Raw genomic sequence first — 57,671 nt, 5'->3', positions numbered from 1 at the left:
TATATCGTTTTGACCAAATTTGTGATCATTCCAGAACGCATGACTCTTGTTATTGCAATAACAAAAATCACACCCTAATAGGGTAATTTCTTTTGCCTTTAATTTGATCGCTAAATCAATTGCCGGATGAATGACGCTTCCACTCGTGAACAGTCTTAGTTTGGGATATCGAGAAGCGAGCTGGGCGTATATTTTACTGCCTCCATAGGCAATAAATCTTTGGCCTAACCAAGCATTAAGTACCATTGGATCAACCCGGGGAAAATAAACAAGATTGATGTTATGAGTCGAGGCTAGCGGTAAATGGTATTCACCTATCAATCCGTCAATGCAGATCACAATATCTGGTTTTATATTATTGTGAAGTAAACCACGTAATGCAGTATCGGCCGCTATGATTAGTGGCCTATGGGAACTTGAACTAATTTGTTGCAGATAATCATAATGCTCTTCTAAAGAAGGACCCGAGCCAATCACGATAGCTTTATAGCTACTATGACTATTTATTAAGCTCGCAGCATCAGGATCGTGAGTAATATAAAGTTGGTTATCCTCGAAGCGTTTTAATATTGCAGGATCATCAGACTGATGTCGTTGATTAGAGAACTCACGATTGAGCTCCATGACTAATAAGTCTCTAAGAGTCGCATTTTCATCACTGACAAGAGTGAGATCTGGCGTAATTGCAATATTAGGAAAATTTAACTTTGCGCTTGGAAGCGCCGTTAAATTAATGTTTGGATGCTTTAACCATTCGCTTTGATCTGTGTAACTAATGAGGAGGGCAAAAACGCTGAGGTTTAAAATGCAAACATCAATTGAAAGATACTGTGGATTATCGATAAGTAAACTTGGTACATCTCCCATCCCGACACCGTAGACGGTTACGTGAGTTGCATCTGCAGGTAATGTACTGATAAAGAGCCGTGCTTCGGCGATGCGGTCATGACGGCTGCTGAGTTGAATACCATTAACACTGATAGTTTGATTGCGACCGTTGACAAGGTGAGCATCTAATTCATTGATGGTTTGGCTTTTGACCGCAGCGGCCACTATAGGCCAACGCTTAACGATAATATTGAGATTAGACGCAAATAGCTCGGTCATTCCGTTTCTCCGGAAGATTTCTGGGAGTTTGATATCACCAAGGTCACTATCTGGTCTCTCCACAGGAGACAGTTTGCGACATTAATGAAAATTATCTGAAATTAATAAATCATTATAAAACATGTTGTTAAGTGTGTTTTGTGCGATTTTGACATTAACCAAAATTACTGTATTTTAGTCTAAATTAATCCCTATGGTGGCACATAGGCGGCACAGGATTTAAGGCTAAGTCATTATGAGCATTGAAACAAGCTTCACAAAACGTGCTTTCGAACAGCTCGAAATCGGTCAAAAACGCTTCAGAATTGCGGATTTCGGCCATCGAGACTCAATTAATGGGTTAATCTTAGATGTTTTCCCATCGGGAAAAAAGGTTTTTCGCTTTCGCCGCAAGCATTTAGGTAAAGACGTCACTGTCACTATAGGGGAGTTCCCGCATTTAACCATAGAGAACGCCCGTAAACAGGCCAAGCACATTGCCGTGGACTTGGCCGAAGGGGTGAATCCGAACGAAGCGAAACGCCTTGCCAAGCTTGAAGCTGAGCGCAAAGAAGCCTTGTCTATTAGCGTTCAACAATTGTTTGATTCCTTCGAAGCTGAGTTTATGGTCAAAATTAAGACGGGTGAGCGGCGACTCAATTCCCTTAAGGATATTCAATCCACATGGAAGAACCATATTCAGCCGCGCATTGCCCATTTACTTGTTGAGAGTATCACCACAGTCGAAGCCGAAAACCTGCTCAAACTGATTATCACCAAAAGCTCTGCTGCAGTGCGTAACAAATGCCTGACCTTGCTTAAGTCGATGTTCAACGAGCAAGCTATTAATCCCTTTGGTCGCATCAAAAAATTGGCGGCGGTGAAGCGTGAGCGGATTTTGAATCAGCATGAGGTGAGGGCATTACTGGAGTCGCTAGAATTTGAGCCACCACTTTACCGTGATGTGGTTATGCTGTTGCTGTTAACAGGGCAGCGTAAAAGCTGTGTGTTTAGCATGGAGTGGCGCGAGATAGACCATCAGCGCGGCGTATGGATTATCCCGACCAACAAGATTAAATCGAAAAAGCCCCATGCGGTGCCATTAACCAAAGAGGTGATGGCAATCCTTGAACGCCGAAGCCATGAAGCCGTTCACGGCGATAAATATGTATTCCCCGCCGAACGTAGTCATTCAGGTCATATTACCGAGAACGCGGGCAAAGGTAGCTTCTGGTATCGCATTACCGAGCGGGCAGGGCTGCGGAGTCCTGAAAAGTCAGTAACAGCGAAAGAGGATAATGTCACTATCCACGATTTACGCCGCACCATCGCCAGTTGGAGTGTGATGCGTGGCGGCAATATTCAAACGACAAGTAAGCTACTCGGCCATAGCGATATCAGCATTACAGCAAGCACTTATGCCCATTTAGATGTTGAGAATGTGCGGGCAGAGCTTGGTATCACTACGGCGCATTTACTGGGGACGTTTGCGCAAGAGTCTAAGGTGGATAAGCTGGTGAGAGAGATTGAACAGCTCTCTAGTGATGAAAGAAGAGAGCTGTTTGGTAAAGTGTCAATTAGCTAGCCAGCAACAGTTAAACCTTGGCGTTTGTAATCTAGGGCTTTTTCTAAAGTAAAACCTTTAGCAATCCACTTTGAAGCATCGCGTGCAGAGAAGCCTGCTCTACTCCACTGAATTACGGTTTCAGGGGAAACAACTCCTGACTGTATCCATTCTTTAGCATCTGTTGGTGTATACCCATTACTTCTAAATTTTTTTGCATCAAAAGCCGTTACGCCTATACCACGCCACGCATTTCCCTCTTCGTATGACATACCATCCCATGGACTAGAAGAAGCGCAACCTGTAAGTGACAGTGTGAAAGCTAGCGCAATTGTAGAAAGTGTCCTTTTCATTTTAATCAAGTTCCCTATTAGTTGTTATATGTTGTGATTAGCTCGATGGCATCAGTGCTTCTAATGTAATTGTTCTTACAGAATGAAGTACCTATTGAATAATACGATGTTAAATATTGGTTATCAACAGGTTGCCTCTTTTAGTGTGGGATAATGGGGGAATAGCCAGTAAGCTGTTCGGTCAGAGTAATCTGTCGTTAGGCATAGGTATAAGCAAATGCCAGCATCACCGCCAGCATTTATGCTCATTTGGACATTGAAAATGTGCGGGCAGAGCTTGGGATCACCACGGCGCATTTACTGGGGACATTTGTGCAATAGTCGAAGGTAGATAGGTTGGTGAAGGAGATAGAACAGCTCTCAACGGAGGAAAGGCGAGAGCTGTTGGATAAGTTTCCGGTATCGGGACAGACAGCGATAAACTAACGTCGCCTATGCGGAGAACAAGGGGTGCTGCAATCGCAACGAGTGATTGTTCTTCGTATACTTGACTTACTATTACTGTTTTTTTTCTCGTATTCTTCAACCTCGTGCAAATATCGAAGCCCTTCTTTTCTGAAAAAATGTCCAATTAAGAAACCTATTAATATAATCCCTAAAAACATGTAATAGGTTGAGTTAGACATGGCTGCCAATGCTTCATATAGAGATATTCTAGATGTCCCGCCTTCGAATATGTCCTTGATTATAATTGAGGCGGGAGCTACGGTGAAAAGCAACATCAGGCCTTTAAATATTGCTACGCCGATATCGATTAATGTTCTGCCAAAGGCCTCTTTAGCTTTTGGATTGTAGTTGCTTGGCTTCATAAGTATTCCTTTGTTAGCTAGATGCGAAGATTTAATATGCAATAGAACTTAGGCTACCATTTTGGCTTGGTGCGCAAAAAAATGAGATTAGGCTGAATCAAAAATTCCGAAGGTTATTACTAAGATCTGAGCTTCAAGGCCTTGAAAGCTGATGGGTTGAGGTAGTAAACAGCTCTTTGATGATGAAAGGCAAGAGCTGTTTGAACGCTTGGTATAACTATAAACTGAGCGATTTTGCTAATAGATTAGCTTGGTACTCTTTTATAGATAAACTGCAATCAAGTAAATCGGAATTCTTGATAATTAGATTAGAGGCTGGAAATAGTTCATCTAGGCATTGCGTGCCGCTATTTCCTTTTGATTTATATAAATCTAAAACGGCCTGACATTTTATTTTATCCTTTTCTAAAATAGCGGAACCGTTTGGTACCATTAAGCAATTAGTCAGTATATCACCTCTGTCAAAGCCTTCTTTGTAACTGGTCATTCCTAAAACAAGACCAAAGCTAGCCGCTAAATAATAAACCGCGCCTAAAATAATGATTACAAAAATAATTGGTTTCATTGTATGAAACTCCTAATGTAGCGGTGTGATTGACTTAAAAAATCAAGTTTTAGTTACTGAAATTTTTTATTAATACTCAAATCGTAGTAGGGTTACGGCCTTTCCGCAGCTTTTAACCATTCATCTACCGTATTAATTCCTAGAGACAACATAATGTCTTGTAACACAACTACGCGCTGAAGCATATCACCATTATCAGATTCTTCCCGTTCTTCAGCCTCTGAGAATAATCGAGTAAAAAGTTGGGTTAGATCTTTACCATGATCATAGAAACGCACTTTAGTTCGTTTGATATAGTTTAGATAGATTTCAAAGGCCTTTAAAGCACTGTCGGGATTACGCCCTGAAATTATATTTAGCCATTCATCAAAGCCATATGGAGTGTCTCCATAATTTTCTTCATTTTTTTGTTCTAACACTTTAAAATACTGAATCAATATTTCATTTGGTATTGATATAGTTGGTGTATCTTTTCTAAAAATGTTACTGAAACGCTGAGCAACAGCAACAGAGTTAACGCCTCCTATGCATAACCCAGCTTCAATTCCTTTCAAGCATTGCTCGCGATGTATTTTAATGTTTTCTATGTGAGTCCAAACACCAGAAGCTCCATCCCAAGCATGGGTTGAATCATTTGATTTTAAATTGTTAAGGAATGTATTAAAATCCAATTGACCATCTAAAGCGCACAATGCTGAAATACGTCCCCATGTTTCCATATCATTTTCACTACCATAACTATTAATATGCGCAAGAAAACTGGCGACTCTTTCGAAGTTTTCTCTATATGCATAATACAAACATCGTTCAGCTGGTTTTCCAAGATCTTTAGCATCATATGTTGCAATCTCGAATAGCTCCCAACCTAAATCTGGATTTTTACCTTGAATATAGGGCAAATGCATTAAGATCAACGCTCTGATAGCTGGATGTTTATGACTGGCGAAAAACCGCAATGTTGGAATCAAAGTTATCGGGAGGGTGATATTGTGCTCGGTAAACTTATTCAGCAATATCATTAAAGCTTCTGCGACATTTCCTGACTTCAAATTGATACCTGCATTAAGTAAGTCAGAAGAATCCTCCGGTAAAGTGCTTTCCTCATTTAAATATCCAAAACTGATAGCAAGAAAGACTAGTCGCTCACCATCTAGAGCGTTTTGTATTATATTGGCGCATGCATTTAAGGCACGAGCTAAAGCATGAGAGTTTTCCCAGTAAGCTCTATGTCTTTCTAATTCATCAAGGGTTTTGTGTAATAAAACTAGGGATTCTGGTTCTTCAATTGGTACCCAGTTATCATCACTACGCAAACGACCATAGCGATGAGCTATGTAAGTCGCTATGCCCTCTAGTATGTTATTTCTATAACTTGCAGTTATATCTTCCCAATTTGTAGTTAGCAGTTCTAAAAATCTTGTGGGGTGACGTGATGAGGCTTCGCGTAGTTGCCATCCCACTTCTCGTCCGCCACCAACAAAATCATTATCAAAATGCCTGTCATAATCGGTATAGTGTCTGAGTAAATGAATAACGCCATCATTAGCTGCTGAAAGAAATATCTCATAGGAAAACGGTGCGTGAACCATACCTCCCCTCGAATGTATTTGAGGTTCTCTTATAAGCTTGCCTTCTTTAGCTTCATAAGAATCTAGGTTTTTTTGAATTTCCGGCGATCGTAAATGGCACGGTATAGCAGATACGTATTCTGCACGTTTTTTCAATATCCAGAAACAAGAAGCTTCATCCGAAGTTGCATCGTTCCAGAGGGATTGAATATTCGCCATTACCAAATCTTGCACGTCAGTTGATAAAGAGATGAAAGCGATTTGAATTAACTCACTAAGCTCAAACGAAAGTTCGAATTCAAGCAGACTTCTGTCACACAATATTTGACCAATTATATCAAGATTAAACAGGTGATATTCTTTGATTGATTGAATTGCTATGTAAGTTAGTGACCCCTCATGATTGAAACAGAGTCGATTACGATTCTCTAGCCACCAAGTTGAGTCTATTTTAGCGTGTTCAAATATTGCAGTTTCAATAGCATCGAATAAATGCCTCAGATCATCAACGTGACGATGATCACTAATGGAGTGATTGTCTTCGTACGAGGTATTATGAAGAAATCCATAGCTATAACCTATTCTGGTTTTGCCATAGCGCATTGACATTTCATTGTGCCATTGATCAATAGTGTTCAACGCTAGATCAATCAAAGCAACAGAATGAAGCATCCTCTCCTTTAAGAAATTATTGTTGTTTCTCGCAAAATCATGTGGTTGGCAGTGTATTTTGCGATCGATATTAAGTCGGCTCACAACTTCATCAGTCACATCAGCCACTATATAACGCCAAAGAAATTCATCATTCAAAATGCCTGCTGTAACGCACCGCGCTAAAGTATGTCCTAAAGAACTATGCTCACGCTTCGGCATGCTAAGTAAATGAGTAATTAAAGGGGCTGCCAATGTCAATTTATCATCATCGAATTTAGCTAACGCGCTATCCAGTTCCCAAGTAATTTTTTCGCTATCAATCCAACCTAAAGATAGAGCTTCCGACCAAAATGCTAATACACCTTCGGTATCAATATCAGCCCAGAGTCCAATTCGATAAACATGCCTAACGAGTGAATCAGTATCACGCTCATCTTTTAATGTTGGTACTAAATGAGTCTTCCAGAACTGATACCATTCTATTGATAATGCTTGAAAATAGATAACTTGAAATATATCGCTATGGTTTTTTCGTAAATCTCGTATAAGCGGCCAGTCATCATCATGTGGTATGTGTTGGACAAAAGATTCAGCGACTAAGCGGCGAATATGGAACGCCGCATTACCTGAAAGTACCGCGCGCAATTGTTTTCGATATTCACGTCTATCACCAGTGGCCAGCTGCATAACAAAATTACGTATGCTTGGTCTTACGAAAGGAACTGGGGGTAATCCTTGAATAAATTCATTAAGAGTTGCTCCAAGCCTTATTGCTCGACTTATAACCAAAACATCTAATAAAGTCTGATGACCAAATGTAACTTTATCATCATGGGTATCTTGTAAAATATTAAGGCTAAGGAGTCTTCGCTGGATATCAGGAGTAGTATTTAAGCGTTGCTTAGGCAATGACAGAGTGCGAGACTTGAGCATTTCATCAGCAATTGATTCTATAACATTTATCGCATCATTACTTAAAATTGGATCATTCACCACTACGACATTAATGTATCTCTGCGCAAGTGCTTGGGAAGTGACTATATTAAAGCTCCCCTCTCGTTGTGCTAGTTCAGTAAATAATGCCAATTCTCTAGGGTTGGTTATAAGTTCGCGAGTTGTCGCGTCAATAGTTGTTGAGTCAATATTCAATTTTTCCAGCAGAGGGACTATTTCGGTATCCCATACTAATGGTTGGCAATGAAATTCACTGTCCCACTGACGGATAGCAATACGTCTATCGTATTGACGGTCAAAATCTCTGCAACTTGTAATTACTGTGACATTTGGAATTAACAGTAGCTTGTCAATTTGAGCAAGAAAGTACGTTAATACCAAATGTTCACGAGCAATGGACAAAACATCGAGCGAATCAATTATTACAACAACATGTGCTTCTTCAGCTAAACGTGCAACTTGTTCGACCCATTGTTCTGTTAGCCCTAGTGCTTTGCGCTCTTGTGCTGTAGTTATGTCAGCAAATTCGCGAGACTGAATAAATAGAGGAATTATATCGTTTTGGGTTTCTAATCGTTTTTCTAGGGATTCTTGTAGACCAAGCATGATGCATGTCTTACCAGAACCTGGTTTCCCAGTGAGTAAAATGGCACGTTGTTTCTCTTTTATAGCAACTAGAAGATCATCTATTAACGAACAAGGAATACGTTGGTTATTGATATCCCGCGTCCAATTTCTACCAATTGCAGAGGTAGTAGAAAATGACCCCAGAATTTCTGCTTTAGCCATTGGCGGTACAAGCATTGCACCAGCTTGATAAAGAATATTTTTTAAGTCATCTTTAGTAAGCTGGTGTTGCATTACGCCAACATCAATACTTTCTAAAGTACGTCCACCAAATGAATCTAAGCTCTGCCACAAAGCGTTAAATCCAGTAGTTGAGTTACTTGCGATGAGCCGTAGACGTTCTTTAAGTTGGCGCGCTAATGAATCGTAGTTAGGGGTGACTTCAAATGAAATACGATTAAGAATTTCAAAGGTTGAAAGATTGGATGAGTTTGATGCAATACGAACTTTTAAATTATCATCTGTCGTCCGATGTTGTTTGGTTAGATTTTGCTGATATTCAGCTTCAGTAGAATAGGCGGCTGAAAACTCACAAAGTTTAGCCAAGTCACCGAAGTCGCTACGCGAGTAAAATTTGACGATAGAATTAGTTATTTTTGTTAGGTCTTGAATTGCTTTGTCTAGCTCATCGGCAAGATCTGCAATCGACCATGATTTAAAATCACTTTGGTTTTTCTTGCATTGACAACAAATGAGACCGCCGGCGGCTCTTCCTATTACCACATCATCTACAAGATAGGCAGTTGAATCAGTTTCAAGCCATAAATAGTCAGGGTCAGTCAAGACTGTCAAAGCCCAATCAAAGGCAATCAAAGTTTGGTAGATATCACCACGATTGGAGCGTATCCCTGCAATGCTCATACTTGTCCTTAATTAGCATTAATTCTAACTAACTATATTTTAATTTATCATATAGTTAAGAGCTGTTAGATGTCTATCTTTGTTAAGTTTAAATTTTTACGCCAGTACACCCAGTACAGTTATTGACAGAACTCCAAGTGAGAGCAAAAAGCGTTTCTCTGAACCTGAGACTTCGTGGCCAGCGTCCAAGTGTGGACGCGGGTGATGATCTCAACGCCGAATGAGACAATCCCTTTAAGCTGAGTTAGTGCTGAATCGCCATAGCGATTGGTTTTGAGTGGCTGATAGTTTTCTGGCGTAGATTCAGAATTGATTCCTGCTATTCCCGAAGCTAATTCCGAAGTCAATCCCGCATCTAACCCCGAAAATACTGCAACAGTTCCTGAAATCGTTTCCTGCATTGCGGGACTGGATTTCCGCATTCGATTGGCTGATTCCCGCAATAGATTATCGGAGTTTTCGGGATAATTTCCGCATTCTTTCTGGCTATTCCCGTATTCCTGCAATGCGTTTCTGGATTGTTGTTGGATTAATGCGACAATTGGCTTGCTTTGTGTGTTAGTCGCTCTATTGCTGGTAGTTCTGGCTTGGAGCGCATTGGTTTTGGTTTGGTATAACGGACGAATGGTTTGCTCGACACGTTTACAAAATACGCCACCCATCAGTTGAGTGTATAAAGCCCAGTTGCTGTTGTCGGCTGCTTGGCGAATGGCCTCTATCCAATCAAATGACGGATCTTTAATTGCGTCTAGGCGTCTTAATTCGCGCCAAGGGGTTACACCAACACCACCGACTTGTTGAAACTGCCGTATGCCCCAACAGGACGCCCATACTTTTATCCTGATTGCTGAGCTTGAGGCATCTTTGCCGTAGCTGTCGTATTCGATGCCTTCTCCGTCAATATTCTTGTAGATGTATTTCATTATGTAGCCAGTGGCAGAACCTTTGGCTGGATCAATATATTCCACTTTGAAGCGACGCTCTTTTGCGCCTTGCTCGTCACCATCTTCTTCTAAGCAATAGTGAGTGAAGGTATCGACTAAGGTTTGCTGTTGCTCGGTTGGGATGAATAACAACAAATGCCAGTGCGGGGTGCCATCGTGGTGCGGCTCTGCTACCCGAAAGCCGAAAGGGGTGACTTGTTCACGGGCAAGGGTGGCACGAATGCGGGCAAAGGTGCGATTTAAGTATTCTTGGGCAACGAGCGGAGTTGCGCCGTTCCAATTGGGATTTTCATCGCCCGTTCTGGCAAAACAGCGATGGTATTTAGACGGTGTAGTCATGGTTAAGAATAGGGCGCTATAGTCCATCTCTTTGGCATAATCTTCAAAGCCACGGATGCGAACCATCAACTCGGCCTTGCGAATGGCGGGATTAGAGACATTGAGTTTGGATAATTCGGCAAGACTTGCACTATAGCCGTGTTCGTTGGTGGCTATGGTGTTTTCTAATAGCTGTTGATTGTTCTGCCATTGGGTCTGAAAATTGCTGACGGTAATGTTACTGGCATAAATGCCTTTTTGTTTACTGACCAAATTGAGTTCGCGTGAAATGGTTTCAATTTGCAGATTGCGCTGTTTTCTTAATTTCCGCTTCCACCAAATTTCATCGCCAGCGCGGGCGAGTGCGCCATAGACTTGGGCAAGCTCAATCTCATCAAGTGTGTCCAACTTAAGATGGTTGATAATTGTCTCGCTCAGTTTTGGCGGCTTAATGCTATAGCACGCCATGTAATGTAATAGCGTGTTGTAGATAGTGAGTAATCTCTTACCTTCTGCTTGCGCTGTGATCTGTATACAGCGGCGGGCGTGTTGCTTTGCCCGTTGCATGAGATCTTGCTGCTCGATATTCACATGGTAGAAATGTTTGTCCTTACCCATAACGGCGGCAATGCGTTTAGTCAGGTGTAACAGGCTTAAGTTAGCTTCACGGCGATTAGGCTTTTTACGGTATTGACGCATAATCGCGATACGATGAGGCGAGGGTAGGCCATAGAGTTTATTCTCAAGCCATTGTTTATCGTGTTCATGAACATTAAGCATGTGCTTTTACCTCGCTGTTAGTCAGTAATTTCTTACCACGCTCGTTAAGCGTGAGCTGTTGCCAACGAATGCCCATCTCAAAAACAGTGGTTTCAGTAAGTAGCCCTTCACGTTTTAACCTAAACAAGGTGCGTTTTTGAAAGTGGCCGTTAAAGGTTTCAATACCGTCAACTTTGCCAAAGTCGCTGCAAATTTCTGAGCACAGGAAAAGGCTATTGCCCTGTAAGAGCCATTGGCCAAACTCCTGTTGTTCATCGGTGAGCTTGGGCATGGGTAAGGTAGGGGAGAACATCATTGTTTAACCTCCCCGTTATGTAATGGAACAGTTTGCTTTTGGTCAGTGGCTTTTAAGGTGTACCCGTTAACAGAGTCAGAGCTTGTTAACGGGTACACCTTTTCGATTTCGGTCTCTGTACCCGTTAACGGGTACTTGGACTCGTTATATAACCTAATGGTCTCTAGGGATTGTTGAAGTGTGTGGTCGATCATCGCTAATTGAATGATGACGCAAAACAAGAAACCGAATTTAAAGAGTGTGATCATAAACCCTCCCGTTAATGAAGGATTCAACATCACTTTGGCGGTACTTAACGCTGCGGCCAACTTTAACGAAGCGTAAAGGATAGCGGCCAGTGCAACGCCAAACGGATAGGGTACCGATGGTGACGCCGAGAAATTCGGCGACCTCGGTCGGGCTGAGTAATAGATCGTTCATGGTAACTCCTGATTAAAGTAGATTTGTCAGGAGTTAGGTTAATCGTGCGGGGTTAGGGTGTATTCACGTCACAGGGTGTGAAAGTACCGTGACAGGGTATGACAGTACCGTCACACCCTGTCACGGTAATGCTTAAGTCTTATTAAGCCAGTCATATTTGTGACCAGTTGCAATAAGGTTTTGCTTAAGGCGGCTTTTTATTTCATCACTGGCTCTGAAATAAACGGATTTGATATCGTTGTCATAAGCATTTTGAGTGAACCCTCTATCTTTTGCTTTACCGTACCATTCATGACCTAGGTCAAACTCACCAGTTGATAGATAAATCGCTCCAAGCAAGGTGCATGGCCTGAAATTTAAAGGTGTCACTTTATGCGCTTCATGCCCAAGTTCTATTCCTCTGGTGAAGTCTTCTTGATCTCTACAGACTCCGCCAAAGGTCGTCAATAGAGCTGACTTCAGCTTTTTATCTTTCCCTGAATGGGCAAATGGATATTGTTCATTTAGTGTCTTTCGGATTTTCTTTAGTTCGCCACCTTTTCTATAGGCTGCACTTGCATTGACCAGCTCCCAAGGCATGTTTTTCTGTTTCCAGTTTTGATAATGCTGGTGAGCTAATTGAATATGATTTTTTTGCTCAATAAGTTCATTGGAGAAGCCTACGTCAGAAAGCCATGCCATTTCTTCTTGAGTGATTGGCTTTTTGCGAAGTTGGCTAAGAAGTTTGTCGACTCGTGAGCTTTTCTTAACGCAGTGAATTCCGAAATCATTAAAATCAATGTGACTTGCTTGATAGGCTTGTTCCGCTGCTAGCTGCTTTTTCAGGAGTTCATCTACTTGAGCCTTTTTCTCGGCTAACTCTTTAGCTTGTTTTTCTTGGACTGCTTGTTGTCTTCTAATTTCAATATTGTCGAGAACATTTTGATACTGCCTCAATAGTAGTTTTGTAACCGCTTGATTTGACCTTGTTGGTAGCTCAGTTCCTCTAGTAAAGATTGAGGTCAAAATTTCAATTTTCAGCTTAATGAAATTATTGAAAATAGAATCAATTTTATCTGATGGCCTAGTTTTTGAACGCGCTTCTATATACAACTTATGAGCGCCATCACCCAATGCAATTGAGAGCATCTCCATATCGGATTCACAAATGTTGCTTTCATCCTCAGTAAACAATTCAATCAACAGATCAGCGAATGCGCTAAAAATTGGATACTGTCCTGTAGAGAATAGTTCAGTAACTAGAGCGGTTTTATGATTAAGCATTGAGACAGTCCGTTTAAATTATCTATTGGTTTGTTGCGAACTCAGCCAACTATTAATTGTTCTAGTTGCTTGATATGGTGAAGAAAATGAGTAACCAACGCTTTTCGCGAAATCAAGGACTTGTTCTGTAATCATCTGTGCTGCTTGGTGAGGATTATCATAATTTCGTTGATTATAAAGTTGGATGGCGTAGGCCACGACTTTATCTCTAGTGCCATGACGCTTATTTCTTCCTGAACTTCCAGATTTAGAAGCTTTGTCGAATAATTCTTTATGCTTAGTTATGTCAGTTTGAAGTGTCAGATAGCTTTCGTTTTCAATGACCAATACGTGCTGTGCAAAAAGGCGACTTAGTAGATTGGCTGCTTTGGTCATTCCAGCCATGTGGCACGCCATCATCGCTTGCATAAACTCAGCTATGGCCTCTGGTTGGCTGTTGAGTAAGTTTAGTAATACAGCTTCATCTTCATCATTAGTGTCTGATGAAAGCGGAAAATTGGCATTTGCGAACCTTCGTACATTGTTCATATCGATCTGAGAGTCATTGCCCGATGATGAAGATAGCATTTCAATAAATATCTCCACCATTTTCTGTTGTTCTTCACTAAGGATTTTCTGACTGTCTGGAATTTTTGCCAGCTCTTTTGCTGCCGAATCTTCAGTTGTGCCTTTGGGGAGTTTGCTGGATAGTTCAGAGGGTGAAGTTATGGCACGAAATACCTCATCCATATCTTCGAACATTTTGTCTTTATCTGGAGAGTCTGGGAGGGCGGTAAGGACTTTTAAAAATTCGGGTTGTTCGGAAATCGAATATTGCTCGATGATCTCTTCGAGTGTTTGAGTGAATTTTTTTTGTGATGAAATTTCCGTCATAAACCTGTTTTCCCTGTTCGTTAACTCATAGGGAAAAGTATTAGAAATAGTGTTAATTGTCCATAACTGAGATGAACAGGGCAAAACGAGGATTTTTGAAAATGTTACGAAAAAAAAATTCTAAAAAACGTCATTCCTATGGTGGCACATAGGCGGCACAGGATTTTTAATTTTTCGTAAATTATTGAATTTTATAAATAAAAAGTGACTTATGGTCTCTCCACAGGGACTCGAACCCCGATCGGCCGCTTAGGAGGCGGCTGCTCTATCCTGTTGAGCTATGAAGAGACGACAGTGATTATACTGGTTTTATCTTTGATTAAAAGGCTTATGATTTAGTTGCTTAAATCTTAAGCGCTATGTCGTTTATCTGTACATTGTAGGCGGCATTTTGGTCTACAAGTACTGCGGTAGCGCTTTCTTCGCTTACTTGCTCAATTTTTACCGTTGCACGACTTTTGGTCGCGACGGCGCGCATTTCATTGAGTCTATCGGGTAAGTTTTGTTGTAATACTACTTGGAATTTATCACCGACACGAATGCCATGTTTACGGCCTAGATTTAATATAATCCTGTCTGCTTGTCGGCTAACGACTTGGCCAAGTAATGGCCTGCAATTAAGTGTGCTGTCTAAATCTCGGGTAGCTTGCAATATTAATTGAGTAATACTTTTTCCATAGGAGGAACGCCAGAATCTATTACTGTTGGGAGCAATGATAGCCTGTTCTTCAAATTCCCATGGGGCCGATGTGCTGTAGCTTTTGCTCCAGACCTCTTCGCCACTGATCCCATGATAGAGGCTGAGTTTGAATTGAAATTGCCTTAGCGGAGCTTCATCCCAAAATCCTAAGAAGGTGGGTTGTACAGGCTCTATCGATATATCAATGATCTGCGGTTGAAGAATATATTGGCTGTCGGTAATTTCACTGAGCCAGCTTGGGAGTCGATAACCGCGAATATCCACTAGGTCTTGTTCAATATCGAGTCGCTCGTTAGCATGGATGTGACTAAAGCCAGTTGAAGAGTAATCTTCTATAGTGTTCCCTAACGCCTCTGAAATGACCTCTTCAAAGCCTGAAAGTTGTCCATATCTAAGCTGAGAACGATCTTTTATTTGTGTTTGAGGTATTAAAATAGCGGCCTTTAATTGGCCATTAGGACACTGTTGTGTTGGATCATCATTTAGATCGAGGCGTAGGGATACATATATTTTATTTCCCTGAATTTGTTCACTTACGAGTTGGATGTTTATGGCTTGGGCGTTGCGATTTATCGCAAAGTTATTTTGTGTGAGGTTACCATTAGAGGTTTGTTGCTCGCTGGATATTTGAATACCTGTGCTTAATGTCGCATAGCTAACAGCTTGATTAATTGCTTCTTCCCTTGCTTGAGCTGTATTACCATTGATAATAGTTGCTTCTCCGCTGGCTTCTATCCATTCGGCTCTGGTGGGCAAAGAAAGTAGTAAAAGGCTCAAAATGATGAGCGAAGCTGAACCTGGTATGTGCATCAATTCAATCCTTATCGCTAAGCTAATGGCGATATTACCAATCGAGCCAGTTTTCTGACTCTTAACCTAATATGGCAATAAAGCAAATTTCGTGCCTGAGTATGAGAACTTTTGATAAAGTTTCCATTGTTACAGTCGATATACTGGGTAATAGAAGAATATTGTCGGACTGAGGTTAATATTGGTCCGAAGATTGCTGGTTTTTGTTACTCATTAAAAATTTGAAGCTTAGAAAGTGAGTCACTTGACTGCCAATGCACCCATAGATGAGGTAAATCCAATGCTAAAGCGTGTGATTATTCCCTTAACATTGATAATGTTAGGTGGATGTGTAGCTAAACCGGTTACGCCGCCCAAACCGAGTTTAGTGGATGGCAATGGGTTGCCGCCAACGGCAGTGATCAACCATTTAGCACAGCGAATAGTGACTGAGCTCGTTAAGCAAAATGATGCTTTGCGTGCTGATCAACCTATCGTAGTTGCAACACCAGTATTAGTGGGCGATTTGAATGGCACTAATGCGTTAGCGCAACAGTTACAGCAAGGATTAATGACGTCGCTCCATAGCTTTCAGTTTAATGTGGTGGATTTAAACTTAGCTGATGGCTTGAGAGTCACATCTGACGGGGATTTTATTTTGACGCGAGATTGGCAAAAATTGTCGAAAGATCTTCCTGTTGAGCATCTTGTCGTTTCGACTATGAGCGTAGTAACCAATGGTATGGCGATCAATACTCGGATTGTGAACATTAGTAACAATCGCGTGGTATCGGCATCTCAAACTTTTGTGACTCAAAAAGAGTTGGCAAACTACATGCAGCCTTCGGAGCAAATTGTGTCACAAAATGGCATCTTATATCGTCAGGCGAGTCCGGGCATGAATGAAGTACGTGTCTTAGGAGATGGAAAATGAAACACTACCTTTTATTACTTATCACGGGGCTAATGCTAACTGGCTGCGCTGCTAAAGATAGATATGTGCAATGGGAAGATGTGCCGCCGCCGAGTTTTCCTAAGTTAACGGCTATAGGATATGCGCCCTTAGCGACTCAACCGGCTAAAGAGCAATCACAAAGAGTGTTGATGGCTATGCAGGCATCAAAAATTGTGGCTTATCGTGAATTAGCGGAACAAGTTTATGGGCAGAAAATAACGGCAAACAGCAGTGTTAGTGATTGGATGTTGACGGACGATAATGTCAAAGCGTCAGTTTCTGGCGTGATCCGCGGCGCACGAGTCGTTAAGAGTTATCCAGCAGGCGAGCATTATGTGACTGAGTTAGAACTTGATTTTTCACAGGTTTGGGCGCTTTATCAACAACAGAACCGTCCACAACGAGTGAAGGAAGTGACGTATTTCTAGCGTTATTGAATGTATGTTCAACAGCATGTATTGAGCCGCGTATTAACGCGGCTTTTCTTTTTGTACAAGACATTAAGATCTAATCAGAGCTTAGAAAAGGGAATGCTAAGTGGGAGTGATGCGCTTGTTAGGCCTTTAAATCATTGCCTAAACTTGAGATAGTCGAGGTCTTGCCTTTATCGTTATAGGTGAGGCTGGAGGCGTTTCTACTGGCTTGTAAAGCTTGAGCAAAGCGATTTAAACTCGCTAAATTCATCTCAATTAAACTGGCATTTTGTTCGTTTAATTCTTTGCATTCAGTCAATGCGTCTTTGATCTCGGCCATTTTATGCACGAGTTCGACTTGCTGAGTGAGTAGCGATTTATCACTGTGTTTTGCCAGAATATCATCATTAGTCTTTAGTTCTTTCAGACATTGCGATTTTTCGTTAGCAAGGGAAAGCAGTAAATCGGCGTTTTGGTCAACCAAAGCGCCTTTTTCCTTGAGTATGATTTGCTTAAGAACAGCCAAATGGGCGTGTTGTAGATCTACCAGTTTAGCTATTTCAGTCATAGTTACTCTTTATTTAAGTCATTAAGTTCGGCTTCAAAACTTGCAATATTGGCAGCCAACTTTTCTGGGTCAATTTTATAGCGACCTTCGGCAATAGCTTGTTTGATTTCTGCTACTTTCTTTTGATCAACTTCAGGAAGGCTAGCCATTTTAGTCTGAGCTCCTTGAAGTTGTTGTGCCTGGGCCGTAATGACCACAGAGTCGCTTCTTTGTGGTGTTGTCGATTTTGTAGCAACTTGAGCAGATTGATCGCTGCTCGTTTTCGTTGCACCTGAACGAACTTGCGCAGTCGTTGCAGTGTTGAGTTTGCTAATATCAATTGCCATTTTAGGCTCCAGCGTCGTGTGTACGGGATTTCTTAACTGGGGTATCGGCAGCTTACAAAAAAGCTTTAGATTATTTTACATTCTTACTTCAACTTCGCCAATGCCTGTGACTATAGCATCTAGTTCTTTGTTTGAACTGCTATTTTTGACTCTGATCCGATCACCTTTATTGCCATCTTGTAGGGCTTCGCCCACTGTTTTGAGCTCGAATGAGCCAGAACGAACGTAGATAGATACCGAATCATTTTTACAAACGAAGCATAAGTTGTTGCTTAATATGGGATTATCTTTTGCTACTCGTCGTTTTACTCGCACGCCAGCCAATTTACTCGGGTCATCGAATTCGGCACCTCTCAAGCTATTTTGTTCAATGTAACGGACTTCTACTTGACTAGGAGAGATGAGTTCGCCTGGTGCTAAGATTTCGGTTGAGACAACAACGGGGAATAAGATATCCACCCGAACCGAGATATAGATTTGCCAAGGGTAAGCTAAGTCTTGTGTATCGCAGCTGACTTTTAAGGTGTTATTACGGCTAATTTCCCTATCGCTAGCCAGTTCAACTTTCATTGGAGACGAACATTGTGACGGCAGCATTCTTGCGTCAACCATCTGTGGCGAAATATTTACTTTGGCATTTTCTGGAACGGATATTTTTTCTGAAATAAGCGCTTTAGCTAATTCTGAGATTGCCGATACGGTGGGGACAATAGGCTCTGCACTCGCTAAAGCGGGCATGAAGAGGGGGAAAAGACTAAAAAAACAGACTAAATTTACTTTCATAATGAAGAGACTAGCTTGTAACGCCAGAATGCACCTATACTTTTATTAAGTTCGAAGCTGACTACTGTAATAATAATTTGCATCACTGTCAGAAGATTGACTCAGTTTCGACTATGTTTATCGATAGATAAGACGTAAGCAATTAATATGCCTATACTCAACTGAGTTATAGGGCCGAACATAAACAGAACAACAAGGCAGAGTTATGTCGAGTATTCTTGATTCAGTCAACAAACGAACCCAGCTCGTTGGACAAAACCGTTTAGAATTGCTGCTTTTTAAATTAAACGGTCGTCAACGGTTTGGGATTAACGTGTTTAAGGTGAAAGAAGTACTGCAGTGTCCACCACTGACCACTTTGCCTAAACTTAATCCTTATGTGAAGGGTGTTGCTCATATTCGTGGAACAACCATTTCAGTGATTGATTTGAGTGCGGCAACAGGGGGAAAACCTTTAGCAAGCACTGAAAACTGTTTCATCATTATTTCTGAATATAACCGCAGTGTTCAAGGCTTCTTGGTCAGTTCTGTTGAGCGGATCATCAACATGAATTGGGAAGCGATTATGCCTCCGCCGCAAGGTGCTGGCCGTTATTCTTATCTTACAGCTGTGACTGAAATTGAAGGTGAATTAGTTGAAATTCTCGATGTGGAAAAAATCTTAGATGAGATTTCACCAGTTAAAACGGCTATCAGTGAAGAAGCCAATGAAAAACTGACCCTCGACAGAACTCAGCATTACCATATTATGGTTATTGATGATTCTGCCGTGGCGCGTAAGCAAATTATTCGTTCACTTGAGTCATTGAATTTACAAATTGATACCGCAAAAGATGGTCGCGAAGCATTAGACAAGCTTAAAGAAATCGCCAAAGAGATGGATAATGTGGCCGATGAGATCCCCCTCATCATCTCTGATATTGAGATGCCTGAAATGGATGGCTACACCCTGACTGCTGAAATCCGAGATGATCCTAAGCTTAAGCATATTAAAGTGGTACTGCATACTTCGTTAAGTGGTGTATTCAATCAGGCAATGGTTCAAAAAGTGGGGGCTAATGACTTTATCGCTAAGTTTAATCCTGACGAACTGGCCGCTGCTGTGAATAAGCATTTAAGTTTGTAATTGCTGTAGGTTAGTACCTAGATACGCTTTACGCTATAATCTCGACTTTATAACATGATGGTTTCGCACTGATTTTGGTGCTTGCTATAGGATTTAGGATGTGAATGTGCCAAATAAATCACTCGCTGAGGCTGAATATAATCAATTTAGGTTGTTCTTAGAGCAACACAGCGGCATCGTACTGGGTGAAAATAAGCAATATCTTGTGCGCAGTCGTCTTGCTCCTTTGATGGGCAAATATAACCTGCCATCCTTATCTGATGTGGTTAAGCATTCGATGAAGCCTACTGAGCGTGCGCTCAGAGCTGAAGTGATCGATGCTATGACGACCAATGAAACCCTTTGGTTCCGTGATCGTTATCCATTTGAGTTGTTGAATAATGTCCTACTACCTGAATACAGTCGTCTGGGGCGTCCGCTTAAAATTTGGTCTGCGGCTTGCTCGTCAGGCCAAGAGCCATACTCATTGGCTATGACTATTCTTGAGTATCAACAGAAGAAGCCTGGTGCCTTGGCTGGTAGTGCTTCTATTCAAGCAACGGATTTATCTCCTTCCATGTTGGAACGTTGCAAAAATGCCGAGTACGATAGTTTGGCATTAGCGCGTGGTTTATCTGAAGAACGTAAGCGTCAGTTTTTTGATGCATTACCTTCAGGCAATATGAAGTTAAAGGACAATGTGAAGCGGTTGGTGAACTTTAGAGCGCATAATTTACTCGAGAGTTATAGTCTGCTTGGCAAGTTCGACATTATCTTTTGCCGCAATGTGCTGATTTATTTTGCACCAGAGGCAAAGGCAAAAATTTTGCGGCAATTCGCTGCCGCTCTCAATCCCAAAGGGATTTTATTTCTCGGCGCATCAGAATCTATCGCTGGTTTAACGGACGAGTTTGATATGGTTCGTTGTAACCCTGGCATTTATTACCAGAAAAAGACTTAACTCAGCCGCTCTAAAGAAAATTACCGACAATTGTCGGTAATTTTTTACTCATCACTTGTTCATCCTTGTTGTTATTCTCAAAATTTTCCTGATGTTGGCACATGAATTGCTTTGTTTTCGTGAGAACACGAGGAGGCAATTTTATGGCGATCAATTTTGATAATGCACTGGGTGTGCATCAATACACTCTCGGTATTAGAGCGCAGCGGGCTGAAGTCATTTCAAGCAATATCGCTAACGCAGATACGCCACATTACAAAGCCCGCGATGTTGATTTTTCTGCGGCAATGCAGGCCGCTCGAGGCCAACAGCTGCAGCGAAATAGTCTTGAAATGCAAGAGCCAGATAAGCATTTTGGGCTTGCGGAGTTGACTGGACAATTTGTTAAGTTCCGTGTGCCAAATCAACCCGATACCGGTGATGGTAATACTGTTGATATACAACAGGAACAATCGGCATTCATGCAAAATGCACTTGAATATCAAATGTCGCTAGGTTTTTTAGACAGTAAGTTTAGTGGCATGAAGAAAGCGTTGAGAGGGGATTAATCATGAGTTTATTTAGCATATTTGATGTTGCTGGCTCGGGAATGTCTGCTCAATCGGTCAGGCTAAACACCACCGCGAGCAACATAGCTAACGCGGATTCCGTCTCGAGTAGTGTAGATAAGACCTATCGTTCCCGTCATCCCATTTTTGAAGCCGAAATGGCTAAAGCCCAAAGTCAGCAACAAGCTTCTCAAGGCGTTGCGGTAAAAGGCATTGTAGAAAGTGATAAACCACTACTGAAAGAATATTCGCCCGATCATCCAATGGCGGATGCGGACGGCTTTATTTATAAACCGAATGTTAATGTCATGGAAGAAATGGCAGATATGATTTCTGCTTCGCGCTCATATCAAATGAATGTTCAAGTCGCTGAAGCAGCTAAGTCTATGCTGCAACAAACACTTGGGATGGGTAAATAACATGTGTTACTTAGGAGGTAAGCTGTGAGCCTCATTAATCAAATTAACCAAGCGTCGGCGCAGACGGCTCAAAATAAGAGTCAGCCAAATGCCGTTACGACGAATTCATCAACCAGCTCAACGGGTAATCCGTTTCTTGATGGCATACGTTTGCCAAAAGATTCAATAGTACCGGAAGCAAAAAGCCAGCAGTTAACTCAAGATGACTTTTTCTCGTTATTAAGCCAACAGTTATCGATGCAAGATCCCTTTAAGCCCGTCGACAACGACCAAATGATTGCGCAGATGGCATCATTCTCGACGGTTGATGGTATTACTAAGTTGAATAAGGAAATCGTTAATTTAAACGGTGTTATGACATCAAGCCAAGCATTACAGGCATCAGGACTTGTTGGTCGCAAGGTATTGATCCCAACTGATACAGGTAACATTTCAGCTGAAAGCCCAACAATAAAAGGTGTGATTAGCACGCCAGCTAAAATTCCTGAAGTTACTGTACGTGTTGAGGATGAGAAAGGCCAAGTTGTGACCACCTTTAAAGTTGATGGCAGTAAGGGGGGCAATGTCGATGTTAACTGGGATGGCCTCGATAAAGATGGAAAACCTGTAACCGCAGGTAACTATACGATCAAGGCGAGTGGTTTAGTGGATGGGAAATCCCAAGAATTGCCAGTCTCGACCTATGCTCATGTGACCAGCGTTTCTCTCGGTACTGCCAGTACTGGCGCGATTCTTAACTTGAGAGGCGGTATGGGCATCAAGTTAACCGATGTGTTAGCTGTGTCTGAAACCTAAGCTTGTATAAAAGAATTTTTGCAGCATCCGAATTGGGCGTAAATCGCTCATAAATGAATTGAGTCAAGTGTAGAGGTGAATTATGTCGTTTAACATTGCATTGAGTGGCATTTCTGCTGCGCAGAAAGATTTAAACACTACGGCGAATAACATTGCTAATGCGAACACCATTGGCTTTAAAGAGTCCCGTGCTGAATTTGCGGATGTTTACGCTAATTCTATTTTTTCAAATGCTAAAACTGCTGTCGGTGGTGGTGTTGCGACGAGCCAAGTGGCACAGCAATTCCATCAAGGTAGCTTACAGTTGACGAATAACTCCCTTGATATGGCGATTAAAGGGGGTGGCTTTTTCGTTACTGCTTCTGAACTGGGTACATTAGACCACTCGTTTACCCGTGCTGGAGCATTTAAGGTAGATAAAAATAATTACATGGTTGATTCTGCTGGTAATTATTTGCAAACTTTCCCAGTGGATAAAGATGGGAACTCAACATCAGTGAGTTTAACGACGGCTAAGCCGGTACAAATACCAGACACTGCGGGTAGCCCTGTAAAGACTGAGAATGTTACTTTACAAATGAACTTAAATGCTAAGGAAAGTGCACTCGACCCCGCGGCATTCGATCCTCTAGATGCAAAAACCTACAATAACGTTACATCAATGACAATTTATGACTCACTCGGTGAGCCACATATTATGACCACTTATTTTGTTAAGCCCAAAGATGGTTCGTACAATGGTGAGAACAATTGGGTGGCTTACTATGCTGTTGATGGAAAGCAAGTAGATCTAGCCGGTCCTGCTGGTACTTATCAAACAGATACCACCGGCGATGGCACACCTGATGCAACGGGCACGGCTCAAACTGCTGGTGGTTGGAAAGGCTCTGTACTCAAGTTCAATTCTGTTGGTGTCTACACTGGTAGTGATCCTGCTATAGTCAAGACTGAGGCTTTGGGCGTCAGTGGTGCGGGTGTTTTAGGGCCAGGTGCCGATGGTACTCAAGAGTTGACTGTGAAGTTTAATGCCCCAACGCAATATGCGGCTCCTTTTGGTGCAACTGAGTTGACGCAAGATGGTACGACTGTAGGTCGCTTAACTAACGTTGAAATCGGCGAAGATGGTTTAGTGACCGCGAGTTATTCTAATGGCTCAACCGTGCCTTTAGCACGGGTTGCTTTAGTTCGTTTTGCTAACGAACAAGGTTTAACGCAAGTGGGTAATACGTCGTGGAAAGCCAGTTTAGCTTCAGGTCCAGCGTTAGCGGGTGAGGCAAATAGTGGAACTTTTGGTAGCATCAGTTCATCGGCGTTAGAGCAATCGAACATTGATTTGACGACTGAACTGGTCGATTTAATTTCGGCGCAGCGTAACTTCCAAGCGAACTCTCGTACCCTTGAAGTGAATAACACGCTGCAACAAACCGTATTACAAATCCGCTAATCATTACTTTGTTTAACTAAGTGTTGCCGCCAGTGGCAACACTTAGCCTTTATCCTGCCGTCAAATCACTTCATTTTCATATTTTTCAATTCTATCAGTAAATTAAACGTTATTTTTTGTTGGCATGATGCTTGCTTGGGTATTGTCATGTAGAAAATTTGACGGAGCAGTCTGTGGACAAATTCCTTTATGTCGCCATGAGTGGCGCTAAGCAAAATATGAATGAGCTGGCACTCCGTGCGAACAACTTAGCCAATGCTAATACCGATGGTTTTAAATCAGATATGGCGCAGGCCAGATCGATGCAAGCCTTCGGTGAAGGGTTGCCTTCAAGGGTGTTTGCGATGACAGAATCTCCGTCAGCTAATTTTCGCTCTGGTCCGATAAAAACCACTGGACGGGATCTCGATGTTGCCATTAAAGGCGATGGCTGGTTTGCCGTTCAGGCGAAAGATGGCAGTGAAGCTTATACCCGTTCCGGTAGTCTCAGTTTCGATGCGACGGGCATGTTGTATAACGACAGAGGCAATCCCGTGATGGGGGATGCTGGCCCGATAGTGCTGCCATTACCTATTGATAAAGTGTCAATTTCACAGGATGGCATAGTGTCTGTTCGCCCTCAAGGGGCGACTGCTGAAGTGATAGAAGAAGTGGCGAGATTGAAGTTAGTTAATCCCGGCAATGCGCAGATGATGCGTGGTGAAGATGGATTATTTCGACAAATGTCAGGTGAAGCAGCACCAGCTGACCCTTTCGTCGCAGTTGAAAGTGGTGCCGTAGAGGGCAGTAACGTTAACCCTGTTGATGAAATGGTGTCTTTGATTGATCTTCAGCGGCAGTTTGAATTGCAAGTCAAGATGATGAAAACCGCGGAAGAGAATGATCGCGCTTCATCTTCATTAATGCGTATTAGTTAGGAGATAGATTATGCATCCGGCGTTATGGATTAGTAAAACTGGCTTAGACGCACAGCAAACTGATATTTCAGTGATTTCAAACAACGTAGCGAACGCTAGCACTGTGGGCTACAAAAAAAGCCGCGCAGTATTTGAAGATTTACTCTATCAAACAGTTAACCAAGCAGGTGGTGTTAGTGCATCTAACACTAAGCTACCCAACGGATTAAACATAGGTGCGGGTACGAAAGTCGTCGCCACTCAAAAAATGTTTACTCAGGGTAACATGCTGACGACGGATAACTCGCTGGATCTTATGATTGAAGGTCCTGGATTTTTTGAAATCCAGCTCCCTGATGGAACCACTGCTTATACTCGAAATGGTCAGTTTACCTTAGACGATACGGGTCAGATTGTGACTCCAGGTTCTGGCTATTTGCTACAACCCGCGATCACTATTCCTGATAATGCGACCAGTATTACCGTTTCAGCAGAGGGTGAAGTTTCAGTAAAAACGCCGGGTACCGCTGAGAACCAAGTCGTGGGTCAGTTGACTATGACGGATTTTATTAATCCATCGGGTCTAGATCCTATGGGACAAAACTTATATACGGAAACTGGTGCGAGCGGCACGCCCATTCAAGGTACCGCTTCGTTAGATGGTATGGGTGCTATTCGTCAAGGCGCCTTAGAAACCTCTAACGTGAACGTGACCGAGGAACTGGTGAACCTTATCGAAAGTCAGCGCATTTACGAGATGAACTCAAAAGTGATTTCAGCGGTAGATCAGATGCTGTCTTATGTGACTCAGAATTTATAGAGGCAAACATCATGGCTAGATATCTTGTGTTGGCCGTCGCGTTATTGCTTGCAGCTTGTAGCTCGACGCAAAAGAAACCCCTTGCGGATGATCCCTTTTACGCGCCGGTATACCCAGAGGCACCGCCGACAAAAATTGCCGCAACTGGCTCTATTTATCAAGACAGCCAAGCATCTAGCTTGTATTCGGATATACGCGCCCACAAAGTCGGTGACATTATCACTATCGTATTGAAGGAATCGACTCAAGCTAAGAAGAGTGCAGGCAATCAGATCAAAAAAGGTTCAGACATGAGCTTAGATCCCATCTTTGCAGGTGGTAGTAATGTGTCCATTGGCGGAGTGCCAATTGATTTGCGTTACAAAGATAGCATGAACACTAAGCGTGAATCGGATGCGGATCAGAGTAATAGTCTAGATGGCAGCATCTCGGCAAACGTGATGCAAGTGCTAAACAACGGCAGCTTAGTGATCCGTGGTGAAAAATGGATTTCAATCAATAATGGTGATGAGTTTATTCGTGTCACTGGTCTCGTTCGCTCGCAGGACATTAAACCCGATAACACTGTCGATTCAACGCGAATGGCTAATGCCCGTATCCAATACAGTGGCACAGGCACTTTCGCAGATGCTCAAAAAGTGGGCTGGTTAAGCCAGTTCTTTATGAGCGACTGGTGGCCCTTCTAAGGAGTCGTATCATGAAATATAAACTGGTGTTAGCCGTTGCCATGCTAGTGTTTTCTCTACCTAGTCAGGCTGAACGAATTAAAGATATTGCCAATGTGCAAGGTGTGCGTAGTAACCAGTTGATTGGTTATGGCTTAGTGGTCGGTTTACCGGGAACGGGGGAAAAAACCAGTTATACCGAGCAGACCTTTATGACTATGCTCAAAAACTTTGGGATTAATCTTCCTGACAACGTCAAACCGAAAATTAAAAACGTTGCAGTGGTAGCCGTACACGCGGATATGCCCGCCTTTATCAAACCTGGTCAAGATCTTGACGTAACGGTATCTAGCTTAGGCGAAGCCAAAAGCTTACGCGGTGGCACCTTATTACAGACCTTTTTGAAAGGGGTAGACGGTAATGTGTATGCCATAGCCCAAGGTAGTTTAGTGGTGAGTGGTTTTAGTGCCGATGGTTTAGATGGTTCAAAGGTGATTCAAAATACGCCAACTGTAGGTCGTATACCCAATGGCGCAATTGTTGAGCGTAGTGTAGCAACCCCATTTTCAACTGGCGATTATTTGACGTTTAACCTACGTCGTTCGGATTTCTCTACTGCGCAGCGCATGGCCGATGCGATCAATGATCTATTAGGTCCTGATATGGCGCGTCCTTTAGATGCGACGTCTGTTCAGGTAACGGCTCCACGTGATGTATCACAACGGGTCTCCTTTTTAGCAACGCTTGAAAACCTTGATGTTGTTCCCGCAGAGGAATCTGCCAAAGTGATCGTTAACTCGCGTACTGGAACCATAGTGGTTGGGCAAAACGTACGCTTACTCCCTGCGGCGATTACCCATGGCGGCATGACTGTCACGATTGCGGAGGCGACACAGGTTTCGCAGCCTAACGCGTTGGCAAATGGTCAAACAACCGTCACGAGTAATAGTACGATCACAGCGACAGAAAGTGACCGCCGTATGTTTATGTTTAATCCAGGCACTACGCTGGATGAGCTGGTTAGAGCGGTTAACTTAGTCGGTGCAGCCCCTTCAGATGTGTTAGCAATACTTGAAGCATTAAAAGTGGCAGGAGCTTTGCATGGTGAACTTATCATCATCTAATTTCTGTCGGGAAAATCATGGAAAAGCTTTCAAGTTCATCACATTTTCTTGACCTGGGCGGGCTAGATTCACTCCGCGCTCAGGCTCAGAAAGATGAGAAGGGCGCCTTGAAAAAGGTTGCCCAACAATTTGAAGGTATTTTTGTGCAAATGCTGATGAAAAGTATGCGCGATGCCAATGCGGTTTTTCAGTCTGATAGTCCACTCAATAGCCAATACACTCAGTTTTACGAGCAGATGCGCGATCAGCAGTTATCGGTCGATTTATCTGACAAAGGTGTATTGGGCCTTGCCGATATGATGGTGCAGCAACTCTCTCCCGAAACAAGTCATTTCACGCCTGCATCGGTATTGCGTGACGATGGTGGCATGAAAATGCTCCACGACGATAAAGCGCTTAATGTGCCTATGCAGAGTTCAGCCACTCCTGTGGTTGAACCCACAGTTGTAAATCATGGTGTGCCGGCTGCTATCGCTCGGCCTGTATTTGAACCGGATAGAGCTGAAGATGCCAATTCATCAATGGACATTGATGCGCCTAATCGTTCACTGGCTATCGATACGCCTAAGCCGAGCTGGAGTGAACAATCACTTTCAGTGGTAGAACCTGTGATTAGCGGCCAAGTTTTGCCGACGGCAGCATTTAGGGAAACCCAAAAGATTGTCAGGTTCGGTAGTCGAGAAGAATTTTTAGCGACCTTATATCCACATGCTGAAAAAGCCGCAAAAACATTAGGTACCCAACCAGAAGTATTATTGGCGCAATCGGCACTGGAAACTGGCTGGGGACAAAAAATCGTCCGCGGCAATAACGGTGCGCCGAGTCATAACCTATTCAACATTAAAGCTGATCGTCGTTGGTTAGGCGATAAGGCTAACGTCAGTACCTTAGAATTTGAGCACGGTGTTGCTGTCCAGCAAAAAGCTGACTTCCGAGTTTATAGTGATTTCGAGCATAGCTTTAACGATTTTGTGTCCTTCATTGCCGAAGGTGAACGTTATCAAGATGCGAAAAAAGTGGCCGCTTCCCCTACTCAATTCATCCGAGCTTTGCAGGATGCGGGTTATGCCACTGATCCTCGATACGCTGAAAAAGTGATTAAAGTGATGCAGTCGATCAGTGAAGAACTGAAATCAATTCTGCCAGGAGAAGACAAATGATGAATCTTACAACCCTGTTTGTTCATAGGAGTGTCAACTAATGGCCGTTGATCTACTGAATATAGCGCGAACTGGGGTGCTTGCCTCCCAGTCGCAACTGGGTGTTACCAGTAATAACATAGCTAACGCCAATACCGCTGGTTACCACAGACAAGTGGCAACCCAGTCGACTCTTGAATCGCAGCGTTTTGGTAGTAGTTTTTATGGCACAGGAACTTACGTTAATGACGTTAAGCGTATCTACAATGACTATGCCGCAAGAGAGTTACGCATTGGCCAAACAACGTTAAGTGCCGCCGAAGCCAGCTATGGTAAATTGAGTGAGCTAGATCAGCTGTTTTCACAGGTAGGTAAAGTTGTGCCACAAAGCTTGAATGACCTGTTTTCGGGGCTGAATAGTGTGGCTGATTTGCCTGCAGATTTGGGTATTCGGAGTTCGACCCTAACAAACGCACAGCAAGTTGCCAGCAGTCTTAATCAGATGCAGTCGTATTTGAATGGCCAGCTTAATCAGACCAATGACCAGATCACTGGTATGACTAAGCGTATCAATGAGATCAGTACAGAACTGGCAAATTTAAACCTAGAGTTAATGAAGTCGCCGAATCAGGATGCGCAGTTGCTTGATAAGCAAGATGCACTTGTTCAAGAGTTAAGCCAGTACGCTCAAGTGAATGTTATTCCATTAGAAAATGGTGCTAAGAGCGTAATGCTCGGTGGCTCAGTGATGTTGGTTTCTGGCGAAATTGCTATGACGATGGGAGTCCAAGCGGGTGATCCATTTCCGAATGAGCTCCAATTGACTTCAAGTATTGGTTCGCAAAGTGTCACTGTTGATCCGAGTAAACTTGGCGGTCAGTTAGGGGCCATTTTTGATTATCGTGATCAAACGTTAATTCCCGCGGGTCATGAGCTCGATCAATTAGCCTTGGGCGTGGCTGATAACTTCAATAAAATGCAAGCACAAGGTATTGACCTCAATGGGCAAGTTGGTGCCAATATCTTCAAAGATATCAACGATCCTATGATGTCTTTGGGCCGTGCAGCAGGTTTTTCTGGTAATACGGGTAATGCAACATTAGGCGTCACCATAGATGACACCAGTTTATTAACTGGTGGTGCCTACGAACTGTCATTTACCGCGCCTGCAACTTATGAGCTGAGAGATTCGAAAACGGGGGCAATTACGCCACTGACGTTAAATGGCTCGACTTTATCGGGTGGATCTGGATTTTCAATTGACATAAAAGCGGGCGCTATGGCGTCTGGCGATCGTTTTGCCATTCGCCCAACAGCGGGTGCTTCAAATGGCATTGAAGTGGTCATGAAAGACCCTAAAGGCATTGCCGCCGCATCCCCAAAGATTTCAGCAGATGCCGCTAACTCGGGCAATACCCAAGTGAAGTTGACTCAAATTAGCAATCGTAATGCCGCAAATTTCCCTGTAACGGGCAGTGAGTTGACGATAAAGCTCGATACCACAGTTGTGCCTCCAACCTATGAAGCATTCGACGCCGCTGGAACATCCCTTGGGGCTGCAGCCCCTTATACTCCTCCGAGTATCAGCGCTTTTGGTTTTACCTTTGAAGTTGACAGCAAAGCGGCTGCAGGCAATGACAGATTTACCTTCGATTTATCCTTCGCAGCGGGGGATAACTCTAATGCTGTCGCTATGGCTAAGTTGAGCGAAAGTAAGGTGATGAATGGGGGAAAGTCGACCCTAGCTGATGTGTTCGAGAACACTAAGCTCGAGGTAGGCAGTAAAACGAAAGCGGCTGAAGTGCGTGTTGGTTCGGCAGAGGCAGTGTATCAACAAGCTTATGCGCGAGTAGAGAGTGAGTCGGGCGTGAACTTAGATGAAGAAGCAGCAAATTTAATGCGTTTTCAGCAAGCCTATCAAGCCTCTGCGCGGATCATGACGACTGCACAGCAGATTTTTGACACCTTATTATCCTCAGTGCGTTAGGAGATTTAACTATGCGATTATCATCCGCGCAGATTTTTAATCAAAGCATTACCAGTGTGCTGCAAAAGCAAACGGCGACCAGCAAAATTCTTGACCAATTGAGCAGTGGTAAGAAAGTCAATACTGCTGGTGATGATCCTGTGGCGTCACAGGGTATCGATAATCTGAATCAGAAAAATGCGCTAGTCGATCAGTTTATGAAAAATATTGACTATGCGAGAAATCGTCTTGTTGTGGCAGAAAGCAAACTCGGTAGTGCTGAAGATTTAACTGGCTCTATGCGTGAGCAAGTTATGCGAGCGATAAACGGCACACTCTCAGGAACTGAGCGGCAAATGATTGCCGAAGAGATGAAAGGCAGCTTAGAAGAATTGCTCTCTATTGCCAATAGTAAGGATGAATCTGGCAATTATATGTTCTCTGGTTTCAGTACCGATAAAGAACCTTTTGCTTTTGATAACTCGACGCCGCCTAAAATAGTGTATAGCGGCGATTCTGGCGTCAAAAATAGTTTAGTACAAACGGGTGTTGCCATGGGGACAAACATCCCTGGCGATAGCGCGTTTATGAAAGCACCCAATGGACTTGGTGATTATAGCGTCAATTATTTGGCCAGCCAGCAGGGGGAGTTTAGCGTTAAAACAGCAAAAATTGCTGACGCTGCAACTTATGTGGCTGATACATATACATTTAACTTCACTGATAATGGTGCCGGTGGTACTAACTTGCAAGTGCTCGATTCTGCAAGTAATCCCGTCGCAAACGTAGTTAACTTCGATGCCACTAATCCCGTTAGTTTTAATGGTATAGAAGTTAAAATTGATGGAAAACCCAGCGCTGGCGATAGTTTCACCATGGAGCCGCAGGCCGAAGTCAGTATTTTCGATACGATCAGCAGTGCGATTGCATTAATTGAAGACCCTAATTCTGCCAACACTCCCCAAGGCCGAGCTCAGTTGGCACAGATATTGAATAACATCGATAGTGGCGTCAATCAAATTAGTTCTGCCAGAAGTGTGGCGGGAAATAATCTGAAAGTTGTCGAAAGTTACAAAGAGACTCATACCGAGGAGAAAGTGGTGAACTCATCAGCGCTATCACTCTTGGAAGATCTCGATTATGCATCAGCGATTACGGAATTTGAAAAGCAACAGCTTGCATTGAACGCAGTCTCTAGCGTGTTTAGTAAGGTGGGTTCTGTTTCCCTGTTCGACTTTATTTAACAGAAAGCAAGTACCTATCCATCTGTAAGATAAATTGTTAAAAATTTAGCCAAGCTCCAAGCCTTGGCGGTATAACTAGGAAGAGGAACTCAACATGGCTATTACAGTAAATACCAACGTGACTTCAATGAAGGCACAAAAGAATTTAAATACTTCCAGTAGCGGTTTAGCGACCTCAATGGAACGTTTATCCAGTGGTCTACGCATTAACAGTGCAAAAGACGATGCCGCTGGTCTAGCCATTTCTAACCGCTTGAACAGCCAAGTGCGCGGTTTAGATGTGGGTATGCGTAACGCAAATGATGCGATTTCAATTGCTCAAATTGCCGAAGGTGCGATGCAAGAGCAAACCAATATGTTGCAGCGTATGCGTGATTTGACTGTTCAAGCAGAAAACGGTGCGAATAGCACTGATGACTTGACTGCATTGCAAAAAGAGATGGATCAATTAGCAGAAGAAATTACTGCTATAGGTGATAGTACGGCGTTTGGTAATACCAAATTAATGACTGGTGGCTTTTCTGCGGGTAAAACCTTCCAAGTAGGGCACCAAGAAGCTGAGGATGTCACTATTTCGGTAGGGACAACTAATGCTGCAAGTTTATCTGTTAATTCGCTATCCGTAGCGACTTCAGCTGGTCGTTCAACAGCACTTGCGAATATTGATGCTGCCATTAAAACAATTGACAATCAACGAGCCAATTTAGGTGCGAAGCAAAACCGTTTGGCCTATAACATTAGTAACAGTGCTAATACTCAAGCCAACGTTGCTGATGCTAAGAGTCGTATCGTGGATGTCGATTTTGCGAAGGAAACTTCAGTTATGACTAAGAATCAAGTGTTACAACAAACGGGTTCTGCAATGCTTGCACAGGCTAACCAGTTACCTCAAGTTGCATTATCTCTTCTGGGTTAATGTTACTTGCGTGATGTTATATGAAGTGCTTTTGCCTACTTGTTCTAGAATTATCTAGAAAAGTAGGCAAAGTTTTATAGGAGTTGATATTTATGTTTATGATAATTAGAGTTATTTTTTAAAATCAAGATATTTTAAAAAATAACTCTAAAGTTAAAAAAGATGCTGCCGTTAAATATACTGTAACCACTAAGACCCGCCTGGCTTAAGTAGACAGGCAAGTTCACAAGCCAGGTATAAAGAGGAAACGATCATGGCCATTACAGTAAACACAAACGTCACTTCATTAAAAGCTCAAAAGAATTTAAATACTTCCGCAGGCGGTTTGGCCACATCTATGGAACGTTTATCCAGTGGTCTGCGTATTAACAGTGCCAAAGATGACGCTGCTGGTTTAGCGATATCTAACCGACTAAACAGCCAAGTGCGTGGCCTTGATGTTGGTATGCGCAATGCTAACGATGCCATTTCAATCGCCCAGATTTCTGAAGGTGCGATGCAAGAACAGACTAACATGCTTCAACGTATGCGTGATTTGACAGTACAAGCAGAGAACGGTTCTAACAGCACTGATGATTTGACAGCATTGCAAAGTGAGATTGATGAACTGGCATTAGAAATTACAGCAATCGGTGATACAACTGCATTTGGTAGCACAAAATTACTGAATGGTGATTTCTCCGCAGGTAAGACCTTCCAAGTCGGACACCAAGAAGGTGAAGACGTTACTATTTCAGTAAAAGCAACGAATGCTGGCGCTTTATCTGTTAATAGTTTGTCTGTTGGAAGTTCTGCTGGTCGTTCAACTGCACTTGCGAATATTGATGCAGCCATTAAAACGATTGATAGTCAGCGTGCTAACTTAGGTGCTAAACAAAACCGCCTAGCATACAACATCAGTAACAGTGCTAATACTCAAGCAAACGTTGCTGATGCTAAGAGCCGAATTGTGGATGTGGATTTTGCGAAAGAAACATCACAAATGACCAAGAATCAAGTGTTACAACAAACGGGTTCTGCAATGTTGGCCCAAGCCAATCAGTTACCTCAAGTGGCCTTGTCACTGCTGTAGTTTAACGCAGAATAGTGAGAAAGTGATAAGGGAGGTTCGGTGACGGATCTCCCTTTGCCACTTTAAAGGTTAATGTAGTTTTATAGGGTAATTTTAATGTAACTATTTAAAGTTATTACTAAATTTGCTGAGGTATGGTTATGGATATCAATATAGCAAGTTCACCTTCTATGCTTCACAGTAAGGTTGATTTAGCTCAAACGCCACTAAAAGCATCTGCTCCAGATGCTGAGTTAAAGCGAAATACGGCTATTGAACAAGCTGCGGAACAAGATGTAACGAAAAATGAACAGAACCCGAGTAAGCTGGCTCAAGTTGCCACAGAGTTGTCTGATATGATGTCTATGATGCGTAAAGGTTTAGCATTTAAGGTTGATGAGAACTCTGGACAAGCTGTTGTGACTGTACTTGACCGAGATACTGGTGATGTGATTAGACAAATGCCGAGTGAAGAAGCATTAGCCTTGGCAGAAAAACTATCAGAAGTCACAGGGCTTTTGATGAAAACAGAAGCATAAATATTTGTAAGTACGTTTGATTGAGAGGTCTATATGGCATTAACAGCGACAGGCATGGGATCTGGCCTTAAAATTAGTGAAATTGTGCAAGTTTTAGTTGATGCCGAAAAAACACCGAAAGAAGCGATGTTTAATAAAACGGAAGACAGCATCAAAGCAAAAGTTTCTGCCATGGGAACCTTAAAAAGTGCGTTGTCTACGTTTCAAGATGCCTTAAAAAAACTTCAAACTGGCGATGCCCTCAATCTGCGTAAGGTTTCTGTTAGTAATCAAACTTATTTATCAGCAACAACAGACAAAACTGCACAAGCGGGTAGCTATGGTATTAAAGTTGAGCAACTTGCGGTAAATCATAAAATTGCTGGAAAAAACGTTGCAGATCCTGCATTACCTGTAGGTGAAGGGAGCCTTGATTTTGGTATCAATGGTAAGAATTTCTCCATTGATGTTTCGGCTACCGATTCACTTGCTGCGATTGCTAAAAAAGTTAATGAATCCCCAGATAATGCGGGCGTAACTGCAACTGTTATTACCAGTGATGCAGGCAGTCGATTGGTTTTTAGTTCAGATAAGTCAGGTGAAGACAATCAAATTAGTATTACAGCTAATGACACGACTGGAACTGGACTAAATGATATGTTCGGTGCTGGTAACATCTCCACGCTTCAAGATGCTAAAAATGCAGTTGTTTATATCGATAATCAGAAAGTTACCTCGCAAACTAATGAAGTTAAAAATGCTATTGCAGGGGTGACGTTAAACTTAACTGATGCTGATGTTTCTAAGACGACTACGTTAAAAATTGAACAAGATGATGATGCAGTAAAGACAAATGTGAAAGCTTTTGTCGATGCCTACAATAGTTTAGCGACTGCAGTTGATAAAATGTCGTCTTATGATAAAGAGAAAAAAACAGCAGCTGCATTACAGGGCGACTCTATGATCCGTTCTATAGAATCGCAACTCCGAAGTATATCGAGTGAACGAGTGCCAACTGATAGCGGCAGTTCGATAGCATTATATGATATTGGTATAAAAACAGATAGATATGGTAAGTTGTCTGTCGATGATACTAAACTTAATAAAGTCATCTCTGAAGATATGGCCAGTGTTGAGGCATTATTCTCGACACCAGATAAAGGGCTTGCTAATCGCTTTAATGATCTTGCTGATAGTTATGTCAAGTCTCGAGGATTAATTGCGTCACGTCAAACCGGATATACTAATCAACAAAGCCAGCTTACTGATAGAAGAGAAGCTTTCACGCTTAAAATGGATCAACTAACAGCCCGTTTAACGAAGCAATTTAATGCGATGGATCTTGTCGTTGGAAAACTAAATCAGCAGAGCAGTGGTCTTGTTGATCGTTTGAATTCGCTTCCTGGAGCTGTTAAAAAACGATAGTGAAATTATAAATGAGTAAGGGGAGTATAAGTGAAACAACTCGATGAGCTTAATGTCCTTTTGAGTGAAAATTTAAATAAACTGACTCAGCTTCCTGCTGAAGAGCCTCAATCTGACGAGTTGGTGTCGAACTTGCAAGTACTGGTTGGAGAGCGTCAAATTTTACTCAATGTATTAGTGGCTGATGCTAATATGACAGATGTTGATTATCTTCAACATCAGCTTGAACTTACTCAAGAGTACACAAGTAAAGCAAGTATTGTTATGGCAGATAGACAAGCATTATTACATGCAGGTAATAAGAATAAGCGCCAGATTAGTGTTTATGAGACTATAGATTTAAACAGGTAGGTGTTTATGAGAGGATCACTGCAATCGTATCGTAAGGTGTCTTTAGAGAGTGAAATTACTGTTGCGTCACCACATCGTATTATTCAGCTTATGTTTGCGGGGGCACTGCAACGTTTAGCACAAAGTCGTCTTGCGATTGAACAAAATGACTTGTCTAATAAAGGTATGTACATTGGCAAAGCTATTGGGATTATTACTGGTTTAAACAATAGCCTAGATATGGATGCTGGTGGCCAGATAGCTAGAAATTTGAGTGATTTATATGACTTTATGTTGCGTAGAATTTCTGAAGCTAACGTAAATAATGATGTGAAAGCGATTGATGATGTATGTGATATTTTACGTACTATCAAAGAAGGTTGGGATGCAATTCCTGCAGATAAACATAATATTTCTGCGCATTCTGAAGCGGGTTAATATCTTATTTCGTGATTAAAAATAGACGCACTGGTTGCGTCTTTTTTTTGGCTAAAAGTCAAAGTATTGACGTTTTAGACTAGAATCATGATGTAAATGAACTAAAATCAATTCAGTTTGGCATAAACCTCATCTGAGGCTTGCTTCTCGTCTGCTGATAATACAATATTCATCACAAGTAGTGATGGTGGCACAGATTGTTACATTGAATTTGTTAAGCTTTTACAGCAACTAATCATAAATAATTAATGCGAATTAATACATATTAGAGCTTTACGGCCTACTGAATGATGCAAACAGATCAACGAATTTTACTTATCGGCCCTCCATCAGAGCGATTAAATCGCCTGTGTTGCATTTTGGATTTTTTAGGTGAGCAATTTGTACAAATTGACACCGAAAAATTAAGTGCTAGCCTCCAAGATACCCGTTTTCGAGCTTTAGTTATCCTAACTGATGTTATGGATGCTGATGGGCTTAAAAACATCGCAGGTCAACATCCATGGCAACCTATGCTGTTGCTTGGCAATGTTGACGATCTGCAAGTGTCTAATATTCTTGGACATATAGAAGAACCTTTAACGTATCCTCAGCTCACTGAATTATTACACTTTTGCCAAGTATTCGGTCAAGTTAAACGGCCTCAAGTCCCTACTAGTGCGAATCAAACAAAGTTATTCCGAAGCTTAGTGGGACGCAGTGATGGTATTGCGAATGTGAGGCACTTGATAAATCAAGTAGCAACATCTGAGGCAACCGTGCTTGTTCTGGGTCAATCGGGTACAGGTAAAGAAGTGGTCGCCCGTAATATCCATTATTTGTCTGAGCGCCGTGACGGTCCATTTATCCCTGTTAACTGTGGTGCTATACCGCCTGAGTTATTAGAGAGTGAGCTATTTGGTCACGAGAAAGGGTCATTTACTGGGGCAATCTGTTCTCGTAAAGGCCGTTTTGAATTAGCTGAAGGTGGTACACTATTTCTCGATGAAATAGGAGACATGCCACTACAAATGCAAGTTAAATTACTCCGTGTGCTGCAAGAGCGGGTATTTGAGCGTGTTGGTGGTACTAAGACTATTAATGCTGATGTACGCGTAGTTGCTGCAACACATAGAGATTTAGAAACTATGATCAGCGTTAATGAGTTCCGTGAGGATCTTTATTACCGCCTAAACGTATTCCCGATTGAAATGCCCGCGTTGTGTGATCGCAAGGACGATGTGCCTTTGCTATTACAAGAGTTAGTTAGCCGAGTCTATAACGAAGGCCGTGGTAAGGTGCGTTTTACGCAGCGTGCGATAGAGTCGCTGAAAGAACATGCTTGGTCGGGCAACGTGCGCGAGCTGTCTAATTTAGTCGAACGCCTCACCATTTTATATCCGGGTGGACTGGTCGATGTTAACGATTTACCTGTCAAATATCGCCATATCGATGTGCCCGAATATTGTGTAGAGATGAGTGAAGAGCAACAGGAACGTGATGCTTTAGCTTCTATCTTTAGCGATGAAGAGCCGGTTGAAATCCCTGAAACGCGTTTCCCTAGTGAGCTGCCGCCTGAAGGTGTGAACCTTAAGGATTTGTTAGCAGAACTAGAAATAGACATGATACGTCAGGCGCTAGAGCTACAAGATAATGTTGTAGCTCGCGCTGCTGAAATGCTTGGAATACGCCGTACAACGCTTGTAGAAAAAATGCGTAAGTACGGAATGACAAAAGATTAGTTTTCTATTTTATTGTTATATAAGTTGTTTTAACCTCTAAAGTTCAATTTCCAATTTGGCATAGATACTGCAGTCACCCCGTCATAAGCAATTTTTTGACGGAGTGACTATGTCAGCCAACCCACTAGCGCAAATTGAGTCATTCAAGCACACTAGCAAACAATGGAACCAACTGCGTGAGGCCGCGAATATGTCCAATCGAATGGAGCATATTTTACAGGCTATGCCATCCGGCGTGGTGATTATCAATGGCGACGGTATAGTCACGGATGCTAATCCGGTAGCAGTTGAATTACTTGAGCGTTCCTTATGTGGCGTTCGCTGGATAGATGTGATCCACAGTGCCTTTGCGCCACAGGACGATGATGGCCACGAAGTGTCACTGCGTAATGGGCGCCGCGTTAAATTAGCGATTACGCCATTGACGCCAGAGCCTGGTCAATTAATTGTGTTAACTGATTTGACTGAAACTCGGTTATTACAGAAAAATATCTCCCATTTACAACGTTTATCTGCACTGGGCAAGATGGTAGCAACTTTGGCTCATCAGGTGCGCACGCCTTTATCAGCCGCTTTGTTATATGCTTCAAATCTTGCGAGTCCTAAGTTATCCGATGCTGCTAAAGCGAAATTTCAACAAAAACTTGTTGATAGACTCAATGAACTCGAGCGGCAGGTTAACGACATGCTATTGATGGCTAAAGGTCGTCAGGATGAACTTGGAGATCTAATCTCGTTGGCTGAGGTTATCGACAATGTTTTGGCAAATTGTGAGCCGATAGCGGCAAAGCAAGGCTGTGACTTGTCATTTGATGATGCATCAAGCAGCTCGATGTTAGCTAATTCCAATGCATTAAGCTCGGCGATTAATAATTTAGTCATGAACAGCATAGAAGCCGGAGCAACTGAAATTCGTATCCAAGCGAAGGAAGAGGGCGAACGGTTATTATTAGATGTAATCGATAATGGCAAAGGCTTAGACGCCACTATGCAGCAGAAGGTATTTGAACCTTTCTTTACGACTAAGTCGCAGGGAACTGGGCTTGGGTTAGCCGTTGTGCAATCTGTGGTGCGCAATCATGGAGGACAACTGCAACTCAGTTGTTTACCGAATAAAGGCTGTACTGTGTCTTTAGTATTCCCTCGGGCTAAATCCGCGGTGATATTACCTTTGGAGATTACCCATGTCTGAAGCAAAGTTATTGCTCGTTGAGGATGATGCTTCATTACGTGAAGCCTTGTTGGATACTTTAATGCTGGCTCAGTATGAGTGTGTTGATGTTGCCTCCGGTGAAGACGCTATTTTAGCCTTGAAACAACATCAGTTTGATTTAGTTATTAGCGATGTGCAGATGCAAGGTATTGGTGGTTTAGGTTTATTGAACTACCTGCAGCAGCATCATCCTAAGTTGCCAGTGCTGTTGATGACGGCCTACGCGACTATTGGTAGCGCGGTGAACGCTATAAAATTAGGCGCTGTTGATTATTTAGCAAAACCTTTTGCACCAGAAGTGTTACTCAATCAAGTCTCACGCTATTTGCCATTAAAACAAAATGTGGATCAGCCCGTCGTCGCTGATGAAAAAAGTTTAGCCTTATTAGCACTGGCTCAACGGGTTGCCGCTTCTGATGCCTCTGTCATGATCTTAGGTCCTAGCGGTTCGGGTAAAGAGGTTTTGGCCCGTTATATTCATCAACACAGTAGCCGTGCTAATCAAGCCTTTGTGGCCATTAACTGTGCCGCTATTCCTGAGAACATGCTCGAAGCCACCCTTTTTGGTTATGAAAAGGGTGCATTTACGGGGGCTTATCAAGCGTGTCCGGGGAAATTTGAGCAGGCTCAAGGTGGCACTTTGCTGCTCGATGAAATCTCTGAGATGGATTTAGGCTTACAAGCTAAGTTGTTGCGGGTTTTGCAAGAGCGTGAAGTTGAGCGTTTAGGTGGCCGTAAAACCATTAAATTGGATGTGCGCGTGCTTGCCACATCCAATCGTGATTTAAAGGCAGTGGTCGCAGCTGGCGGATTTAGGGAAGATCTCTACTATCGAATTAACGTATTTCCTTTAGCTTGGCCTGCGTTAAGTCAACGTCCTGCAGATATTTTACCTCTTGCGCGTCATTTATTGGCTAAACATGCTAAGGCATTGAATGTTGCCGATGTGCCTGAGTTGGATGAGAATGCGCGTCGACGTTTATTGAGTCATCGCTGGCCAGGGAACGTACGTGAACTCGACAATGTGATCCAGCGTGCTTTGATATTAAGAGCCGGTCAATTGATCACTGCCAATGACATTATTATCGATGCGCAGGATGTGATTTTAAGCGGTGAAGATCTAGACCCATTTTCTTCTGAGCCAGATGGCTTAGGTGAAGAGCTCAAAGCTCAAGAACATGTGATTATTTTAGAGACCCTTAATCAATGCCAAGGAAGTCGTAAGTTAGTCGCCGAAAAGCTAGGAATTAGCGCACGAACCCTAAGATACAAGATGGCAAGGATGCGTGATATGGGGATCCAACTGCCAAATTAGTCTATAAATTCAAGTTATCATCTCGCAGCCTCCACATTGAGTGTGAGGCTGTATTTATTAAAATACACAACCGTAAAAGTGGCTCATTTCATTCAAAATCCTTAGATATTGACATCTTCTTATCCCGTCAATTTATTATCAATCACGACCATCTGAAAACTTGGCCGTTATTTTGCATTGTCCCGTTATCGGTATTTTGATCGTCAAGAATTCGACGACTGGGAGCTCAGCATGCAAATAGGCGCAAATTCATTCCTGCAGGAAATGCAGAAACTCCAAGGCGAAATAACGCCGTCGTTTGGCGTTCAGCCAAATATCATGCAGCAAGTGAATAACACTAGTGGTGCAGACTTCGGTCAGTTGCTATCGCAAGCCGTCGGCAATGTCAGCGGCTTACAGTCTGCATCGTCAAACCTCGCGACACGTTTAGAGATGGGTGATACTACCGTTTCTTTATCGGACACTGTGATTGCCCGTGAGAAAGCGAGTGTCGCTTTCGAGGCGACAGTGCAAGTGCGTAATAAGCTTGTCGAAGCCTACAAAGAAATAATGAGCATGCCTGTCTAGGCCAGTGAATAACCCAATTAGCAGGTACGAATCGTGAGTACAGAAATGATTGTCGGATCCAATTCCGGTTTAGCTGACCAAGGTGTCCAGCAAGAACATAAGTCAGGAATGATGGGAAATCTTGGCGGTGTCGATATGATGCGCCAAGTGACTATGATTTTAGCCTTAGCGATTTGTTTAGCCTTGGCGGTATTTGTCATGCTGTGGGCGCAGGAGCCAGAGTATCGTCCATTGGGTAAAATGGAAACTCAGGAAATGGTTCAAGTGCTAGATGTACTTGATAAAAATAAAGTTAAGTACCAAATCGACGTGGACGTTATTAAAGTTCCTGAAGATAAATATCAAGAAGTCAAAATGATGTTGAGCCGTGCAGGTATCGACAGTCCTGCAGCCAACCAAGATTTTTTGAATAAAGACAGTGGTTTTGGTGTCAGCCAACGTATGGAACAAGCTCGTCTTAAGCATAGCCAAGAAGAAAACCTCGCCCGTGCGATAGAGCAACTACAAAGTGTCAGTCGTGCCAAAGTCATTCTTGCGTTACCTAAAGAAAACGTCTTCGCCCGCAATGCCTCTAAACCGAGTGCAACAGTGGTGATCAATACCCGTCGCGGTGGCTTAGGCCAAGGTGAAGTCGATGCTATCGTCGATATTGTTGCTTCTGCAGTACAAGGTTTAGAACCATCAAGGGTGACGGTAACTGATTCTAACGGCCGTTTATTGAACTCAGGCAGCCAAGATGGCGCGTCTGCGACGGCTCGCCGTGAACTTGAATTAGTACAGCAAAAAGAAGCTGAATATCGCACTAAGATTGAATCGATTCTGGTGCCAATTCTAGGTCCTGATAATTTTACCTCTCAAGTCGACGTCAGTATGGATTTTACTGCGGTTGAGCAAACATCAAAGCGTTTTAACCCTGATTTACCGGCACTGCGTAGTGAAATGACCGTTGAAAATAACACCACTGGCGGCTCTTCTGGTGGGATCCCTGGCGCGTTATCCAATCAACCGCCAATGGAGTCTAATATTCCAGAAGATGCAACAAAAGCGACAGAATCAGCAACGGCTGCAGCAGGTAATTCGCACCGCGAAGCGACCCGTAACTTTGAATTAGATACCACCATTAGCCATACCCGCCAGCAAGTTGGTGCAGTGCGCCGTATTAGTGTATCAGTCGCGGTGGACTTTAAACCTGGTGCCGCTGGAGAAAATGGTCAAGTAGCCCGTGTTGCCCGTACCGAACAAGAACTGACCAATATCCGTCGTTTGCTTGAAGGCGCGGTTGGTTTTAGCTCACAACGGGGTGATGTGCTGGAAGTGGTAACTGTTCCCTTTATGGATCAATTGGTTGAAGATTTACCCGCACCTGAACTTTGGGAGCAACCTTGGTTTTGGCGTGCGATTAAGCTTGGGATTGGTGCGCTAGTGATTTTGGTGCTGATTCTAGCTGTGGTACGTCCTATGCTGAAACGCTTGATCTATCCTGACAGTGTGAATATGCCTGAGGATGGCAGATTAGGTAATGAATTAGCCGAAATTGAGGACCAATATGCGGCTGATACGCTAGGGATGCTCAATACTCAAGAGGCGGAATACAGTTATGCTGACGATGGCTCAATTCATATCCCTAATCTTCACAAAGATGATGATATGATTAAAGCTATCCGTGCGCTCGTGGCGAATGAGCCTGAGCTCTCTACTCAAGTCGTGAAAAACTGGTTACAAGACAATGGCTGAGAATAAAACGAAAGAAGTGGCTCCTGCGGCCGCACCAGCCTTTAATATCAAAGATATTAGTGGCGTTGAAAAGACCGCTATTTTACTCCTCAGTTTGAGTGAGGCTGATGCTGCATCCATTTTAAAACACTTAGAGCCGAAGCAAGTGCAAAAAGTGGGTATGGCCATGGCGGCAATGGATGAGTTTGGTCAGGAAAAAGTTATCGGGGTACATAAGCTGTTTCTTGATGATATTCAAAAGTATTCTTCAATTGGTTTCAACAGTGAAGAGTTCGTCCGTAAAGCCTTAACCGCCGCGCTGGGTGAAGATAAAGCGGGTAATCTGATTGAACAGATTATCATGGGCAGTGGCGCTAAAGGTTTGGACTCGTTGAAGTGGATGGATGCACGCCAAGTGGCGACCATTATTCAAAACGAACATCCCCAGATCCAAACCATTGTGTTGTCTTATCTAGAACCCGATCAAGCGGCGGAAATTTTTGGTCAATTCCCTGAGAATACCCGCTTAGACTTGATGATGCGTATTGCAAATCTTGAAGAAGTGCAGCCCGCTGCACTGCAAGAGTTGAACGACATCATGGAGAAACAGTTCGCCGGTCAAGGTGGCGCCCAGGCCGCGAAAATGGGTGGCTTAAAAGCGGCTGCCAACATAATGAACTACTTAGACACGGGTATCGAAAGCCAGTTGATGGAAACCATGCGCGAGTCTGATGAAGAAATGGCGCAGCAAATCCAAGATTTGATGTTTGTATTTGAAAACTTAATCGATGTCGATGACCGCGGTATTCAAGCCCTGTTGCGTGAAGTGCAGCAAGATGTACTGATGAAGGCGCTCAAAGGCACTGATGATCAACTGAAAGAAAAAATCTTGGGTAACATGTCAAAACGTGCCGCTGAATTATTGCGTGATGATCTTGAAGCCATGGGCCCAATCCGTATCAGTGAAGTGGAAGTCGCACAAAAAGAAATCCTGTCTATTGCTCGTCGCTTAAGTGACAGCGGCGAAATCATGTTAGGCGGCGGTGGTGGCGATGAGTTCCTCTAATCCGAGTGACAATAAATTGTTGAATAAGGTCTTGAGCGAAGGAGATGTCGAATTTAGTCACTGGGCGCTGCCAGATGTGACTGAAGCCGATGATGATTCTATCTCAAATCTGTTCGGCCATTCTAATCATCAAGCCGCTAAGTCGACTACTGTGGAAAGTGTTTCTCCACCGACTATGGCTGAGATTGAAGACATTCGCGCCCAAGCCGAAGAAGAAGGCTTTAGCGAAGGTAAGCAGCAAGGGTATGAGCAAGGGCTAGAAAAAGGACGTTTAGAAGGGTTAGAGCAGGGCCATACTGAAGGGCTCGCCCAAGGGCATGAGCAAGGATTAGAAACCGGTTTAGCCCAAGCAAAAATATTGCTCTCGCGTTTTGAAACCTTATTAGCCCAATTTGAAAAACCATTGCAATTGCTCGATGGCGATATTGAACTTTCGCTACTGAACCTGAGTATGACATTAGCGAAATCTGTCATTGGCCACGAATTAAAAACTCATCCTGAACAAGTGCTTTCGGCATTGCGCTTAGGTATAGAATCGCTGCCGATAAAAGAACAAACGGTCACAATCCGCTTGCATCCTGACGATGTTATCTTAGTCGAACAACTTTATTCCACCGCCCAACTGACCCGCAGTAAGTGGGAACTTGAAGTTGACCCTTCCTTAAGCCCAGGTGACTGTATTCTCAGTAGTCATCGTTCTTTAGTCGATTTGACCCTCGCATCGCGCATCGATGCTGTGTTTGAGTCTTTACGGAACCAACATGCTCACTTAAGTGACAAGCAGCGTCAATTGCAAGAGGCGATAGAGGTTGAAGATACCGCAAAACATGTTGCGGCTTCTGAGGCCGTGGGATTAGAGCTTGATGATCAGGTTGTCGATACGGTTTCTCAACATGCTGAGGATATACAATCTGCCTCAAACACAGGTGAGCAATTAGAGGCAAAATCAGATGCAAAATCGCCAACATCAACTGCTGAATAGGCTTAATCATCATCAGGGTAAGGTGCCGCCATTTCGCGCTGTGGCCAGTGGTCAACTGGTGCGTGTTGTCGGCTTAACCTTAGAAGCAAGCGGTTGCCGTGCGCCTGTGGGCAGTTTATGTTCGATCGAAACCATGGCGGGCGAGTTAATCGCCGAGGTGGTCGGGTTTGATGGCGAACTATTATATTTAATGCCCATTGAAGAATTGCGTGGTGTATTACCTGGTGCGCGGGTTGTGCCTTTGGGGGAACAAACTGGACTCAATGTTGGTTTATCCCTGCTAGGACGCGTACTCGATGGTAACGGCGTGCCTTTAGATGGTTTAGGCGCGTTGCAAACGGACCAACAAGCGCCAAGACATAGCGCTGCCATTAATCCTTTATCTCGCCGTGCTATTACTGAACCGCTGGACGTTGGCGTTCGCGCTATCAACGCTATGCTGACCGTGGGCAAAGGCCAACGTATGGGCTTGTTTGCGGGCTCAGGTGTCGGTAAGAGTGTGCTCTTAGGTATGATGACTCGCGGTACTACCGCCGACATTATTGTGGTTGGGCTAGTGGGTGAGCGTGGACGGGAAGTGAAAGAGTTTATTGAGGAAATTCTTGGTGAGAAAGGTCGAGCGCGTTCAGTCGTCGTTGCTGCGCCTGCGGATACATCGCCGCTGATGCGCCTTCGCGCCTGTGAAACCTCGACTCGTATTGCCGAATACTTCCGCGATTTAGGCTATAACGTTTTATTGCTTATGGACAGTTTAACGCGCTACGCCCAAGCGCAGCGTGAAATTGCTTTGGCTGTGGGTGAACCGCCTGCGACTAAAGGTTATCCGCCTTCTGTGTTTGCAAAATTGCCACGTTTAGTTGAGCGCGCCGGAAACGGTGGCCCTGGGCAAGGTTCAATTACGGCATTTTATACTGTGTTGACGGAAGGAGACGATCAACAGGATCCCATTGCCGATGCTTCGCGGGCGATCCTCGATGGTCACATTGTCTTGTCACGTTCGCTTGCGGATTCGGGGCACTATCCTGCAATTGATATTGAAGCTTCTATTAGCCGAGTCGCACCTATGGTGATCTCCAATGAACATTTGGAGGCGATGCGCCGCGTGAAACAAACCTATTCTTTGTATCAGCAAAATCGAGATTTGATTTCTATTGGGGCCTATGCCCAAGGAAGCGATCCTCGCATTGATAATGCGATACGACTGCAGCCAGCAATGAATGCTTTTTTGCGACAAACCATGCGTGATGCATTTAGCTTTGCCGATAGCCAAGTCATGCTTGGGCAACTTGCTGCACAGTGCAAATAATGGCGTCATCGAATTAATCGAGGTCTAGTATGGCTAACGCCGATCCCTTGTTGTTAGTGTTAAAGCTTGCCAATGATGCCGAAGAACAAGCGGCATTATTGTTAAAATCTGCGCAATTAGAGTGTCAAAAACGGTTGAATCAACTCAGTGCTCTGAATAACTATCGCTTAGAATACATGAAGCAAATGCAATCACAGCAAGGTCAAGCCATCAGTGCTAGTCACTATCACCAGTTTCACCGTTTTATTCGTCAGATCGATGACGCAATTATCCAGCAAAATCGCGTCGTAGCCGACGGTGAAAAGCAAAAAGAATATCGACAACAACATTGGTTGGAAAAGCAAAAAAAACGTAAGGCAGTAGAATTACTCTTAGCCAGTAAAGAGAAGAAGCGTCAAGTGGCTGAACAAAAAAGGGAGCAAAAAATGACCGATGAATTTGCTTCCCAGCAATTTTATCGCCGTCATCAACGTTAGTGAAATGATAGGCATCTTTACTGCTCGCTAGCCGGATAGGCTCTTTAGTTTTTTTGTATTGATGGCATAAGCATCAATTCGGCACCTCTCAGTGTTAATTCTTTTCGATATGCTGTCGTAAAATCTGATGTTTTGGCATCTTATTTGCTTTGATTTAGTCCATGACCCTGCAACCGCAGTGTTTAATTGACGTTTCTACCTAGCCATTTCTTTTTTTGTTGGGTGATGTTTGGGAGCACTTATGCAACAAATGACCAATATCCTGTTAAGTAAAACAGGCAACTCTGCGGCCAATTCCGCTAAGACATCTTCCCAAGAGTCTAATAATGAAGACTTTTCATCTACACTTGCGTCAGTCACTGCTAGCTCATTTTCTATTTCTGCGTCTAAAAAAACCATTGCTAACACTGATGATACTGTGCAGGTTACCTCTGCTGATAAAGTAAAAGATGACGATATATCAACTGATGACGCCGACGTAAATCTCATTTTTGCCCAAATTAGCATGGCAAATGATATGAAGAAAACGGCATCAGATGGAGATAGTTTGCCGCTAGCATTTTTAAATGCTGAAGAAGATATAACTGGTGAAGAAAATATTGATACTTCATCAGCTTTATTAACCGGCTCAGCATTGGCATCTACTGTTTCTGTTGAGATTGAACTGGCATCAGATATAGATGCCGATGAAGCGGGTTTTTCTGCTGAATTACAAAAGTTAGTTTCTACTAGCCCAGATATGGCAGCAATTTTAATCGCAGATGATGTGAAACCATCATCTTTGACTGATAAGTCACTCGTACAAATTCTCCCCATAGACCCAAATATACTTGAAGTGTCAGCGGATAGTGATGTTGTGATTGATCCAAATTTGACCGATGACGCTTCAGAATTACCTTTAGAAGACACTGAGCTTGTCTCTGCCACTGAAGTAGGGGTGAGTATAGATGAGTCTTTAGTTGAGAATGAGGTCACACTTAATGCTGTGATTAATCAAGCGGGCTTAGCGAATAGTGCAACGATAAAGTCGGTAACCAACACTGCGGCAAAAGCAACGACTAGTAGCTCTACAGTGAATAGTCTCAATACGGCTAATATCGCGACCTCGGGAAATACTTTCGACCTGAATACCTTAGGCTCTTCAACTTCATCTGAACCATTAGATACAACATCTGTAACAGAAAGTGATCTTGATGGGAGTCCCAATTCCGATTTGGCTGCTAACCTATTACTGAAAGATGCTAAATTAACGGTTGCGATGGATATTCCCAGAGACGAAAGTTTTATGGATGATAGTAATACTTTCTCAGAACTTAAGTCGACATCATCCATACAGACACTCTCGATGTCACAATTAAATCGCCAAGAAACCATGCAAGTTCAGCTGTCATTGCGTCAAGGAGTAGAACAGCAAAACCAAATGCAGGAGATGATCCAACGATTTTCACCTGTAATGAAGCAGCAATTGATTACTATGGTGAGTCAAGGCATCCAACATGCGGAAATCCGGCTCGATCCCCCTGAGCTTGGGCATATGTTGGTAAAGATCCAAGTGCATGGCGACCAAACCCAAGTACAGTTCCATGTTACTCAGCCGCAAACGCGTGATCTGGTTGAACAAGCTATGCCAAGATTACGTGAGTTATTGCAAGAGCAAGGGATGCAGTTGGCTGACAGCCATGTTTCTCAAGGCGATCAAGGTGAGCGTCGTGAAGGTAGTTTCGGTGATGGCGGCAGTTCAAATGCGGCTGATATGGATGAAATCTCGGCAGAAGAGTTACATTTAGGTTTAAATCAAGCGATTAGTGTAACTTCAGGTATAGATTATTACGCTTAAGCAGGTAACCTATAGCAATGACTGACATAATTACGTTTCAAATAAAACTGTAATGAGTTTCCGCCTAAATTAAAGAGAATAGTGATGGCTAAGGAAGAATCGTTAGAACTTGAAAGTACTGAAGAGCCTAAGAGTAAGAAGAAACTATTTATTTTTGCTGGTGTGGGCGTTTTAGTCGCGCTGTTAATCGGTGGCGGTGTCTGGTTCTTTATGGGAAGCAGTACCGAAGAGGTTCCCGCCGTAGCAGCAGATAGTGCTGTTCAGGCTGAAGTACCAGCATCAGGAGAAGTAGCTACCGCATCATACGTGCCTATGCCACGTCCTTTTTTATTCAACTTACCAGGGCCTGATAGGGCTCGTTTAGTTGAGATTAAAGTGCAGCTTATGGTGCGTGGTACCGATGATGATGTGCTAACACAAAAACATATTCCGCTGATTGAAGATGCGCTTTTAACGACCTTTAGTGGTGCAGATGTGCAAAAGCTCAGCACGCAAGCGGGGAAAGATGAGTTACGGCAGTTAGCACTTTTGAGTGTGCAAAATACTCTACAGTCAGTAACTGGGCGTAAGGTTGTCGAGAAAGTACTATTTACCGGTTTTGTAATGCAATAATCCTTTAACTTCAGCACCAAAAGAGGCGAAGGCAATATAGTGAGTGATTTATTAAGCCAAGACGAAATTGATGCGCTATTGCACGGGGTTGATGACGTTGATGATGACGAAATTGACGCTGTTGGAGAAGATGCCCGTTCCTACGATTTCTCTTCCCAAGATCGAATAGTTCGTGGGCGTATGCCGACGCTGGAAATCGTGAATGAGCGTTTTGCGCGCCATTTGCGCATCAGCATGTTTAATATGATGCGCCGAGCGGCCGAAGTGTCGATCAACGGTGTACAGATGCTCAAGTTTGGTGAGTACGTACATACGCTTTTTGTTCCTACTAGCTTGAATATGGTGCGTTTTAGCCCACTCAAAGGCACAGCATTGATCACCATGGAAGCGCGACTGGTATTTATCCTGGTGGATAACTTCTTTGGTGGCGATGGGCGTTTCCATGCCAAGATTGAAGGGCGAGAATTTACGCCGACAGAAAGACGAATCGTACAGTTACTGCTTAAGATTATATTTGAAGATTATAAAGATGCTTGGGCGCCCGTAATGGATGTTGAGTTTGATTATTTGGACTCTGAAGTCAATCCTGCCATGGCGAACATTGTTAGTCCTACCGAAGTTGTGGTGATTAATTCATTCCATATTGAAGTCGATGGCGGTGGTGGTGATTTTCACATCACTATGCCTTACTCCATGATTGAACCTATCCGAGAGTTACTCGATGCGGGTGTGCAAAGTGACAAGCAAGATACTGATATGCGTTGGTCACAGGCATTGCACGATGAAATCATGGATGTGAAGGTTGGGTTCGATGCCAATATTGTTGAACATGAATTAACGCTCAAAGAGGTCATGAATTTTAAAGCGGGCGATATTATTCCGATTGAGTTACCCGAGTTTATCATGATGAAAATCGAGGATTTACCGACATATCGTTGTAAAATGGGCCGTTCTAGAGATAACCTAGCGCTTAAAATATGTGAGAAAATCCCTCGGCCAGAGACAGTTAAATCTGAGCTGCAATTGGTGACGCGTAAGGGTAAATCTCGTGATATATCAGAATTATAAGGTGAAGTAAGATGAGCACAGACGATACGGATGATTGGGCTGCAGCAATGGCAGAACAAGCGTTAGAAGAAGCCAACGCAATTGAACTCGATGAGCTGGTTGATGATTCAAGACCTATTTCTAAGGCTGAAGCGGCTAAGTTAGATACAATTTTAGATATTCCTGTCACCATTTCGATGGAAGTGGGCCGTAGCTATATTAGTATTCGAAACTTATTACAACTTAACCAAGGTTCTGTGGTTGAGTTAGATCGAGTCGCAGGTGAACCGTTAGATGTGATGGTCAATGGCACGCTTATCGCTCACGGTGAAGTGGTGGTGGTAAACGATAAATTCGGTATTCGCTTAACGGATGTGATCAGTCAAACTGAGCGAATTAAAAAGCTTAAATAATACGAGATGTAAAAGTCGTTGGAACTTTAAATGAGCACATCGGTAATACAGAGTTTAGTGGTAGCGGTTCAAGCGAGCGCAGATAGCCTCGGTGGGGAAGGCGCAGCGAATATTGCTTCAATAGCGCCTGCTGCTACAAAAATGGCAGAACCTTCTCAAGTTGCGACCTTAGCAAGTATGTTAGGTGGCTTGATTCTGGTTTTATTATTAATTTTCGCGTTAGCTTATTTACTGAGAAGGTTTAATTTAGTCCCCACGACCAATGGCGTGCTAAAGACTATTGCTGTGACTTCCCTCGGTCAAAAAGAACGTTTAGTCTTGGTTCAGGTGGGAGAACAACAATATTTACTTGGGGTTAGCTCGCAGCAGGTGAGTTTGATTGATAAGTTAGCTGAACCTATCCATCTAGAAGCTGATTCGTTTGCGAGTCGATTACGCCAGGCGAAATTAAAACAATGACAACACGTATCCTCGCGTTAGTTGGGTTAGTTATGCTGCTATTGATGCCGTCAGCATGGGCCGCAGATGGCGTCTTACCTGCTGTAACAGTAACAACGGCGCCAGACGGCTCAACGGAATATTCGGTCACAATGCAGATTTTACTGCTGATGACATCGCTGAGTTTTTTACCTGCCATGCTCATCATGTTGACCTCTTTCACGCGGATTATCATTGTCCTGTCGATATTACGCCAAGCCATTGGATTACAACAGACTCCATCTAATCAAGTCTTAATTGGCATGAGTTTGTTCATGACTTTTTTTATCATGGCACCGGTATTCGACCGGATTTATGATGAAGGGGTGAAGCCTTATATCGATGAGCAATTAACCTTGCAGCAAGCGTTTGATAAAGGGAAAGAGCCGCTGAGAGGCTTTATGTTGGGCCAAGTAAGAACGACGGATTTAAAGACCTTTATTGAGATTTCTGGCTATAAGGATATTAAGTCTCCCGAAGAAGCACCTATGAGTGTGTTAGTGCCCGCTTTCATTACCAGTGAGTTAAAAACCGCATTTCAGATTGGCTTTATGCTATTTGTGCCTTTTTTAGTACTCGATTTAGTGGTGGCGAGTATCTTGATGGCTATGGGTATGATGATGTTATCTCCCATGATAGTGTCGCTGCCGTTTAAGATCATGTTGTTTGTGCTCGTAGATGGTTGGAGCTTAGTCCTCGGGACATTAGCGAATAGTTTCGGATAGCCAAGGGAGAGTAAACACATGAGTCCTGAGGCGCTAATTGATATTTTTCGTGAAGCTCTCGCTGTTATCGTTATGATGGTGTCTGCTATTGTGTTGCCTGGGCTGGGAATTGGGTTAATCGTTGCTGTGTTTCAAGCGGCGACTTCTATTAACGAGCAGACCTTAAGTTTCCTTCCGCGTTTGTTAGTGACACTTTTTGGCCTAATGTTTATGGGACATTGGTTAGTTGAAACCCTGATGGACTTTTTCATCGAGATGGTGAATCGCATTCCTCAAGTGATAGGCTAACGCGATGGAGCTGCTGCTCGATACCTTAATGCAAACCATTGCCGCTTATATTTGGCCATTGTTTCGCGTCGCGAGCATGTTGATGGTCATGGTAGTATTTGGGGCGGCAACGACACCAACTCGAGTGCGTTTATTATTGGCGATGGCAATTACCTTTGCGATAGCACCTGTTCTTCCTCCAACTCAAAATGTGGATTTATTTTCGTTAAGCGCAGTATTCATCACGGCGCAGCAAATTATTATCGGTGTTGCCATGGGGTTTGTGACTCAAATGGTGATGCAAGTCTTTGTGCTCACTGGACAGATCATTGGTATGCAGACCAGTTTAGGCTTTGCCTCTATGGTTGACCCTGGGTCTGGCCAACAAACACCCGTTATCGGTAACTTTTTCCTTTTATTGGCGACATTAATTTTCTTAGCTGTGGACGGTCATCTTTTGATGATCCGTATGCTAGTGGCGAGCTTTGAAACTTTGCCGATTTCTAATCAAGGCTTAACACTGACAAGTTATCGATCGCTGGCTGATTGGGGTTCGTATATGTTTGGTGCGGCACTCACTATGTCGATATCTGCGATTATCGCCTTGTTATTAGTCAACTTGTCCTTCGGGGTCATGACCCGCGCCGCGCCGCAATTGAATATTTTCTCTATTGGTTTTCCGATCACTATGATTGGTGGACTGTTTATTCTGTGGTTAACCCTAACACCGGTAATGGCACACTTCGATGAAGTATGGTCGACGGCTCAAGTGCTGCTTTGCGATATGTTAGCGCTTCAATGTAACGCTGATGGCTTGATATGATGGGATTAGGAGAAGCCCATGGCTGAAGAATCAAGTGGCGAACGTACAGAGGAACCCACGGGGAGACGTCTAGAACAGGCACGGGAAAAAGGACAGATTGCACGTTCGAAAGAACTCGGGACTGCAGCGGTATTGATTTCGGCGGCATGTGGGTTTTATATGCTAGGCCCGAGTTTGGCCATTAGCCTAACTCGGGTGTTTGAAATTGTATTTACCATGGATAGGGCGCAAATTTTTGATACTAATGAAATGTTCAACGTGTGGGGTGTTGTTGCGAGTGAAATAGCCTGGCCCATGGCTAAAATTATGCTATTGATTGTGGTTGTTGCGTTTATCGGTAACGTCTCTCTTGGAGGGATCAATTTTTCGACCCAAGCTATGATGCCAAAAGCCAGTAAAATGAGTCCCCTTGCTGGTTTTAAACGCATGTTTGGCGTACAGGCTCTGGTTGAACTCACCAAAGGCATTGCAAAATTTTCGGTAGTAGCGTTTTCTGCTTATTTTTTATTAAGCTTCTATTTCAATGATATCATGTTGCTGTCTAGCGACCATCTTCCTGGTAATGTTTACCATGCATTAGATTTGTTGGTTTGGATGTTTATCCTGTTATGTTCCTCGATTTTGTTTATTGTCGTCATCGATGTGCCGTTCCAAATTTGGAATCACAACAAGCAACTTAAGATGACCAAACAAGAGGTAAAAGATGAATATAAAGACACTGAGGGTAAACCTGAGGTGAAAGGGCATATACGGCAGATGCAACGTGAGCTAGCACAAAGGCGTATGATGGCTGAAGTGCCAAATGCCGATGTGATTGTCGTTAACCCTGAGCATTTTGCCGTTGCGATTAAATACGATGTGCAGCGCTCTGCGGCTCCCTTTGTGATAGCGAAAGGTGTTGATGATGTGGCCTTTAAAATACGTGAGATTGCCCGCGCGCACAATATTGCTATTGTCTCGGCCCCACCACTTGCAAGGGCTATTTACCATACGACTAAGTTAGATCAGCAGATCCCTGAAGGTTTGTTTACTGCTGTCGCACAGATTTTGGCTTATGTATTCCAGCTGCGCCAATATCAAAAAGGACGCGGCCGTAAACCTATTCCTGTCCCACTCAATCAACCTATACCAGATGAATTGAAATATTGAACCACTAGTCTCAGATGGTAGTCATTGGCAAAGCTGATGATGTCGAGTTCATTTGTTTTTTATGGCTAATTTTATGTATATCAATCAGTCACAGCGCATATTTTTCCTTCATTAATGGCTTTAATCTTGTTGGCGCGTTTTTTGCTTTATGCTATTACACGTCAAAGTTTAGGTTATAGCGAATGGATGTTAAAGCGACTCTTGGTCAAGTAAAACAAATTAGGCTCAGCACTTTTAAAGGCATTGGCACGCCGGTGGTTGTGCTTGCTGCATTGGCCATGATTGTTTTACCTATCCCTCCATTTCTATTAGACATACTCTTTTCATTCAACATTGCGTTAGCTCTCATTGTATTACTGGTGGCTATTTATACCGATAGACCCTTAGATTTTGCTGCCTTCCCAACTGTGTTACTGGTGGCGACGTTATTACGTCTTGCGCTCAACGTTGCCTCTACTCGTGTGGTTTTACTTGAGGGCCATAATGGCGGTGATGCCGCAGGTAAGGTGATTGAAGCCTTCGGTTCTGTGGTGATCGGTGGTAACTATGCCGTTGGTCTAGTGGTATTTATCATTCTGATTATCATCAACTTTGCGGTAGTTACTAAAGGTGCAGGTCGTATCGCAGAAGTCAGTGCCCGCTTTACCTTGGATGCTATGCCTGGTAAGCAAATGGCAATCGATGCTGACTTAAATGCTGGAACCTTAAATCAAGACCAAGCGAGAATACGCCGTGCCGAAGTGACCCGTGAAGCTGATTTCTATGGTGCGATGGACGGTGCGTCCAAATTCGTTAAAGGGGATGCGATTGCTGGTATCATGATCTTAGTGATCAACATCGTAGGTGGTTTCATCATAGGGATTGTGCAGCATGGCTTAAGTTTCTCTGAAGCAGTTGAAATTTATACCTTACTGACTATCGGTGATGGTTTAGTGGCGCAGATCCCTGGTCTATTATTGTCAATCGCCGCAGCCTTGATGGTGACTCGTCAAAACGAGTCGGGTGATATGGGCCAAATGATGATGAGTCAGATGTTTGACAGTCATAAGTCATTGGGTATCGCCGCCGGAGTCCTGTTTGTCATGGGTATTGTTCCTGGTATGCCGCACATGGCGTTTTTAAGCTTTGCCTTTATGACTGCTGGTGCAGCTTATTTTGTTTATAAACGAAATGAAAACAAACGTCTTAAAGCGCTAGAACAAGTGAAATCGGGTCCAATAGAAAGACAAGATAAAGAGCCTAAAGAGCTGGGTTGGGACGATGTACATCATGTTGATACTATTGGTCTTGAGGTTGGATATCGTTTGATCCCTCTGGTAGACAAGGGCCAAGGTGGCGAGTTACTAAGCCGCATTAAAGGCGTGCGTAAAAAGTTGTCTCAGGAATTAGGCTTCTTAGTGCCCGCGGTGCATATTCGCGATAACTTAGATTTATCACCTAATGCGTATCGCATTTCATTAATGGGCGTCGTCGTCGGAGAGGCAGATATTCGTCATGATTGCGAATTGGCGATCAACCCTGGTCAAGTCTATGGCAAACTCGATGGTATCGAAACGCGCGACCCCGCCTTTGGTCTGGAAGCTGTATGGATCGCCCCTGAGTTACGTGAGCACGCACAAACATTAGGTTATACCGTCGTCGATGCCGCCACTGTTGTTGCAACTCATATTAGTCAATTACTCACAAATAATGCCGCTAAGTTGTTAGGCTATGAAGAAGTGCAACAACTGATGGATATGCTTGCGAAACATTCACCTAAGCTGGTTGATGGCTTTATTCCAGATATCATGCCACTAGGACATGTCGTAAAAGTGATGCAGAACCTATTAAATGAAGGGGTTTCAGTTAGAGACTTGCGTACTATAGTGCAAACTTTGTTAGAATATGGCACTAAGAGCAATGACACTGAAGTCTTGACTGCCGCTGTGCGTATCGCTTTGAAACGTATGATAGTTCAGGAAATCTCAGGCCCAGAGCTCGAAATCCCCGTCATTACTTTGGCGCCAGAGTTGGAACAGATGTTGCATCAGTCAATGCAAGCAACCGGTGGTGATGGTCCTAATATTGAACCCGGTCTTGCAGAACGCATGCAGCAGTCCCTTGCCGATGCGGCTCAGAAGCAAGAAATGGTCGGACAACCCGCCATATTGTTGACGTCAGGTATGTTACGCGCGACGCTGTCACGCTTTGTTAAACATACTATTCCTAATCTCAGAGTCATTTCATATCAAGAAATACCTGATGAGAAGCAAATACGTATCGTATCTGCAGTCGGCCAGTAGAGGACGCATAAGTGAAGATTAAACGATTTTTTGCCAAAGACATGCGCGCCGCACTGGCCCAAGTGAAAGAAACACTCGGCTCAGATGCCGTCATTATGTCAAATAAAAAAGTGAACGGTGGCATCGAAATTGTCGCTGCCGTTGACTATGACGAACCTAAAGCGAAAACTGCAGCCACTGCGCCTGCACCGACCTTTATGGACGTGAGCGACGATCTCGTGTCCCTGGGTGCTAAGCAGCCAGTTCGTGTAGAAACTCGCGCTAAGCCAGCCGCACCTGCAGACTCATTACAAGCCTTACTTGAGAAGCAGCAAAGCCGTTTGAATCAACAAATGTCACATCAGCAAGTTGATGCCGAGTTACCTGCATGGGCTAAGGGCTTACAAGCCCCTACTGCTGTGAAACCAGAACGTCGTGAAGTGCCTTCCTCGTTTGATAAAAAGCCACAAACATCACAGAAACAAAGTGCTGATATTGAAGCTATGCGTGATGAATTAGCATCACTGCGTAATTTACTGACACATCAAGTATCCTCCTTGATGACGGAACATAAAAAACGCATCGATCCCGTCGGTGCTATGCTCGAAGCCAAATTGCTTGAGGCTGAATTCTCCCCTGCGGTTGCGAATAAATTAGCCGCGCTGAGTCAGCATTATACGCCAGCTGAATTAGTCAGAGCATTACCACAAAGTCTTGCGAATATGCTTGATAATCAGGGCGATGACATTGTTAAGCAGGGCGGAGTGGTTGCATTAGTTGGTCCTACTGGGGTTGGTAAAACAACGTCATTAGCTAAACTTGCTGCCCGTTTTGCGGCACATCATGGTGCTGAACATGTTGCTTTAATTACCACAGATCATTATCGCATCGGAGCCTATGAGCAATTAGCAACTTATGGCAAAATAATGGGCTGCCCAGTAAAGCAAGCTCATGATCTAAATGAATTAGAGCAAATTCTCTATCAGTTTAGGAATCGCAAGCTAGTATTGATAGATACGGCTGGCATGGGACAGCGAGATATGCGCCTTTACCAGCAACTTGATAATTTAACTGCAAATAGCAGGATACCTATCCGCAGTTATCTGGTACTGTCTGCGACAGGGCAGCGCCGTGTGCTGCAAGATGCAGTCAATCATTTTAAACGCATTCCCCTATCTGGTGTCGTTCTCACAAAACTCGATGAATCTGTGTCGTTAGCAGGGGCATTAAGTGTGTTGATCCAAAACGGATTACCATTAAGTTATATTACTGATGGACAAAGAGTTCCTGAAGATATGAAAGTTGCGGATACCCTAGATTTAGCCCAGCAGGCACTCGCAGCGTTAGATAGTACAGAACAACAATCATTACAAGACACAGCGTGGTCAGATAATATGGCCTGTGCATTTGAGTAGATTTATGACCCTGG

The 57,671-nt window shown here is 43.3% G+C and carries 58 protein-coding genes and 1 tRNA gene (2 of these 59 running past the window's edge); 43 read left to right on the top strand and 16 right to left on the bottom strand.

The genetic code is table 11. The features are described from left to right. Positions 1-1,107, bottom strand: the 5' portion of a protein-coding gene (locus KO531_RS08965; protein ID WP_168824488.1) for a 6-hydroxymethylpterin diphosphokinase MptE-like protein. 222 nt of this gene lie to the left of the window's left edge; only the first 1,107 of its 1,329 coding nucleotides appear in the window; its start codon is at positions 1,105-1,107; its stop codon lies beyond the left edge, outside the window. Positions 1,108-1,342: 235 nt separating this feature from the next. Between KO531_RS08965 and KO531_RS08960 the strand changes: the two genes are divergently transcribed. Beyond that, the gene (locus KO531_RS08960; RefSeq protein WP_219250946.1) at positions 1,343-2,671 is read left to right on the top strand and encodes a site-specific integrase; all 1,329 of its coding nucleotides are present in this window, start codon (positions 1,343-1,345) and stop codon (positions 2,669-2,671) included. On the opposite strand, the gene KO531_RS08955 is transcribed toward KO531_RS08960, so the two are convergent. From KO531_RS08955 to KO531_RS08900, 12 genes are all read right to left on the bottom strand, one after another. After that, on the bottom strand, positions 2,668-3,003 hold the full coding sequence (locus KO531_RS08955) for a hypothetical protein (protein WP_131523697.1): 336 nt from the start codon (positions 3,001-3,003) through the stop codon (positions 2,668-2,670). The genes KO531_RS08960 and KO531_RS08955 overlap by 4 nt on opposite strands. A gap of 422 nt (positions 3,004-3,425) precedes the next feature. Further along, positions 3,426-3,812 carry a hypothetical protein gene (locus KO531_RS08950; protein ID WP_131523698.1) on the bottom strand — a complete coding sequence of 129 codons (387 nt, stop codon included), beginning with the start codon at positions 3,810-3,812 and terminating at the stop codon, positions 3,426-3,428. 217 nt (positions 3,813-4,029) lie between these two features. Further along, the gene (locus KO531_RS08945) at positions 4,030-4,377 is read right to left on the bottom strand and encodes a hypothetical protein (protein ID WP_219250945.1); all 348 of its coding nucleotides are present in this window, start codon (positions 4,375-4,377) and stop codon (positions 4,030-4,032) included. 92 nt (positions 4,378-4,469) lie between these two features. Next, positions 4,470-9,041, bottom strand: a complete 4,572-nt coding sequence (locus tag KO531_RS08940) for an AAA family ATPase (RefSeq protein ID WP_219250944.1) — start codon at positions 9,039-9,041, stop codon at positions 4,470-4,472. Between the two features lie 119 nt (positions 9,042-9,160). Further along, on the bottom strand, positions 9,161-11,083 hold the full coding sequence (locus KO531_RS08935; protein WP_219250943.1) for a replication endonuclease: 1,923 nt from the start codon (positions 11,081-11,083) through the stop codon (positions 9,161-9,163). Further along, positions 11,076-11,378 (bottom strand): hypothetical protein, encoded by a 303-nt coding sequence (locus KO531_RS08930; RefSeq protein ID WP_219250942.1) that lies wholly within the window; start codon positions 11,376-11,378, stop codon positions 11,076-11,078. The genes KO531_RS08935 and KO531_RS08930 overlap by 8 nt, the downstream gene beginning before the upstream one ends. Next, positions 11,375-11,626, bottom strand: coding sequence for a hypothetical protein (locus KO531_RS08925; protein WP_219250941.1), 252 nt, complete (start codon positions 11,624-11,626; stop codon positions 11,375-11,377). The genes KO531_RS08930 and KO531_RS08925 overlap by 4 nt, the downstream gene beginning before the upstream one ends. Continuing rightward, complete coding sequence (locus KO531_RS08920; RefSeq protein WP_006082439.1) at positions 11,610-11,798, bottom strand: helix-turn-helix domain-containing protein; 189 nt, start codon at positions 11,796-11,798, stop codon at positions 11,610-11,612. The genes KO531_RS08925 and KO531_RS08920 overlap by 17 nt, the downstream gene beginning before the upstream one ends. Before the next feature lie 132 nt (positions 11,799-11,930). Continuing rightward, positions 11,931-13,061, bottom strand: a complete 1,131-nt coding sequence (locus tag KO531_RS08915) for a hypothetical protein (protein ID WP_219250940.1) — start codon at positions 13,059-13,061, stop codon at positions 11,931-11,933. Positions 13,062-13,079: 18 nt separating this feature from the next. Next, complete coding sequence (locus KO531_RS08910) at positions 13,080-13,934, bottom strand: hypothetical protein (protein ID WP_219250939.1); 855 nt, start codon at positions 13,932-13,934, stop codon at positions 13,080-13,082. Between the two features lie 212 nt (positions 13,935-14,146). Beyond that, a tRNA-Arg gene (locus tag KO531_RS08905) sits at positions 14,147-14,222 on the bottom strand. Between the two features lie 55 nt (positions 14,223-14,277). Further along, positions 14,278-15,444 (bottom strand): flagellar assembly protein FlgT, encoded by a 1,167-nt coding sequence (locus tag KO531_RS08900; RefSeq protein WP_131523072.1) that lies wholly within the window; start codon positions 15,442-15,444, stop codon positions 14,278-14,280. 280 nt (positions 15,445-15,724) lie between these two features. Here KO531_RS08900 and KO531_RS08895 point away from each other — a divergent pair, with 280 nt between their 5' ends. Beyond that, positions 15,725-16,357, top strand: coding sequence for a FlgO family outer membrane protein (locus KO531_RS08895; RefSeq protein ID WP_219250979.1), 633 nt, complete (start codon positions 15,725-15,727; stop codon positions 16,355-16,357). Further along, the gene (locus KO531_RS08890) at positions 16,354-16,806 is read left to right on the top strand and encodes an LPP20 family lipoprotein (RefSeq protein ID WP_198572634.1); all 453 of its coding nucleotides are present in this window, start codon (positions 16,354-16,356) and stop codon (positions 16,804-16,806) included. The genes KO531_RS08895 and KO531_RS08890 overlap by 4 nt, the downstream gene beginning before the upstream one ends. Positions 16,807-16,933: 127 nt before the next feature. Here KO531_RS08890 and KO531_RS08885 read toward each other — a convergent pair whose 3' ends face one another. The 3 genes from KO531_RS08885 to flgA form a co-directional block, all read right to left on the bottom strand. Further along, on the bottom strand, positions 16,934-17,359 hold the full coding sequence (locus KO531_RS08885; protein ID WP_131523073.1) for a flagellar protein FlgN: 426 nt from the start codon (positions 17,357-17,359) through the stop codon (positions 16,934-16,936). A 2-nt stretch (positions 17,360-17,361) separates the two neighbouring features. Next, positions 17,362-17,685 (bottom strand): flagellar biosynthesis anti-sigma factor FlgM, encoded by a 324-nt coding sequence (gene flgM, locus KO531_RS08880; protein WP_107948432.1) that lies wholly within the window; start codon positions 17,683-17,685, stop codon positions 17,362-17,364. A gap of 75 nt (positions 17,686-17,760) precedes the next feature. Next, positions 17,761-18,468 carry a flagellar basal body P-ring formation chaperone FlgA gene (gene flgA / locus KO531_RS08875; protein WP_219233958.1) on the bottom strand — a complete coding sequence of 236 codons (708 nt, stop codon included), beginning with the start codon at positions 18,466-18,468 and terminating at the stop codon, positions 17,761-17,763. A 205-nt stretch (positions 18,469-18,673) separates the two neighbouring features. On the opposite strand from flgA, the gene KO531_RS08870 reads away from it, so the two are divergent. From KO531_RS08870 to KO531_RS08675, 40 genes are all read left to right on the top strand, one after another. Continuing rightward, entirely contained in the window at positions 18,674-19,594 is a 921-nt protein-coding gene (locus KO531_RS08870; protein WP_028761211.1) for a chemotaxis protein CheV, read from the top strand. A 100-nt stretch (positions 19,595-19,694) separates the two neighbouring features. Further along, positions 19,695-20,534 (top strand): protein-glutamate O-methyltransferase CheR, encoded by an 840-nt coding sequence (locus tag KO531_RS08865; RefSeq protein WP_168824478.1) that lies wholly within the window; start codon positions 19,695-19,697, stop codon positions 20,532-20,534. A gap of 143 nt (positions 20,535-20,677) precedes the next feature. Next, positions 20,678-21,082, top strand: coding sequence for a flagellar basal body rod protein FlgB (gene flgB / locus KO531_RS08860; RefSeq protein WP_105251927.1), 405 nt, complete (start codon positions 20,678-20,680; stop codon positions 21,080-21,082). Positions 21,083-21,084: 2 nt separating this feature from the next. Beyond that, a complete protein-coding gene (gene flgC / locus KO531_RS08855; protein ID WP_006085646.1) occupies positions 21,085-21,501 on the top strand; it encodes a flagellar basal body rod protein FlgC in 417 nt (138 codons plus the stop codon). Positions 21,502-21,525: 24 nt separating this feature from the next. Continuing rightward, positions 21,526-22,296, top strand: a complete 771-nt coding sequence (gene flgD / locus KO531_RS08850) for a flagellar hook assembly protein FlgD (RefSeq protein WP_131523075.1) — start codon at positions 21,526-21,528, stop codon at positions 22,294-22,296. Positions 22,297-22,378: 82 nt separating this feature from the next. Then, positions 22,379-23,740, top strand: coding sequence for a flagellar hook protein FlgE (flgE, locus tag KO531_RS08845; RefSeq protein WP_028761207.1), 1,362 nt, complete (start codon positions 22,379-22,381; stop codon positions 23,738-23,740). A gap of 173 nt (positions 23,741-23,913) precedes the next feature. After that, positions 23,914-24,657: a flagellar basal-body rod protein FlgF gene (gene flgF, locus KO531_RS08840; protein ID WP_219250937.1), complete on the top strand. Its 744-nt coding sequence runs from the start codon at positions 23,914-23,916 to the stop codon at positions 24,655-24,657. 10 nt (positions 24,658-24,667) lie between these two features. Further along, positions 24,668-25,456, top strand: coding sequence for a flagellar basal-body rod protein FlgG (gene flgG, locus KO531_RS08835; protein ID WP_028761205.1), 789 nt, complete (start codon positions 24,668-24,670; stop codon positions 25,454-25,456). A gap of 11 nt (positions 25,457-25,467) precedes the next feature. Next, the gene (gene flgH, locus KO531_RS08830) at positions 25,468-26,142 is read left to right on the top strand and encodes a flagellar basal body L-ring protein FlgH (RefSeq protein WP_028761204.1); all 675 of its coding nucleotides are present in this window, start codon (positions 25,468-25,470) and stop codon (positions 26,140-26,142) included. 11 nt (positions 26,143-26,153) lie between these two features. Further along, complete coding sequence (locus tag KO531_RS08825) at positions 26,154-27,245, top strand: flagellar basal body P-ring protein FlgI (RefSeq protein WP_028761203.1); 1,092 nt, start codon at positions 26,154-26,156, stop codon at positions 27,243-27,245. 17 nt (positions 27,246-27,262) lie between these two features. Next, positions 27,263-28,405 carry a flagellar assembly peptidoglycan hydrolase FlgJ gene (flgJ, locus tag KO531_RS08820; protein ID WP_219250936.1) on the top strand — a complete coding sequence of 381 codons (1,143 nt, stop codon included), beginning with the start codon at positions 27,263-27,265 and terminating at the stop codon, positions 28,403-28,405. Between the two features lie 40 nt (positions 28,406-28,445). Continuing rightward, positions 28,446-30,371: a flagellar hook-associated protein FlgK gene (gene flgK / locus KO531_RS08815; protein ID WP_131523078.1), complete on the top strand. Its 1,926-nt coding sequence runs from the start codon at positions 28,446-28,448 to the stop codon at positions 30,369-30,371. A gap of 11 nt (positions 30,372-30,382) precedes the next feature. Continuing rightward, positions 30,383-31,594, top strand: coding sequence for a flagellar hook-associated protein FlgL (gene flgL, locus KO531_RS08810; RefSeq protein WP_131523079.1), 1,212 nt, complete (start codon positions 30,383-30,385; stop codon positions 31,592-31,594). 94 nt (positions 31,595-31,688) lie between these two features. Beyond that, complete coding sequence (locus KO531_RS08805; RefSeq protein WP_028761199.1) at positions 31,689-32,510, top strand: flagellin; 822 nt, start codon at positions 31,689-31,691, stop codon at positions 32,508-32,510. Between the two features lie 253 nt (positions 32,511-32,763). Then, positions 32,764-33,582, top strand: a complete 819-nt coding sequence (locus tag KO531_RS08800; protein WP_131523080.1) for a flagellin — start codon at positions 32,764-32,766, stop codon at positions 33,580-33,582. A gap of 140 nt (positions 33,583-33,722) precedes the next feature. Beyond that, a complete protein-coding gene (locus KO531_RS08795; protein WP_131523081.1) occupies positions 33,723-34,100 on the top strand; it encodes a flagellar protein FlaG in 378 nt (125 codons plus the stop codon). 33 nt (positions 34,101-34,133) lie between these two features. After that, complete coding sequence (fliD, locus tag KO531_RS08790) at positions 34,134-35,504, top strand: flagellar filament capping protein FliD (RefSeq protein WP_131523082.1); 1,371 nt, start codon at positions 34,134-34,136, stop codon at positions 35,502-35,504. Positions 35,505-35,534: 30 nt separating this feature from the next. Next, positions 35,535-35,855 (top strand): flagella biosynthesis chaperone for FliD, FliT, encoded by a 321-nt coding sequence (locus tag KO531_RS08785; protein WP_168824469.1) that lies wholly within the window; start codon positions 35,535-35,537, stop codon positions 35,853-35,855. 6 nt (positions 35,856-35,861) lie between these two features. Further along, the gene (gene fliS, locus KO531_RS08780) at positions 35,862-36,272 is read left to right on the top strand and encodes a flagellar export chaperone FliS (protein WP_028761195.1); all 411 of its coding nucleotides are present in this window, start codon (positions 35,862-35,864) and stop codon (positions 36,270-36,272) included. 287 nt (positions 36,273-36,559) lie between these two features. Beyond that, entirely contained in the window at positions 36,560-37,993 is a 1,434-nt protein-coding gene (locus tag KO531_RS08775; RefSeq protein WP_105251936.1) for a sigma-54 dependent transcriptional regulator, read from the top strand. A 109-nt stretch (positions 37,994-38,102) separates the two neighbouring features. After that, positions 38,103-39,185 (top strand): PAS domain-containing sensor histidine kinase, encoded by a 1,083-nt coding sequence (locus KO531_RS08770; RefSeq protein WP_173497646.1) that lies wholly within the window; start codon positions 38,103-38,105, stop codon positions 39,183-39,185. Then, the gene (locus tag KO531_RS08765; protein WP_028761192.1) at positions 39,178-40,521 is read left to right on the top strand and encodes a sigma-54 dependent transcriptional regulator; all 1,344 of its coding nucleotides are present in this window, start codon (positions 39,178-39,180) and stop codon (positions 40,519-40,521) included. The genes KO531_RS08770 and KO531_RS08765 overlap by 8 nt, the downstream gene beginning before the upstream one ends. Before the next feature lie 231 nt (positions 40,522-40,752). Next, positions 40,753-41,088, top strand: coding sequence for a flagellar hook-basal body complex protein FliE (fliE, locus tag KO531_RS08760; protein WP_028761191.1), 336 nt, complete (start codon positions 40,753-40,755; stop codon positions 41,086-41,088). A gap of 45 nt (positions 41,089-41,133) precedes the next feature. After that, a complete protein-coding gene (fliF, locus tag KO531_RS08755) occupies positions 41,134-42,822 on the top strand; it encodes a flagellar basal-body MS-ring/collar protein FliF (protein ID WP_168824616.1) in 1,689 nt (562 codons plus the stop codon). Continuing rightward, positions 42,815-43,867 (top strand): flagellar motor switch protein FliG, encoded by a 1,053-nt coding sequence (fliG, locus tag KO531_RS08750; RefSeq protein ID WP_028761189.1) that lies wholly within the window; start codon positions 42,815-42,817, stop codon positions 43,865-43,867. Before fliF ends, fliG begins: the two co-directional genes overlap by 8 nt. Further along, positions 43,854-44,849: a flagellar assembly protein FliH gene (gene fliH, locus KO531_RS08745; protein WP_168824463.1), complete on the top strand. Its 996-nt coding sequence runs from the start codon at positions 43,854-43,856 to the stop codon at positions 44,847-44,849. Before fliG ends, fliH begins: the two co-directional genes overlap by 14 nt. Continuing rightward, positions 44,818-46,155 (top strand): flagellar protein export ATPase FliI, encoded by a 1,338-nt coding sequence (gene fliI, locus KO531_RS08740; RefSeq protein ID WP_028761187.1) that lies wholly within the window; start codon positions 44,818-44,820, stop codon positions 46,153-46,155. Before fliH ends, fliI begins: the two co-directional genes overlap by 32 nt. Before the next feature lie 29 nt (positions 46,156-46,184). Next, positions 46,185-46,631, top strand: coding sequence for a flagellar export protein FliJ (fliJ, locus tag KO531_RS08735; protein WP_168824461.1), 447 nt, complete (start codon positions 46,185-46,187; stop codon positions 46,629-46,631). Positions 46,632-46,872: 241 nt separating this feature from the next. Beyond that, the gene (locus tag KO531_RS08730) at positions 46,873-48,468 is read left to right on the top strand and encodes a flagellar hook-length control protein FliK (protein ID WP_168824459.1); all 1,596 of its coding nucleotides are present in this window, start codon (positions 46,873-46,875) and stop codon (positions 48,466-48,468) included. Positions 48,469-48,552: 84 nt separating this feature from the next. Next, positions 48,553-49,080, top strand: a complete 528-nt coding sequence (gene fliL / locus KO531_RS08725; protein ID WP_028761184.1) for a flagellar basal body-associated protein FliL — start codon at positions 48,553-48,555, stop codon at positions 49,078-49,080. A gap of 39 nt (positions 49,081-49,119) precedes the next feature. Continuing rightward, positions 49,120-50,148, top strand: coding sequence for a flagellar motor switch protein FliM (gene fliM / locus KO531_RS08720; RefSeq protein WP_105251943.1), 1,029 nt, complete (start codon positions 49,120-49,122; stop codon positions 50,146-50,148). Positions 50,149-50,159: 11 nt separating this feature from the next. Then, on the top strand, positions 50,160-50,540 hold the full coding sequence (gene fliN / locus KO531_RS08715; RefSeq protein ID WP_028761182.1) for a flagellar motor switch protein FliN: 381 nt from the start codon (positions 50,160-50,162) through the stop codon (positions 50,538-50,540). Positions 50,541-50,570: 30 nt separating this feature from the next. Further along, a complete protein-coding gene (gene fliO, locus KO531_RS08710) occupies positions 50,571-50,999 on the top strand; it encodes a flagellar biosynthetic protein FliO (protein WP_105251944.1) in 429 nt (142 codons plus the stop codon). Beyond that, positions 50,996-51,742 (top strand): flagellar type III secretion system pore protein FliP, encoded by a 747-nt coding sequence (gene fliP / locus KO531_RS08705; RefSeq protein WP_028761180.1) that lies wholly within the window; start codon positions 50,996-50,998, stop codon positions 51,740-51,742. The genes fliO and fliP overlap by 4 nt, the downstream gene beginning before the upstream one ends. A gap of 18 nt (positions 51,743-51,760) precedes the next feature. Next, positions 51,761-52,030, top strand: coding sequence for a flagellar biosynthesis protein FliQ (fliQ, locus tag KO531_RS08700; protein WP_012587225.1), 270 nt, complete (start codon positions 51,761-51,763; stop codon positions 52,028-52,030). Between the two features lie 4 nt (positions 52,031-52,034). After that, entirely contained in the window at positions 52,035-52,832 is a 798-nt protein-coding gene (gene fliR, locus KO531_RS08695) for a flagellar biosynthetic protein FliR (RefSeq protein WP_028761179.1), read from the top strand. An 18-nt stretch (positions 52,833-52,850) separates the two neighbouring features. After that, positions 52,851-53,981: a flagellar biosynthesis protein FlhB gene (gene flhB / locus KO531_RS08690; RefSeq protein ID WP_131523091.1), complete on the top strand. Its 1,131-nt coding sequence runs from the start codon at positions 52,851-52,853 to the stop codon at positions 53,979-53,981. Between the two features lie 182 nt (positions 53,982-54,163). Beyond that, positions 54,164-56,263 carry a flagellar biosynthesis protein FlhA gene (gene flhA / locus KO531_RS08685; protein ID WP_028761177.1) on the top strand — a complete coding sequence of 700 codons (2,100 nt, stop codon included), beginning with the start codon at positions 54,164-54,166 and terminating at the stop codon, positions 56,261-56,263. 11 nt (positions 56,264-56,274) lie between these two features. Then, a complete protein-coding gene (flhF, locus tag KO531_RS08680; RefSeq protein WP_113939473.1) occupies positions 56,275-57,657 on the top strand; it encodes a flagellar biosynthesis protein FlhF in 1,383 nt (460 codons plus the stop codon). Between the two features lie 4 nt (positions 57,658-57,661). Next, positions 57,662-57,671, top strand: partial view of a MinD/ParA family protein gene (locus KO531_RS08675; RefSeq protein ID WP_006082389.1) — the start only. The gene runs 872 nt beyond the window's last position; 10 of the gene's 882 nt are visible here — the first part of the coding sequence; it begins with the start codon at positions 57,662-57,664; its stop codon lies off the right edge, out of view.

This window comes from Shewanella sp. NKUCC06_TVS (assembly GCF_019345515.1).
GTDB lineage: Bacteria > Pseudomonadota > Gammaproteobacteria > Enterobacterales > Shewanellaceae > Shewanella > Shewanella oncorhynchi.
Note: the sequence above shows the minus strand (reverse complement) of the source record. Positions and strands in the feature narration are given on the sequence as shown.

Excerpts from the sequence above, each read along its gene's own strand:
- KO531_RS08960 (WP_219250946.1), top strand. The coding sequence starts at position 1,343 with ATGAGCATTGAAACAAGCTTCACAAAACGTGCTTTCGAACAGCTCGAA.
- KO531_RS08955 (WP_131523697.1), bottom strand. The coding sequence starts at position 3,003 with ATGAAAAGGACACTTTCTACAATTGCGCTAGCTTTCACACTGTCACTT.
- KO531_RS08950 (WP_131523698.1), bottom strand. The coding sequence starts at position 3,812 with ATGAAGCCAAGCAACTACAATCCAAAAGCTAAAGAGGCCTTTGGCAGA.
- KO531_RS08945 (WP_219250945.1), bottom strand. The coding sequence starts at position 4,377 with ATGAAACCAATTATTTTTGTAATCATTATTTTAGGCGCGGTTTATTAT.
- KO531_RS08940 (WP_219250944.1), bottom strand. The coding sequence starts at position 9,041 with ATGAGCATTGCAGGGATACGCTCCAATCGTGGTGATATCTACCAAACT.
- KO531_RS08935 (WP_219250943.1), bottom strand. The coding sequence starts at position 11,083 with ATGCTTAATGTTCATGAACACGATAAACAATGGCTTGAGAATAAACTC.
- KO531_RS08930 (WP_219250942.1), bottom strand. The coding sequence starts at position 11,378 with ATGATGTTCTCCCCTACCTTACCCATGCCCAAGCTCACCGATGAACAA.
- KO531_RS08925 (WP_219250941.1), bottom strand. The coding sequence starts at position 11,626 with ATGATCACACTCTTTAAATTCGGTTTCTTGTTTTGCGTCATCATTCAA.
- KO531_RS08920 (WP_006082439.1), bottom strand. The coding sequence starts at position 11,798 with ATGAACGATCTATTACTCAGCCCGACCGAGGTCGCCGAATTTCTCGGC.
- KO531_RS08915 (WP_219250940.1), bottom strand. The coding sequence starts at position 13,061 with ATGCTTAATCATAAAACCGCTCTAGTTACTGAACTATTCTCTACAGGA.
- KO531_RS08910 (WP_219250939.1), bottom strand. The coding sequence starts at position 13,934 with ATGACGGAAATTTCATCACAAAAAAAATTCACTCAAACACTCGAAGAG.
- KO531_RS08900 (WP_131523072.1), bottom strand. The coding sequence starts at position 15,444 with ATGCACATACCAGGTTCAGCTTCGCTCATCATTTTGAGCCTTTTACTA.
- KO531_RS08895 (WP_219250979.1), top strand. The coding sequence starts at position 15,725 with ATGCTAAAGCGTGTGATTATTCCCTTAACATTGATAATGTTAGGTGGA.
- KO531_RS08890 (WP_198572634.1), top strand. The coding sequence starts at position 16,354 with ATGAAACACTACCTTTTATTACTTATCACGGGGCTAATGCTAACTGGC.
- KO531_RS08885 (WP_131523073.1), bottom strand. The coding sequence starts at position 17,359 with ATGACTGAAATAGCTAAACTGGTAGATCTACAACACGCCCATTTGGCT.
- flgM (WP_107948432.1), bottom strand. The coding sequence starts at position 17,685 with ATGGCAATTGATATTAGCAAACTCAACACTGCAACGACTGCGCAAGTT.
- flgA (WP_219233958.1), bottom strand. The coding sequence starts at position 18,468 with ATGAAAGTAAATTTAGTCTGTTTTTTTAGTCTTTTCCCCCTCTTCATG.
- KO531_RS08870 (WP_028761211.1), top strand. The coding sequence starts at position 18,674 with ATGTCGAGTATTCTTGATTCAGTCAACAAACGAACCCAGCTCGTTGGA.
- flgB (WP_105251927.1), top strand. The coding sequence starts at position 20,678 with ATGGCGATCAATTTTGATAATGCACTGGGTGTGCATCAATACACTCTC.
- flgC (WP_006085646.1), top strand. The coding sequence starts at position 21,085 with ATGAGTTTATTTAGCATATTTGATGTTGCTGGCTCGGGAATGTCTGCT.
- flgE (WP_028761207.1), top strand. The coding sequence starts at position 22,379 with ATGTCGTTTAACATTGCATTGAGTGGCATTTCTGCTGCGCAGAAAGAT.
- flgG (WP_028761205.1), top strand. The coding sequence starts at position 24,668 with ATGCATCCGGCGTTATGGATTAGTAAAACTGGCTTAGACGCACAGCAA.
- flgH (WP_028761204.1), top strand. The coding sequence starts at position 25,468 with ATGGCTAGATATCTTGTGTTGGCCGTCGCGTTATTGCTTGCAGCTTGT.
- KO531_RS08825 (WP_028761203.1), top strand. The coding sequence starts at position 26,154 with ATGAAATATAAACTGGTGTTAGCCGTTGCCATGCTAGTGTTTTCTCTA.
- flgJ (WP_219250936.1), top strand. The coding sequence starts at position 27,263 with ATGGAAAAGCTTTCAAGTTCATCACATTTTCTTGACCTGGGCGGGCTA.
- flgK (WP_131523078.1), top strand. The coding sequence starts at position 28,446 with ATGGCCGTTGATCTACTGAATATAGCGCGAACTGGGGTGCTTGCCTCC.
- flgL (WP_131523079.1), top strand. The coding sequence starts at position 30,383 with ATGCGATTATCATCCGCGCAGATTTTTAATCAAAGCATTACCAGTGTG.
- KO531_RS08805 (WP_028761199.1), top strand. The coding sequence starts at position 31,689 with ATGGCTATTACAGTAAATACCAACGTGACTTCAATGAAGGCACAAAAG.
- KO531_RS08800 (WP_131523080.1), top strand. The coding sequence starts at position 32,764 with ATGGCCATTACAGTAAACACAAACGTCACTTCATTAAAAGCTCAAAAG.
- KO531_RS08795 (WP_131523081.1), top strand. The coding sequence starts at position 33,723 with ATGGATATCAATATAGCAAGTTCACCTTCTATGCTTCACAGTAAGGTT.
- fliD (WP_131523082.1), top strand. The coding sequence starts at position 34,134 with ATGGCATTAACAGCGACAGGCATGGGATCTGGCCTTAAAATTAGTGAA.
- fliS (WP_028761195.1), top strand. The coding sequence starts at position 35,862 with ATGAGAGGATCACTGCAATCGTATCGTAAGGTGTCTTTAGAGAGTGAA.
- KO531_RS08775 (WP_105251936.1), top strand. The coding sequence starts at position 36,560 with ATGATGCAAACAGATCAACGAATTTTACTTATCGGCCCTCCATCAGAG.
- KO531_RS08770 (WP_173497646.1), top strand. The coding sequence starts at position 38,103 with ATGTCAGCCAACCCACTAGCGCAAATTGAGTCATTCAAGCACACTAGC.
- KO531_RS08765 (WP_028761192.1), top strand. The coding sequence starts at position 39,178 with ATGTCTGAAGCAAAGTTATTGCTCGTTGAGGATGATGCTTCATTACGT.
- fliE (WP_028761191.1), top strand. The coding sequence starts at position 40,753 with ATGCAAATAGGCGCAAATTCATTCCTGCAGGAAATGCAGAAACTCCAA.
- fliF (WP_168824616.1), top strand. The coding sequence starts at position 41,134 with ATGATTGTCGGATCCAATTCCGGTTTAGCTGACCAAGGTGTCCAGCAA.
- fliG (WP_028761189.1), top strand. The coding sequence starts at position 42,815 with ATGGCTGAGAATAAAACGAAAGAAGTGGCTCCTGCGGCCGCACCAGCC.
- fliH (WP_168824463.1), top strand. The coding sequence starts at position 43,854 with ATGAGTTCCTCTAATCCGAGTGACAATAAATTGTTGAATAAGGTCTTG.
- fliI (WP_028761187.1), top strand. The coding sequence starts at position 44,818 with ATGCAAAATCGCCAACATCAACTGCTGAATAGGCTTAATCATCATCAG.
- fliJ (WP_168824461.1), top strand. The coding sequence starts at position 46,185 with ATGGCTAACGCCGATCCCTTGTTGTTAGTGTTAAAGCTTGCCAATGAT.
- KO531_RS08730 (WP_168824459.1), top strand. The coding sequence starts at position 46,873 with ATGCAACAAATGACCAATATCCTGTTAAGTAAAACAGGCAACTCTGCG.
- fliL (WP_028761184.1), top strand. The coding sequence starts at position 48,553 with ATGGCTAAGGAAGAATCGTTAGAACTTGAAAGTACTGAAGAGCCTAAG.
- fliN (WP_028761182.1), top strand. The coding sequence starts at position 50,160 with ATGAGCACAGACGATACGGATGATTGGGCTGCAGCAATGGCAGAACAA.
- fliO (WP_105251944.1), top strand. The coding sequence starts at position 50,571 with ATGAGCACATCGGTAATACAGAGTTTAGTGGTAGCGGTTCAAGCGAGC.
- fliP (WP_028761180.1), top strand. The coding sequence starts at position 50,996 with ATGACAACACGTATCCTCGCGTTAGTTGGGTTAGTTATGCTGCTATTG.
- fliQ (WP_012587225.1), top strand. The coding sequence starts at position 51,761 with ATGAGTCCTGAGGCGCTAATTGATATTTTTCGTGAAGCTCTCGCTGTT.
- fliR (WP_028761179.1), top strand. The coding sequence starts at position 52,035 with ATGGAGCTGCTGCTCGATACCTTAATGCAAACCATTGCCGCTTATATT.
- flhB (WP_131523091.1), top strand. The coding sequence starts at position 52,851 with ATGGCTGAAGAATCAAGTGGCGAACGTACAGAGGAACCCACGGGGAGA.
- flhA (WP_028761177.1), top strand. The coding sequence starts at position 54,164 with ATGGATGTTAAAGCGACTCTTGGTCAAGTAAAACAAATTAGGCTCAGC.